Annotated in this window: 54 protein-coding genes (2 of these 54 only partly in view); 26 read left to right on the top strand and 28 right to left on the bottom strand. The window is 70.3% G+C overall.

Annotated elements, in window-relative coordinates; genetic code table 11:
* The 6 genes from ACGFN2_RS28550 to ACGFN2_RS28575 form a co-directional block, all read right to left on the bottom strand.
* On the bottom strand, positions 1–447 hold the 5' portion of the coding sequence (locus tag ACGFN2_RS28550; RefSeq protein ID WP_393365342.1) for an ABC transporter ATP-binding protein. It extends 405 nt beyond the left edge of the window; 447 of the gene's 852 nt are visible here — the first part of the coding sequence; its start codon is at positions 445–447; its stop codon lies beyond the left edge, outside the window.
* A gap of 4 nt (positions 448–451) precedes the next feature.
* Entirely contained in the window at positions 452–1570 is a 1119-nt protein-coding gene (locus tag ACGFN2_RS28555; RefSeq protein ID WP_393365344.1) for an ABC transporter substrate-binding protein, read from the bottom strand.
* 280 nt (positions 1571–1850) lie between these two features.
* Positions 1851–2012 (bottom strand): putative leader peptide, encoded by a 162-nt coding sequence (locus ACGFN2_RS28560; RefSeq protein ID WP_362614618.1) that lies wholly within the window; start codon positions 2010–2012, stop codon positions 1851–1853.
* A 126-nt stretch (positions 2013–2138) separates the two neighbouring features.
* Positions 2139–3641 (bottom strand): alpha/beta fold hydrolase, encoded by a 1503-nt coding sequence (locus ACGFN2_RS28565; protein WP_393365347.1) that lies wholly within the window; start codon positions 3639–3641, stop codon positions 2139–2141.
* A 290-nt stretch (positions 3642–3931) separates the two neighbouring features.
* A complete protein-coding gene (locus ACGFN2_RS28570; protein ID WP_393365349.1) occupies positions 3932–5458 on the bottom strand; it encodes an FG-GAP-like repeat-containing protein in 1527 nt (508 codons plus the stop codon).
* A 229-nt stretch (positions 5459–5687) separates the two neighbouring features.
* The gene (locus tag ACGFN2_RS28575) at positions 5688–6218 is read right to left on the bottom strand and encodes a cupin domain-containing protein (RefSeq protein ID WP_393365351.1); all 531 of its coding nucleotides are present in this window, start codon (positions 6216–6218) and stop codon (positions 5688–5690) included.
* Positions 6219–6298: 80 nt separating this feature from the next.
* Here ACGFN2_RS28575 and ACGFN2_RS28580 point away from each other — a divergent pair, with 80 nt between their 5' ends.
* The 9 genes from ACGFN2_RS28580 (at position 6299) to ACGFN2_RS28620 (ending at position 15148) form a co-directional block, all read left to right on the top strand.
* Positions 6299–7150 (top strand): LysR family transcriptional regulator, encoded by an 852-nt coding sequence (locus ACGFN2_RS28580; RefSeq protein ID WP_393365353.1) that lies wholly within the window; start codon positions 6299–6301, stop codon positions 7148–7150.
* A gap of 291 nt (positions 7151–7441) precedes the next feature.
* Entirely contained in the window at positions 7442–9019 is a 1578-nt protein-coding gene (locus tag ACGFN2_RS28585) for an alpha/beta hydrolase (protein WP_393365355.1), read from the top strand.
* Between the two features lie 218 nt (positions 9020–9237).
* On the top strand, positions 9238–10914 hold the full coding sequence (locus tag ACGFN2_RS28590) for an FAD-dependent oxidoreductase (RefSeq protein ID WP_393365357.1): 1677 nt from the start codon (positions 9238–9240) through the stop codon (positions 10912–10914).
* Entirely contained in the window at positions 10911–12368 is a 1458-nt protein-coding gene (locus tag ACGFN2_RS28595) for an ATP-binding protein (protein WP_393365359.1), read from the top strand. The genes ACGFN2_RS28590 and ACGFN2_RS28595 overlap by 4 nt, the downstream gene beginning before the upstream one ends.
* Entirely contained in the window at positions 12365–12715 is a 351-nt protein-coding gene (locus tag ACGFN2_RS28600; RefSeq protein WP_362613327.1) for a UBP-type zinc finger domain-containing protein, read from the top strand. Before ACGFN2_RS28595 ends, ACGFN2_RS28600 begins: the two co-directional genes overlap by 4 nt.
* Positions 12716–12967: 252 nt before the next feature.
* A complete protein-coding gene (locus tag ACGFN2_RS28605) occupies positions 12968–14107 on the top strand; it encodes an anion permease (protein WP_393365362.1) in 1140 nt (379 codons plus the stop codon).
* Positions 14108–14163: 56 nt separating this feature from the next.
* The gene (locus tag ACGFN2_RS28610) at positions 14164–14403 is read left to right on the top strand and encodes a hypothetical protein (protein ID WP_362613322.1); all 240 of its coding nucleotides are present in this window, start codon (positions 14164–14166) and stop codon (positions 14401–14403) included.
* Between the two features lie 131 nt (positions 14404–14534).
* Positions 14535–14813, top strand: a complete 279-nt coding sequence (locus ACGFN2_RS28615; RefSeq protein WP_362613320.1) for a hypothetical protein — start codon at positions 14535–14537, stop codon at positions 14811–14813.
* Entirely contained in the window at positions 14780–15148 is a 369-nt protein-coding gene (locus ACGFN2_RS28620; protein ID WP_393365464.1) for an enoyl-CoA hydratase/isomerase family protein, read from the top strand. The genes ACGFN2_RS28615 and ACGFN2_RS28620 overlap by 34 nt, the downstream gene beginning before the upstream one ends.
* Positions 15149–15255: 107 nt before the next feature.
* On the opposite strand, the gene ACGFN2_RS28625 is transcribed toward ACGFN2_RS28620, so the two are convergent.
* Entirely contained in the window at positions 15256–16137 is an 882-nt protein-coding gene (locus tag ACGFN2_RS28625; protein WP_393365365.1) for a LysR family transcriptional regulator, read from the bottom strand.
* A gap of 333 nt (positions 16138–16470) precedes the next feature.
* Between ACGFN2_RS28625 and ACGFN2_RS28630 the strand changes: the two genes are divergently transcribed.
* Positions 16471–17166 (top strand): SDR family oxidoreductase, encoded by a 696-nt coding sequence (locus ACGFN2_RS28630; RefSeq protein ID WP_393365367.1) that lies wholly within the window; start codon positions 16471–16473, stop codon positions 17164–17166.
* 173 nt (positions 17167–17339) lie between these two features.
* Here the strand turns inward: ACGFN2_RS28630 and ACGFN2_RS28635 are convergent, their stop codons facing one another.
* Positions 17340–17693, bottom strand: coding sequence for a beta/gamma crystallin domain-containing protein (locus tag ACGFN2_RS28635; protein WP_362613313.1), 354 nt, complete (start codon positions 17691–17693; stop codon positions 17340–17342).
* Positions 17694–17980: 287 nt separating this feature from the next.
* Between ACGFN2_RS28635 and ACGFN2_RS28640 the strand changes: the two genes are divergently transcribed.
* Positions 17981–18712 carry a trypsin-like serine protease gene (locus ACGFN2_RS28640; protein ID WP_362613311.1) on the top strand — a complete coding sequence of 244 codons (732 nt, stop codon included), beginning with the start codon at positions 17981–17983 and terminating at the stop codon, positions 18710–18712.
* Between the two features lie 81 nt (positions 18713–18793).
* On the opposite strand, the gene ACGFN2_RS28645 is transcribed toward ACGFN2_RS28640, so the two are convergent.
* Positions 18794–19606, bottom strand: a complete 813-nt coding sequence (locus tag ACGFN2_RS28645) for a trypsin-like serine peptidase (RefSeq protein WP_393365370.1) — start codon at positions 19604–19606, stop codon at positions 18794–18796.
* A gap of 376 nt (positions 19607–19982) precedes the next feature.
* On the opposite strand from ACGFN2_RS28645, the gene ACGFN2_RS28650 reads away from it, so the two are divergent.
* Together ACGFN2_RS28650 and ACGFN2_RS28655 are read left to right on the top strand one after the other, a co-directional pair.
* On the top strand, positions 19983–20543 hold the full coding sequence (locus tag ACGFN2_RS28650; protein WP_393365372.1) for a hypothetical protein: 561 nt from the start codon (positions 19983–19985) through the stop codon (positions 20541–20543).
* Positions 20544–20682: 139 nt separating this feature from the next.
* Positions 20683–21081 carry a DUF6234 family protein gene (locus tag ACGFN2_RS28655; RefSeq protein WP_393365374.1) on the top strand — a complete coding sequence of 133 codons (399 nt, stop codon included), beginning with the start codon at positions 20683–20685 and terminating at the stop codon, positions 21079–21081.
* A 115-nt stretch (positions 21082–21196) separates the two neighbouring features.
* On the opposite strand, the gene ACGFN2_RS28660 is transcribed toward ACGFN2_RS28655, so the two are convergent.
* The 3 genes from ACGFN2_RS28660 to ACGFN2_RS28670 form a co-directional block, all read right to left on the bottom strand.
* Entirely contained in the window at positions 21197–21877 is a 681-nt protein-coding gene (locus tag ACGFN2_RS28660; protein ID WP_393365376.1) for a class I SAM-dependent methyltransferase, read from the bottom strand.
* 166 nt (positions 21878–22043) lie between these two features.
* Positions 22044–22808: a LuxR C-terminal-related transcriptional regulator gene (locus tag ACGFN2_RS28665; RefSeq protein WP_393365378.1), complete on the bottom strand. Its 765-nt coding sequence runs from the start codon at positions 22806–22808 to the stop codon at positions 22044–22046.
* A gap of 31 nt (positions 22809–22839) precedes the next feature.
* Positions 22840–24558: an amidohydrolase gene (locus ACGFN2_RS28670; RefSeq protein WP_393365380.1), complete on the bottom strand. Its 1719-nt coding sequence runs from the start codon at positions 24556–24558 to the stop codon at positions 22840–22842.
* A gap of 263 nt (positions 24559–24821) precedes the next feature.
* Here ACGFN2_RS28670 and ACGFN2_RS28675 point away from each other — a divergent pair, with 263 nt between their 5' ends.
* Positions 24822–25883: a YncE family protein gene (locus tag ACGFN2_RS28675; RefSeq protein ID WP_393365382.1), complete on the top strand. Its 1062-nt coding sequence runs from the start codon at positions 24822–24824 to the stop codon at positions 25881–25883.
* A gap of 207 nt (positions 25884–26090) precedes the next feature.
* On the opposite strand, the gene ACGFN2_RS28680 is transcribed toward ACGFN2_RS28675, so the two are convergent.
* From ACGFN2_RS28680 to ACGFN2_RS28690, 3 genes are all read right to left on the bottom strand, one after another.
* Positions 26091–26525: a hypothetical protein gene (locus ACGFN2_RS28680; RefSeq protein WP_393365384.1), complete on the bottom strand. Its 435-nt coding sequence runs from the start codon at positions 26523–26525 to the stop codon at positions 26091–26093.
* Positions 26526–26811: 286 nt separating this feature from the next.
* Positions 26812–27618 carry a class I SAM-dependent methyltransferase gene (locus ACGFN2_RS28685; protein WP_393365466.1) on the bottom strand — a complete coding sequence of 269 codons (807 nt, stop codon included), beginning with the start codon at positions 27616–27618 and terminating at the stop codon, positions 26812–26814.
* A gap of 116 nt (positions 27619–27734) precedes the next feature.
* The gene (locus ACGFN2_RS28690) at positions 27735–28238 is read right to left on the bottom strand and encodes a hypothetical protein (RefSeq protein WP_362614857.1); all 504 of its coding nucleotides are present in this window, start codon (positions 28236–28238) and stop codon (positions 27735–27737) included.
* 207 nt (positions 28239–28445) lie between these two features.
* Here ACGFN2_RS28690 and ACGFN2_RS28695 point away from each other — a divergent pair, with 207 nt between their 5' ends.
* Positions 28446–32798, top strand: coding sequence for a hypothetical protein (locus ACGFN2_RS28695; RefSeq protein WP_393365387.1), 4353 nt, complete (start codon positions 28446–28448; stop codon positions 32796–32798).
* Positions 32799–32802: 4 nt separating this feature from the next.
* On the opposite strand, the gene ACGFN2_RS28700 is transcribed toward ACGFN2_RS28695, so the two are convergent.
* The 4 genes from ACGFN2_RS28700 to ACGFN2_RS28715 all read right to left on the bottom strand — a co-directional run bounded on the left by ACGFN2_RS28700 (position 32803) and on the right by ACGFN2_RS28715 (position 36347).
* Positions 32803–33303: a hypothetical protein gene (locus ACGFN2_RS28700; protein ID WP_393365389.1), complete on the bottom strand. Its 501-nt coding sequence runs from the start codon at positions 33301–33303 to the stop codon at positions 32803–32805.
* A gap of 94 nt (positions 33304–33397) precedes the next feature.
* A complete protein-coding gene (locus ACGFN2_RS28705) occupies positions 33398–34228 on the bottom strand; it encodes a HipA family kinase (protein ID WP_362614849.1) in 831 nt (276 codons plus the stop codon).
* Between the two features lie 127 nt (positions 34229–34355).
* The gene (locus tag ACGFN2_RS28710; protein ID WP_393365391.1) at positions 34356–35177 is read right to left on the bottom strand and encodes an SDR family NAD(P)-dependent oxidoreductase; all 822 of its coding nucleotides are present in this window, start codon (positions 35175–35177) and stop codon (positions 34356–34358) included.
* Positions 35178–35294: 117 nt separating this feature from the next.
* On the bottom strand, positions 35295–36347 hold the full coding sequence (locus tag ACGFN2_RS28715) for an inositol polyphosphate kinase family protein (protein ID WP_393365393.1): 1053 nt from the start codon (positions 36345–36347) through the stop codon (positions 35295–35297).
* Positions 36348–36723: 376 nt separating this feature from the next.
* Here ACGFN2_RS28715 and ACGFN2_RS28720 point away from each other — a divergent pair, with 376 nt between their 5' ends.
* Positions 36724–37602, top strand: coding sequence for an NAD(P)H-binding protein (locus ACGFN2_RS28720; RefSeq protein WP_393365395.1), 879 nt, complete (start codon positions 36724–36726; stop codon positions 37600–37602).
* Positions 37603–37708: 106 nt separating this feature from the next.
* Here the strand turns inward: ACGFN2_RS28720 and ACGFN2_RS28725 are convergent, their stop codons facing one another.
* Complete coding sequence (locus ACGFN2_RS28725) at positions 37709–39559, bottom strand: beta-galactosidase family protein (protein ID WP_393365397.1); 1851 nt, start codon at positions 39557–39559, stop codon at positions 37709–37711.
* Between the two features lie 278 nt (positions 39560–39837).
* Here ACGFN2_RS28725 and ACGFN2_RS28730 point away from each other — a divergent pair, with 278 nt between their 5' ends.
* Entirely contained in the window at positions 39838–40137 is a 300-nt protein-coding gene (locus tag ACGFN2_RS28730; RefSeq protein WP_393365399.1) for a hypothetical protein, read from the top strand.
* Positions 40138–40201: 64 nt separating this feature from the next.
* The gene (locus tag ACGFN2_RS28735) at positions 40202–40744 is read left to right on the top strand and encodes a GNAT family N-acetyltransferase (RefSeq protein ID WP_393365468.1); all 543 of its coding nucleotides are present in this window, start codon (positions 40202–40204) and stop codon (positions 40742–40744) included.
* A gap of 194 nt (positions 40745–40938) precedes the next feature.
* On the opposite strand, the gene ACGFN2_RS28740 is transcribed toward ACGFN2_RS28735, so the two are convergent.
* Entirely contained in the window at positions 40939–42123 is a 1185-nt protein-coding gene (locus ACGFN2_RS28740; RefSeq protein WP_393365401.1) for a macrolide family glycosyltransferase, read from the bottom strand.
* A 275-nt stretch (positions 42124–42398) separates the two neighbouring features.
* On the opposite strand from ACGFN2_RS28740, the gene ACGFN2_RS28745 reads away from it, so the two are divergent.
* The 3 genes from ACGFN2_RS28745 (at position 42399) to ACGFN2_RS28755 (ending at position 45192) form a co-directional block, all read left to right on the top strand.
* Positions 42399–44495: an ABC transporter ATP-binding protein gene (locus tag ACGFN2_RS28745; RefSeq protein ID WP_393365403.1), complete on the top strand. Its 2097-nt coding sequence runs from the start codon at positions 42399–42401 to the stop codon at positions 44493–44495.
* A gap of 98 nt (positions 44496–44593) precedes the next feature.
* Entirely contained in the window at positions 44594–44914 is a 321-nt protein-coding gene (locus ACGFN2_RS28750) for a PIG-L deacetylase family protein (protein WP_393365405.1), read from the top strand.
* Positions 44878–45192, top strand: a complete 315-nt coding sequence (locus ACGFN2_RS28755) for a hypothetical protein (protein WP_393365407.1) — start codon at positions 44878–44880, stop codon at positions 45190–45192. Before ACGFN2_RS28750 ends, ACGFN2_RS28755 begins: the two co-directional genes overlap by 37 nt.
* Here ACGFN2_RS28755 and ACGFN2_RS28760 read toward each other — a convergent pair.
* Both ACGFN2_RS28760 and ACGFN2_RS28765 read right to left on the bottom strand, forming a co-directional pair.
* Positions 45162–46973, bottom strand: a complete 1812-nt coding sequence (locus ACGFN2_RS28760) for a SpoIIE family protein phosphatase (RefSeq protein WP_393365409.1) — start codon at positions 46971–46973, stop codon at positions 45162–45164. The two genes, ACGFN2_RS28755 and ACGFN2_RS28760, sit on opposite strands and share 31 nt — an antisense overlap.
* A 314-nt stretch (positions 46974–47287) precedes the next feature.
* The gene (locus tag ACGFN2_RS28765; protein WP_393365411.1) at positions 47288–47989 is read right to left on the bottom strand and encodes a class I SAM-dependent DNA methyltransferase; all 702 of its coding nucleotides are present in this window, start codon (positions 47987–47989) and stop codon (positions 47288–47290) included.
* Between the two features lie 965 nt (positions 47990–48954).
* On the opposite strand from ACGFN2_RS28765, the gene ACGFN2_RS28770 reads away from it, so the two are divergent.
* Positions 48955–49818 carry a trypsin-like serine peptidase gene (locus tag ACGFN2_RS28770; protein ID WP_393365413.1) on the top strand — a complete coding sequence of 288 codons (864 nt, stop codon included), beginning with the start codon at positions 48955–48957 and terminating at the stop codon, positions 49816–49818.
* Between the two features lie 56 nt (positions 49819–49874).
* Here the strand turns inward: ACGFN2_RS28770 and ACGFN2_RS28775 are convergent, their stop codons facing one another.
* The 3 genes from ACGFN2_RS28775 to ACGFN2_RS28785 all read right to left on the bottom strand — a co-directional run bounded on the left by ACGFN2_RS28775 (position 49875) and on the right by ACGFN2_RS28785 (position 52000).
* On the bottom strand, positions 49875–50717 hold the full coding sequence (locus ACGFN2_RS28775; protein WP_393365415.1) for an alpha/beta fold hydrolase: 843 nt from the start codon (positions 50715–50717) through the stop codon (positions 49875–49877).
* Positions 50714–51148: a helix-turn-helix domain-containing protein gene (locus ACGFN2_RS28780; RefSeq protein ID WP_393365418.1), complete on the bottom strand. Its 435-nt coding sequence runs from the start codon at positions 51146–51148 to the stop codon at positions 50714–50716. The genes ACGFN2_RS28775 and ACGFN2_RS28780 overlap by 4 nt, the downstream gene beginning before the upstream one ends.
* 267 nt (positions 51149–51415) lie before the next feature.
* Positions 51416–52000 carry a hypothetical protein gene (locus ACGFN2_RS28785; RefSeq protein WP_393365420.1) on the bottom strand — a complete coding sequence of 195 codons (585 nt, stop codon included), beginning with the start codon at positions 51998–52000 and terminating at the stop codon, positions 51416–51418.
* A 596-nt stretch (positions 52001–52596) separates the two neighbouring features.
* On the opposite strand from ACGFN2_RS28785, the gene ACGFN2_RS28790 reads away from it, so the two are divergent.
* A complete protein-coding gene (locus ACGFN2_RS28790) occupies positions 52597–52917 on the top strand; it encodes an RNHCP domain-containing protein (protein WP_393365470.1) in 321 nt (106 codons plus the stop codon).
* A gap of 199 nt (positions 52918–53116) precedes the next feature.
* A complete protein-coding gene (locus ACGFN2_RS28795; protein WP_393365422.1) occupies positions 53117–53596 on the top strand; it encodes a nucleoside deaminase in 480 nt (159 codons plus the stop codon).
* A gap of 103 nt (positions 53597–53699) precedes the next feature.
* Here ACGFN2_RS28795 and ACGFN2_RS28800 read toward each other — a convergent pair whose 3' ends face one another.
* Positions 53700–54149: a hypothetical protein gene (locus tag ACGFN2_RS28800; RefSeq protein WP_393365424.1), complete on the bottom strand. Its 450-nt coding sequence runs from the start codon at positions 54147–54149 to the stop codon at positions 53700–53702.
* 262 nt (positions 54150–54411) lie between these two features.
* On the opposite strand from ACGFN2_RS28800, the gene ACGFN2_RS28805 reads away from it, so the two are divergent.
* Entirely contained in the window at positions 54412–54960 is a 549-nt protein-coding gene (locus ACGFN2_RS28805) for a TetR/AcrR family transcriptional regulator (RefSeq protein ID WP_393365426.1), read from the top strand.
* A gap of 35 nt (positions 54961–54995) precedes the next feature.
* Here the strand turns inward: ACGFN2_RS28805 and ACGFN2_RS28810 are convergent, their stop codons facing one another.
* Entirely contained in the window at positions 54996–56534 is a 1539-nt protein-coding gene (locus ACGFN2_RS28810) for an MFS transporter (protein WP_393365428.1), read from the bottom strand.
* A gap of 111 nt (positions 56535–56645) precedes the next feature.
* On the opposite strand from ACGFN2_RS28810, the gene ACGFN2_RS28815 reads away from it, so the two are divergent.
* A protein-coding gene (locus tag ACGFN2_RS28815; RefSeq protein ID WP_393365430.1) for a winged helix-turn-helix transcriptional regulator crosses the window boundary here: on the top strand, positions 56646–56792 show its 5' end (the start). It continues 234 nt past the right edge of the window; only the first 147 of its 381 coding nucleotides appear in the window; the start codon lies at positions 56646–56648; its stop codon lies beyond the right edge, outside the window.

Raw genomic sequence — 56792 nt, forward strand, 5'->3', positions numbered from 1 at the left:
CGGGTGGCGGTTCTCGAACCCGGAGAGCCCGACCAGGTCCAGGTACTCGCGGGCACGGGCGGCGCGCTCACGTCGTGGCACGCCGGTCGCCTCCAGGCCGAACTCGACGTTGCCCAGGGCGGTGCGCCAGGGCAGCAGGGCGTACTGCTGGAAGACGATGCCGCGGTCGAGACCGGGCCCGGTCACCGGCTCCCCGTCCAGGAGGATGCGTCCGGCACCCGGCCGGGCGAGCCCGCCCAGCAGGTCCAGGAGCGTGGACTTGCCGCATCCGCTGGGACCGACCACGACGACGAACTCCCCCGCGTCGATCCGCAGATCAACACCGTCCAGGGCGGTGAACTCCCCCTCCCCCTGGGCCGGTCCGCGGCCCTGGCTCCTCCCCTCCTTGACGGGAAAGGTCTTGCGCACCTGCTCGAACTCGATCTTGGCTGTGATGGATTCCGGCATGGGCTCAGCTCCCGTTCTTCGAGGTCTTCTCGGCCGCGGACGGCTCGTCCTTCCGGTCGTCCTTGTGGTCGTCCTTGTGGTCGTCCTTCCGGTCGCCCCTTCCGCGGTACGCGTTGAACTCGTTGGTGTAGAGATCCGACGCCTTGACCTGGCTCTTCTCGATGTCACCGCGCTTGCTGAGCCAGTCGATCCACAGCTGGAACTCCTTGTCCGTGATGCGCCCGGCCGTCTCGGCGACGCCGAAGGACTTCCAGTACTTCAGCGGGGCGGTGCCCTCGTTCCGGCCCCGCTTCTTGACGATCTCGATCTGGCGGGCGATGACCTCGTCGCGTGGTGTGACGCGGGCCCACTCGATGGCACGCGCGACGCCGGTGACAAAAGTGCGCGCGGTGTCGGGGTTCTCCTTCAGGAAACGGTCGTTGAGCACATACGTACCGGCGGAGAAGTCGCCGAGCAGCTCGTAGTCGGTGAACAGCGGCCTGACGCCGCCGGTCTGCAGGGCCTTGTCGCGCAGGATGTCGCCGAGGACACCCACCTGGATCTGCTTCTGCCGCAGCGACTGCTCGGTGTTGACCGGTGGCACCACCAACGGCTCGGCCTTCTTGATGTCCGCCTGCGACAGGCCGTGGCGTTGCAGGTAGATGTCGAGCATCGCCTCGGAGTGCGCACCGAGCGTGTTCATCCCGACCTTCTTGCCGATCAGGTCACGGGCCGAGTGGACCGGGCTGCCCTTGAGCACGTAGAAGCCGTTGTACGCGGCCTTGTCGACGCCGTAATAACTGATGACCGCTGTGATGGGGGCCTTTCTCGCAGCGAGTTTGACGACCGCCCCGTTGAACGCGCCGCCGAAGTCGACCTGTCCGGTCGCCGCCGACTGGATGTCCTGCGGCCCGCTGATCGTGTTCCCGACCCACTTCAGCTTCACGTCCTCCAGGAAGCCGAGATCCTGGGCGAGTTCGGGCAGGATGACGGCCCCCGCCCACCCCTGATATCGCAGGGTCCTGGTCTGATCCTTGGCCGCGGCCGCACCGCCGCCCCCGGAGCCGCAGCTGACCGCGACCGCCGAAAGACCCAGCAGGGTGAGGAACTGTCGTCGGCTCGATGGGGTGCTCAGCGTGCTCATGGAAGTCCTGTCGGAGTGGTGGGTGAAGCGCGGTGGAACGCGTACGCGTTTGGGTACGGACGCGGGTCGAAGGCCGAAAGGGAAATGCGTATGCCGAAGCAGAAAGAGCCGGGCACGCGCACCGAACCCGGCGGATTCCAGGTGGACTTGCGGTCGCATTCCTGTGACCCGCATGGACCTGCGCGGGAATGCGGCGAGAATCACCGGGCGACGAGGAAATCCCAGGCCGGAACGTGCACCGGGATCAGGCGTCGCTCAGGATGTGACGCTGTCGGCAGCTCTAGCAGCCGGCGGCACAGATGGCACTGGCCTGGCGTCGAAGGTCGACGTGCAGGCGTGCGGTGAAGTTCTCCGAGTAACTCACACTCGGGAGGCTGGCAGCGATAATCAGCCAAGTCAATGCGCCAACAGCCCTTGTCTCGCTTTCTGATTCTCCCGCCATGCGCGCGCAGCATTTCGTTCACAATCGCTGAGCCCGCACGCGGACGGCCCCGCCCGGACATCACTCGGATGTCCGGGCGGGGCCGACGTGCAGGGGTGCCACTGGGGGTGGAGGGTACCCAGCGGTTCAATTGGTGCAGACGGTGCCCGGCGCGGGCAGCACACGGTCGGTCAGGTAGCGGTTGGTCGCGGCGCGGACACACGGGGACAGCAGGAACATGCTGTAGTCATCGCCCTCGCGGCTGAGTACGACGCTGCCGGGCAGCTGGGCCGCCATGGCGGAGCCCGCCGCGTGGGGAGCCAGGGCCTGGTGCGTGGACTGGATGACCAGGGCGGGCGGTGCTCCGGAGATCAGGCGGCCGGCCTGCACGGGCTTGGCGGGGACCGGCCACCCGAGGCAGCCGGCGAGCGCGGTCCAGGAGCGCACCGCGCCGCCGAGGTGCGGTGCGCGTACGGCGAGCGACCTGCGCAGTCGGTCGGCCTGTTCGAAGGTGCGGACCGGACGGGCGTTGTCCAGGCAGGCGGGCACCAGGACCTGCACCGGATCGAGGGTGCCATCGGGGTCGACGGTGAAGTCGGTGGCGTCGCCCGCCTGCGCCTTGACGATGGCCTTGGCCAGGGCGGGCCAGGTGACGCTCTTGATGTTCAGGTAGTCCTGGGTGGCACCGCGGATGTCCTCACCGGTCAGCGGGCGGTGTGCGCCGCCGGCGACGGGGACGGGGGTGCGGTCCGCACGGGCGACGAGCGCGTCGTACTCGGCAGCCACGTCATGCCCCTTCAGGGCACACTGCTCCGACTTGGCACACCAGGCGGCGAAGCGGTGGAAGGCTTCTTCGGCGCCGGCCGTCTCCTTGACGATCCGGGTGAGGGGCGAAGTGGTGTCGTCCAGCGCGGTGTCGAGGGTCATCGTGCGCAACCGGCCGGGAAAGAGGGCCGCGTAGGTGCGTCCGAGCAGGGTGCTGTAGTGGATGCCGTACCAGTTGAGCCGGCGGACACCGAGCCCGGTGCGGACCGCTTCGATGTCACGAGCCGTGCTGGTCAGGTCGACATGGGCCACCAGCGGGCCGTTGCGGCGCAGGCAGTCCCTGGCGAAGGTGCGGTTGTGGGCCACGAGTTTCCCGAACGCGGCCCGGCTCTTCGGGAAGTAGCTGACCCCGGCGGGCTTGAGCGGCTCGGAGCAGCGGATGGGGGTGCTGTGGCCCACCCCGCGTGGGTCGACCGCGACGATGTCGAACCGACGGGTCATGGCACCGGCGATGTCGGGAAAGCCGTTGCGTGTGGCCAGCCTCAGCTGCTCGATCGAGGAGCCGCCGGCCCCGTCGTTGAGGAGCAGGGTGCCCTGTCGGCGTGCCGGGTCGTCGGCCTTACGCCGGACCAGGGCCAGATCGAGCTGCGCGCCTCGCGGCCTGGACCAGTCCACCGGCACCCGCATCGTGCCGCACTGCATGCCCGGGAACCCGGCGTCGGTGCAGGGATGCCACGTGATGCGGCCCGTCGGGGCCTGAGGGGCGGGAGCCGTACGGCCGGGCACGGCGGCGGCCGGGGCGGCGGCCACCGGCGTGGCCAGCACCAACCCGGCTGTCAGCAGGGCGGTGAGTGTCCGCCGAAGTTGTCTCATCACTCTGCTCATGACGGCTCTCCTTGAAGGGCGCAGGCCGGAACAGTATAGCTACGCACCAACACTATAGTTAGAGGCTGTAACTGCGAACTGCCCTTAGCTTGCGGTGCATTGACGCCGCCCGTCAAGAGGAGGGCGCAGGATTCATTAGGGGTGCTTCCGACAGTGATGGGGTGTAGCGCTTGCTTCTGAGGTAAAGGGGTGATGGCCACGACGCCGAACGCAAAACGTCCGTGCACCCGGTACCAGGTGCACGGACGTGACGCAGAGATCGAGGAACTCGGGTGGGAGGCGGCGTGCCCTCAGCGCAGGAAGGCGCCGAACTCCGCCTTGGTGACGGGGCCCCCGACGTCGCCGGGGCCGAACGCCGTCGCCCCCTTCGTCGTCAGACCGCTGCCGGAACCCCGCAGGGACCACACCGCGCCGGACGATGCGTTCTCCGCCGCCGACGAGACGACGAGATCACGGTGACCGTCACCGTTGACGTCGAGGAGACCGCAGGCCGCCCCGAAGGCGTCCCCCTTCTCCGCGACCCCGGGCACGCCGGGTGTGTTCTGGTGCAGGACCTGGCTGCCCGCGCCGGTGATGCCCGATGCGGTGCCGTGCAGCAGCGCGACCGCGCCCGCGTCGGTGAGGCCGCTCAAGTCCTCCCCGCTGATCCCGAGCGCGATCTCCGCGCGGCCGTCGCCGGTCACATCGGCGACCGAGACGCAGGAGCCGAGCCGGTCGCCGCTCTCCTGGGCGCCGTAGAAGCCGGGCAGACTCTGGTCGAAGGTCTGCTTGCGGGTGGCGGAAGGGCCGGAGGGCGTGCCGTACGCGACCGTGACCTTGCCGGTCTCCTCACTGTCGCCGGCCACCACGTCGCCGTATCCGTCACCGTCCACGTCACCCACGCCGATGGTGCCCCGGACGCCGGGCGCGGCGGCCTCCTTGAACCCCGCAGCACCGCCGAGCAGAACCTTGTTGTCCCACTCGCCGTCACCGGCGTAGTTCCAGATCACGACGTCCTGGCGGTGGTCGCCGTTCACGTCGCCGGTGGCCTTGGCGACGACGGGGCCACTGATCGAGTGGGGGCCGCTGATGCAGCTGTCGTTCTTGGCGCACTCCGCGCCCGGCGCGTCGTCGTCGTAACCGAACCACTGGGACTTGTCGAGGAAGTTGAGCCGCGCGGCGGGCGATCCCGTCCGCGAGATCGGGCCCTTCCACAGGTTCGCAGCCTGCGCCACGGGGTCGTCACCGTAGCTGCCGGGGTCACCGAAGAGGGCAAGGTCAGCCTTGCCGTCGCCGTTGAAGTCCCCCACCTGCGGCGCCTGTCCGTACGTGGCGATCGGCGTGCCGCCGGTCAGGCCGGACGGCGAGCCCCACAGGATCACGCTGCCCGACGATGCCTCTCCCGCACCGATGACCAAGTCGCTGTAGCCGTCGCCGTCCAGGTCACCCTTGCTGAAGGTCTCGCCGAACCGCTGCTTGGCGGCGGCCGATCCGGGTACGCCGCTCGTCGAACGGCTCACCAGCTTCTTGTGGGACGGCACGATCCCCTTCGCCGAGCCGTAAGTCACCGCCACGTAGCCCGCCTGGGCCTTGTGGGAGACGGTGGCGCCGGGGGCGCCGGAGACGAGGTCCGCATAGCCGTCGCCGTTGAAGTCGTCCGCGGGCGCCGCATGCCCCGTCGCCGCATACGCCTCCTGGGGAGCGAGCGACCAGGCGGTCAGGCCCCCGACCACCAGGAGGGCGGCCGCCAGCGGAGCCATAGCGCGAACACCCCGTACACCACGGGCACTTAGAGCGTAACGGGCCCTGCGGAGATCAAGGCGTCTCAGGTGCGTCATGGGGGCTTCCTTCGGTCGGCAGGCCATTTCACCTCAGAGGACACTCCGACCCCGAAGATGGTTGCATGCACCATGCGACTCGGCGCGTCCTGCCCCGTCAGTCGGCCAACGGCGCGCGGCGGGTCGAGCAGCTGGACCTTGTTGGCCTGCGCCACCTCGGTGAGCGGCGGACCAGGAGAAGGTGAGCGCCACTCTGACTGCCGCCGTGCCCGCCGCGCGCCAGCCAGGTTCAGGCGAAGTCGGTAGCGGGCTCGGTGGCGTAGCGGCTCATCGTGTCGATGCTCACCTCGGGTGTCAGCGGCCTGCTGTCGGCGGCCATGCTCTGGAGGTCCCGAAAGTACTGCACGTACAGGTCGGGGGTGAACATGCTGAGCATGACGGCGGGTTGGCCGGTCACGTTGGCGAAGGTGTGCGGGGCACCGGGCGGGACCACCACGAGTGTGCCCGCGGTCGCGTCGTGGTCCTTGTCCCCGACGGTGAACCGCACCGTGCCGGAGATGATGTAGAAGCCCTCGTCGTGCTGGGTGTGGCGGTGCTGCGGCGGTCCGGGAGTGTGCGGGGCGAGGACGGACTCGGTGATCCCCAGGCGGTGCCCGGTGTGGCTGCCGTCCTCCAGGACGCGCATCCGCGTGGTGCCGATCACGATCATCTCGCCGTCGCCGGGGCCGACCACCGATACGGCGGGGACGGCCTGCATGTCACTGGTCTTCGCGATGTCACTGGTCTTTGCTGTTTCGCTGGTCTTCGCTTCGTCGGTCATGTTCCGAGTGCACCGCCACGGGGCTGCCGGCGTCCAAGACCTGTTCCGCGAGGCCGATACCCCGTGGGTATCGTTGCAGCGTGGAGCTACGTACCCTGCGCTACTTCGTGGCGGTCGCCGAGGAACTCCACTTCGGCCGGGCCGCCGCCCGGCTGCACATGAGCCAGCCGCCGCTGAGCCGGGCGATCAAGCAGCTGGAGACCGAGATCGGCGCCCTGCTGTTCACGCGCTCGCCCACCGGCGTCACGCTCACCCCGGTGGGCGAGGTGCTGCTCGACGAAGCGCGGGCCCTGCTCGACCAGGCCGACCGCGTCCGCGTCCGGGTGGCCGCTGCGGCCGGCGCCGTGACCCTCACCATCGGCATCCTGGGCGACGGCACCGACCCCGGCATCACCAAGCTGGCGGCCGCCTTCCGCCGGACCCACCCTGGCGTCGACATCCGCATCCGCGACACCGACCTGACCGATCCGACCTGCGGGCTGCGCGCCGGACTGGTCGACGTCGCCCTGACCCGTGCGCCGTTCGACGACACCGCGCTGACGGTGTGTGAGCTGCGCAGCGATCCGGTCGGTGCGGTACTGCGCGCCGACGATCCGCTGGCCCGTCGCGACCACCTGAAGCTCGCCGACCTGGCCGACCGCCGCTGGTTCCAGTTCCCGCGGGGCACCGACCCGATCTGGCAGTCGTACTGGAACGGCGGCAGGCCGCGCGAGGGCCCGGTGGTGCGCGTCGTCCAGGAATGCCTGCAGGCCGTGCTCTGGAACAGCACGGTCGGCCTGGCCCCACTCGGACACGCCCTGCCCGAGAACCTGGCCGCGGTTCCGCTGGCCGACATGGCGCCGAGCCGCGTGGTCGCGGTGTGGAACGCCGGCGACACCAACCCTTTGATCCGCTCGTTCATCGGGATCGCGAGGGCCGCATACCGCCACTGAGCCCCTACGGCTCCAGCCGGGGAGTGGGCGGCTGGAGGCAGAGCCGTAGGTAGTCACGGCCGGAGCGTCAAGGGGAAGTGGCTACCGGTAGCCGGAAAGCCACAGTACGCGCAGGTCGCCGGGGCGGGGCCCGCCATCGCCGCACTCCACCCCGCCCACCCACGATCGCGACCCGCGTTCACCCGACAACGCTCCGTACACCCCTACCGCAGCTGTGACGAGGCCGATAGCGCCGCAGCGGCGCCCTCGCGCATCCTTCGCAGGAAGTAGCGAGAGAGCGAGCACCCCCCGATGTCCAGTCCCCGCCAGTCCCTCCGCATGACCGCCGGTGCGCTGGCCGCCGCCCTGGTGATGACGGCCTGCGGTGTCAGCGGCGCTGCAGGGGCCCAGTCCGACGACGCCAAGGGCATAAGCACGTCCGGCACGGCCTCGCTCGCACGCTTCACGCAGCAGAAGGTCCAGTGGACGGCCTGTGGCGCGGACGTCACCAGCGAGGCCGTGCCCGGCGCGGAGTGCGGCTGGGTGACGGTGCCGGTGGACTACGCGGCGCCGGGCGGGGAGACCGTCAAACTGCGGGTGTCGCGGGTGCCGGCCAAGGACCACAGCCGTCGGCTCGGGTCGCTGCTCTTCAACCCCGGCGGGCCCGGCGCGGGCGGTGCGGCCGATGTGGCCAACGGGAACTGGCAGGCCGGGAAGGAGGCTCGGGCCCGCTATGACCTGGTCGGTTTCGATCCTCGTGGCACCGCCGGTTCCGGGCAGATCAAGTGTCCCGACGGCGTGCCGCAGGAGCCCGAGAATCCGCCGCGTACCGAAGCGGGGGCCAAGAGGGCGTTCGCCGACGCGGCCAGGCGTGGCGAGGCCTGCCGAGGCGCGAGCGGTGCCGTTCTCGCGCACATGGACAGTGTGAGCGTCGCGCGCGACCTGGACGTGCTGCGGGCGGTCCTGGGCGATGCCAAGCTGAACTACACCGGTGTCTCCTACGGCACCTACATCGGCCAGCAGTACATGAAGCTGTTCCCCGGCAAGGTGGGCCGGATGGTGCTCGACGGCGTCGTCAACCCCGCCGCCGACATGCAGCAGGTCGCCCGCCGCGACCTCAAGACCTCCGATGACGCGATGCGTCGCTACGCCCGGGATCTCGTCGCGCGCGGGGACGAGCGGCTGGGAGCCACGGCCGACGAGGTGCTGCGGCGGGTCACCGCGTTCGCCGAGAGGCTGGAGCGGAAGCCGCTGCGAGGGGCCGACGGTGAGGAGTTCACCGACGCCACCTTCTCCATGTACCTGGAGACGTCCGTGACGGACAAGGAGAGCTGGAAACCGCTGACCGAGGCGCTGGCGGCCACCCTGCACGGGGACGGGACCGCCTTCGACCGCATGGAGGCCGGGGCGGCCGGGGAGAGCGGTGGCGAGCAGCTGACACCGCGGGAGGAGCAGACCGAGGAGAACGAGTCCATGAGCATGCCGGCCGTGCTGTGCCTGGACTCCCCGTCGGCCCCGAAGTCTCCGAAGGAGATGCTCAGGACCGCCGATGCGTTCGCCAAGCAGTCGCCGCTCTTCGGGCGTCACTACGCCTGGCAGATGATCGACTGCGCGACCTGGCCCGTCGCCCCCACCGGTGCGGCCGAGCCGGTGAAGGCCTCCGGGGCGGCACCGGTGCTGCTGGTGTCGTACACCGACGATGTGCAGACCCCGCTGGAGAACGCGCAGGCGGTGCACCGGCAGTTGGGCAACAGCTCGCTGCTGGTGCGCAAGGGCGAGGGGCACGCGGCGTACGCCTCGGAGAGTCCGTCCACGTGCACCGACCGTGCCGTCGACAGGTATCTGGTCGGGGGCAGACTCCCGGGCAAGGCCACCAACTGCCCGCGTTGAGACGCTCACGCAACGATCACCGTCACGCCGCCATGACACCGCGGCACCGTCACGCCGCAGCGTCGTCCCGCCGCAGCACCGTCCCGCCATCGCCCCCTGATCTCGCCGCGGCGAAGGGCGACAATCACCCATAAGATGGACAGTGCGGACGCACCGGTGTGCCCGACAGGCACGGGAAAGCGGTGCGGAAGGGCGAGCGACCCGGGGACGGGATGCCTATGGATCAGGCCGTCGGTCCGGAGCGGACCGTCATCCTGACGGTGGACGACGACCCGGGCGTGTCACGCGCTGTGGCCCGCGATCTGCGGCGGCGCTACGGCGCGTCGTACCGGATCGTGCGCGCGGAGTCCGGCGAGTCCGCGCTGACCGCCCTGCGCGAGCTGAAGCTGCGCGGCGGCCCGGTCGCGGTGATCGTGGCCGACTACCGGATGCCGCAGATGAACGGCATCGAGTTCCTTGAGCAGGCGCTCGACATCTACCCCGAGGCCCGGCGGGTCCTGCTGACCGCGTACGCGGACACAGAGGCAGCCATCGACGCGATCAATGTCATCGACCTCGACCACTACCTCCTCAAGCCCTGGGAGCCGCCCGAGGAGAAGCTCTACCCCGTCCTCGACGATCTCCTGTCGGCCTGGCGGACCAGCGACCACCGGCCGGTGCAGGTCACCAAGGTCGTCGGGCACCGCTGGTCGGCGCGTTCCTCGGCCGTGCGGGAGTTCCTGGCCCGTAACCAGGTGCCCTACCGCTGGTACTCGTCCGACGAACCGGAAGGACAGCGGCTGCTGTGTGCCGCGGGCCAGGAGGGCCGGCGACTCCCGCTGGTGATCACTCCGGACGGTACGGCCCTGGTCGAGCCCGAGGACCAGGAGCTCGCGGGCCGGGTCGGCCTCGCGACGACCCCGGCGACCGACTTCTACGACCTGGTCGTCATCGGCGGCGGACCGGCCGGTCTGGGCGCGGCGGTGTACGGGGCCTCCGAGGGCCTGCGGACCGTCCTCGTCGAGCGCTCCGCCACCGGGGGCCAGGCGGGGCAGAGTTCGCGCATCGAGAACTATCTCGGCTTTCCGGACGGCGTGTCCGGGGCGCAGCTCACCGACCGGGCCCGGCGCCAGGCGGCGAAGTTCGGTGCGGAGATACTGACCGCGCGCGAGGTCACCGGGCTGGAGGTCAATGGCGCCTCGCGCGTCGTCCGGTTCGCGGACGGCTCCGCCGTCGCCGCGCACTCCGTGATCCTCGCGACCGGCGTGTCGTACCGGCAGCTGGAGGCTCCCCGGGTGACCGAGCTGACGGGCTGCGGAGTGTTCTACGGCTCGGCGCTGACCGAAGCGGCCGCGTGCCAGGACCATGACGTGTATATCGTCGGCGGCGCGAACTCCGCCGGTCAGGCCGCCATATACCTGGCCCGGAGCGCCAAGTCGGTCACCGTACTGGTGCGCAGGTCCTCCTTGGCCACGTCGATGTCGCACTACCTCATCCAGCAGGTCGACGAGACGCCCACGATCTCCGTGCGCACCCACACGGTCGTCGACGCCGCGCACGGCGCGCATCAACTGGAGCAGATCACCCTGCGCGACACCGCGACCGGCCACACCGAACTCGTCGACGCCCAGTGGATGTTCGTCTTCATCGGCGCGGCGCCGCGGACCGACTGGCTGGAGGGCACGGTGCTCCGGGACTCCCGCGGGTTCATCCTGACCGGCCCCGACCTGACCGCGGACGGGCGCCCGCCGGCGGACTGGGAGCTGGACCGGCCGCCGTACCACCTGGAGACGAACGTCCCGGGCGTGTTCGTGGCCGGGGACGCCCGCGCCGAGTCCGCCAAGCGTGTCGCTTCGGCGGTGGGAGAGGGAGCCATGGCGGTCATGCTCGCCCACCGGTATCTGGAGCAGTCATGAACGGCCGGCCGCTGCCGTGCCGCCAGGAGGAACTCGGCTCGCTGTTCCTGTTCGAGAAGCTGGACTCCGACCAGATCGCCCGGCTCTGCCGCGAAGGCCGCGTGGAGGAGTTCGCACCCGGGCCCGTGTACGGGGAGGGCGACGACGCCACGTGCTTCTACGTGCTGCTCGAAGGGACGGTCGTGCTCTCCCGCCGGATCGGGGACTACGACGTGGAGATCACCCGCAGTTCAAGCCGCGGGGTGTACGCCGGCGCCTTCCAGGCCTACCTGGGAGACCGCCTGCGGCAGGTCTACAACAACTCCCTGCGGGTCACCGAGCCCACCCGCTTCTTCGTGCTGCCCGCGGAGACCTTCGCCTCGATCATGCGCGAGTGGTTTCCCATGGCCGTGCACCTGCTCGAAGGGCTCTTCTTCGGCGCCAAGAGCACCCAGGAGGCCGTCGGCCAACGAGAACGGCTGCTGGCCCTGGGCTCGTTGTCCGCCGGGCTGACCCATGAGCTGAACAACCCCGCCACCGCGGCCGTGCGCGCAACATCCGCGCTGCGCGAGCGTGTTGCCGGGATGCGCCACAAGCTCGGCATCATCGCGGCACGCCCGTACCGGCGCGACAGCCTGGAGACGCTCATCGAGGTCCAGGAGCGCACGGCCGAACGCGTCGCCAAGGCCACCGCTCTGAGCCCGCTGGAGGCCTCGGACCGGGAGGACGCCCTCTCCGACTGGCTGGAGGACCACGGCATCGGGGACGGCTGGCAGCTCGCGCCGACCTTCGTACAGGCCGGGCTCGACACCGACTGGCTGGACCAGATCGCCGCGGCGGTGGACCCGGACACCCTCGAAGGTGCCGTGCGGTGGCTCAACTACACCGTGGAGACCGAACTGTTGATGAACGAGATCGAGGAGTCGACCCACCGCGTCTCGTCCCTCGTCACCGCGGCCAAGCAGTACTCGCAGCTCGACCGAGCGCCCCACCAGGTCGCCGACGTGCACGAACTGCTGGACAGCACCCTGCTGATGGTCTCCGCGAAGATCGGCCCCCGCATCACCGTCGTCAAGGACTACGACCGCGGCCTGCCGAACATCCCGGCCTACCCCAGTGAGCTCAACCAGGTGTGGACGAATCTGATCGACAACGCCGTCTCGGCGATGAACAGCACCGGCACCGACGGCACCTTGACCGTCCGCACGGCGCGGGACGGCGACCATCTGCTCGTCGAGTTCGGCGACACCGGGCCCGGAATCCCCACGGAGATCGGCGACCGCGTCTTCGACCCGTTCTTCACCACCAAACCGGTGGGAGACGGCACAGGTCTCGGCCTGGACATCTCCTGGCGCATCATCGTCAACAAGCACAACGGGGACCTGCGGTTCCACTCCGTCCCCGGCGACACCCGCTTCCAGGTACGCCTCCCGCTGGCCGCACCCGATCCCCCTCCCCCACAGGAGCCCTCATGAGTTCCCCGAACGGAATCGACCCCTCGGTCCCGCCCAGCGGAACCGGCTGCTTCGAGTGCGACATTGACGGCGGCTGGTGGTTCCACCTGCGACGCTGCGCCCAGTGCGGCCATGTCGGCTGTTGCGACGACTCCCCCGCCAAGCACGCGACGGCTCACACGCGAGCCACCGGACACCCCGTGATCCGCAGCTTCGAACCGGGCGAAACCTGGTTCTACGACTACGAGTCCTCGGAGATGTACGCCTCGGGCCCGCCCCTGGCGCCCCCGGAGAGCCACCCGGCCGATCAGCCCACCCCGGGCCCCGCGGGACGAGTCCCGGAGGACTGGACCGACCGTCTGGGATAGGCAACCCCGCATCTCCGTGCGCAGCCCCATGCGGCAGTCAGACCGCGGTGGGGCTCCGTGCTGGGCCGTTCCACGCCGGTTCCCGTCGCCGAGCCCGGCGCGGCGCCGGCCGTGGCCGGGCCCACCGACCGGTCCGCGCCCTCGCGTTGGCGGCGATCGGGAGCGGCGCTTAGCGTGGGAGAGGAACGGCGGTTCGTACACATGGTCCGGTGAGCCGACACGGCCGGACTGCCCTCAATGTGGAGGACCGGGATGGCATCTGTCTCCTTCCTGCTCGTGGCCGTGATCCTCACCGCCTTGGCCTTCGACTTCACCAACGGATTCCACGACACCGCCAACTCGATGGCCACCTCCATCGCCACCGGAGCGCTGAGCCCCCGGGTTGCCGTCGCCGTCGCGGGCGTGCTCAATCTGGCCGGTGCCTTCCTCTCCACTGAGGTGGCCAAGACGATCTCGGGCGGCATAGTCCAGGACAGCGAAGTGTCCCTGGTAATGATCTTCGCCGGTCTGATCGGGGCGATCCTGTGGAATCTGGTGACCTGGCTCCTCGGGCTGCCCTCCAGCTCGTCCCACGCCCTGTTCGGCGGGCTGATCGGTGCGGTGTGGGTGGGGGCCGGGGGGTCCGCGGTGCGTTTCGGCGCGATCATCGAGAAGATCGTGATCCCTGCGGTCGCCTCGCCGGTGGTGGCCTGCGTGGTGGCGCTGCTGGCCACCTACCTCGCCTATGTGATCACCCGGAGGACGTCGCGCCGCGCCGTCGGCAAGGGCTTTCGCGCGGGACAGATCGGGTCGGCGTCCCTGGTGGCCCTGGCCCACGGCACCAACGACGCCCAGAAGACCATGGGCGTCATCACCCTCGCGCTCATCGCGGGCGGCGTGCTCGACCATGGCGCGGGCCCGCCCTGGTGGGTGGTGCTGAGCGCGGGTCTGGCGATCTCCCTGGGCACCTACGCGGGCGGCTGGCGGATCATCCGGACCATGGGCAAGGGCCTCACCGACATCCAGGCCCCGCAGGGCTTCGCCGCCGAGACCAGCGCGACCGCGGTGATCCTCGCCTCGTCGCACATGGGCTTCGCGCTGTCGACCACCCAGGTGTGCACCGGCAGCATCCTCGGCGCGGGGCTGGGCCGCAGGCTGGCACATGTGCGCTGGAGCGTCGCGGGGCGGATCGCGGTGTCGTGGCTGCTGACGCTGCCGGCCGCGGCCGCCGTGGGAGGCGTGGCAGCGTGGGTGGCCGGCCGGGGCACCGCGGGGGTGGCGCTGGTGGCGGGCGTCGCCGTGGCCGCCGCCACGGCCTTCTACGTGCTCTCGCGCCGCCGCCCGGTCAATCCGGAGAACGTCAATGAGCTGCCGGCGAACGCCACGAAGTCCACGGTCGATTCGGCCGCCTGAGCCGGCCCGACCGGGCGTGCCGTCGCCGGGAAGCAGGCAGCGGAAGGGGAATCGGGATGGACATCGACTGGGGCACTCTCGCCGGGGTCTTCGGAGTCAGCCTCGGGATCACCGTGGTGGTGGTCGTGATGTTCTCGCTCGGCCTGGCCGCCTGGGGCCGCACCGGACACGGCCGACCCGGCCCCGAGGCGCCCCGGGGCCGGCACCAGAAGGTGGCGACCGCCACGGCCCTGCTGTGCTTCGGCGCCTGCCTCGCGGTCGCGGCCTACGGGATCGACATGATCGTTCCTGGCTGACGGCGGCTCTGTCACTCCACGCCCGCCAGGCAAGGTGCCCCGCACCCGCCCCCGGGAAGGTGTCGACGCCGGCAGGTTCAGCCGGCGGGCTTGATGGCTGTCCTAGTCGGGAGCGCCGAGAGGAAGCACACATGACCGTCCCGTACGAAACCATCGGCATCAGTACCAGGCTGGACGGCAACGTCCTGTCCGCGACCTTCGACGCCCCGCCGCTCAACCTCATCGGCCCCGAGGTCGTGCGCGACCTGGTCGGTCTCCTTGAGCACCTCTCCCAACCGGCGACCGCACGCGTGGTGGTCTTCGACAGCGCGGACCCCGACTTCTTCTTCCCGCACGTCGACCTGACAAAAGTGCCCGAGTACACCTCACCCGTCTGCTGGGCCGCGGCCGAGCGCTCGAAGCCGTACTGACCTCGGCCGACTTCGACGCCGAACTCGCCGAACGCTACGGATGGATCAACCGCGCGGTGCCCGACGCCGAGCTGGACGAGTTCGTGGCCGGCCTCGCCGCACGCATGGGGGACTTCCCCCGCGACGCGCTGATCGCGGCCAAGGCAGCCATCAACGCCCTCACTCTGCCGACTCCCGCCGACGTACGCGCGGATGCCGCCCTGTTCCAGCAGCTCGTACGGAGTGAGGCAACGCGGCAACGCACGGCAGAGCTGTTCGAGCGGGGCTTCCAGACCCGTGGGCCTACCGAACTCGACCTCGGCGACGTACTGGGCGAGTTGAAGGCCGTCGAATGAGGCAACGGACGACAGCAGACAGACGACGGCAAGCAGATGGAGGCAGGCAACCGACCTGTGACCTGCGGGTACGGCGATCAGCAGGCAGCTGCCTCGCCCGCCTGCGGTCAACTGCTGTCGCTGCCGTCGGGTGCCAGGTCCACGGTCGCGCCGGCCGCCGTCTCCCGCCCCGCATCACCGGAGTCCCCGCGCAGGGTAGCGGTGGCGATGTGCAGGAATTCCGGCACGAGGCCCACACAGCTGCTCTCCGGCGCCGCCAGGCAGGTCTCGACGGGCGGGGCGTCGGTGACGGGCAGGTAGACGAGGTCGGGGCGGGAGTAGGAGGTGGCGACCCTGACCGGGACGAGGGCGATGCCCTGCCCGGAGGCGATGAGTTCGAACTTCTCCTCCAGTGAGGACGTCCGCCGCTTCCTGACGTCCAGGACCGGCTCCTTGTCGAGATCGGCCGAGGTGAGGGCGGCCCGGCCGGCCAGCGGATGCGTCACGGGCAGGCAGGCGACCTTGGACTCGCGACCGATGGGGACGGTGCGCAGCCCCGCATCGTCGAAGGGGCGCCGGAGGTATCCGACGTGCGCGCGGCCGTCGCGGAGCGGTGCGTCCTGCTCCCACCAGCGCAGCGGAAAGACATCGATCTCGACCTTCGGATGGCTCGCCGTGAACGCACGGATCGCGTCCGACACATGCAGGCCGGGCGAGAAGGCGACGATGAGCCGCTGCTCACCCCGCTCGGCCTCGTGCACCCGCCGCAGCGCCGTGTCCACGACCGTGCTGATCCTTCGCGCCTCTTCGTACAACTGCCGCCCCGCAGCCGTGAGTTCAACGCTGCGCGTGGTCCGCGTGAACAGCAGGCAGCCCAGCTCCTGCTCGAACGCGCGGATCTGCCGGCTGAGGACCGGCTGCGCGATGAACAACGCCTGTGCGGCCCGGCCGAATTGCCGGTGCTCGGCCACAGCGACGAAATAGCGGAGCTTCCGCAGATCTAAATCCATACCCGAAAGGTATCAACGTGCTGGAAAGGGTATTGGACGCCCGGCCGCATCGCTCGGAAACTTGATTCATGATCGTCATCGCCGCTCCGGCGGGCGGCAACGACAGCCAGATCCTGCGCAATCCGGCTGGAGACCGCTCCGTCCCGCGGTGAAGTCACCGGGGTCACCGTGTGCGACCCCGCCCAGCTCTTCGACCCCGGCCGTGAGCGCGTCGACGCGAGGGCCGGCTCACCCACCGATCGACACCCGGCCCTCCGCCCGGCGAACGTCGCCGGTCGGCGACGGCCGTCAGCCAACCATGCCTGGCAACGACCTGACCACGATAGGAACCACATGACCGACACCCGTAAGACCGCCCTCATCGTCGGAGCCTCCCGGGCCCTGGGCCTCGCGCTCGCCGCCGAGTACCTCCGTCTCGGCTGGGACGTCATCGGCACGGTCCGCGGCAGCCGGCGTACCGGCCTCCACGACCTGGCCGACGCGTCCGGAGGGCGGCTGACCATCGAGTCGCTGGAGATGACCGAGCCGGAGCAGATCTCGGCACTGCGCGACCGGCTGGCACGGCGCACCCTCGACCTGCTCTTCGTCAACGCCGCCATCACACGCGGCGATATGCCCATCGGGGAGGTCCCGACAGACATGTTCACCGAGGTCATGATCACCAACGCACTCAGCCCGATGCGTGTCGTGGAGACCCTCCGCCCGCTGGTCGCGCCGACCGGAACCATCGGCGTCATGTCCTCCAGCCAAGGCAGCATCGCGCTCAACACCCGCGGTGGGCAGGATCTGTACCGGGCCAGCAAGTCCGCGCTGAACCAGCTGATGCGCAGCCACGCCGCGCGCCATGCCGAGGACACGCGGACGCTGCTGCTCGTCGACCCGGGCTGGGTGCGCACCGAACTCGGCGGACCGTACGCCGATCTCAGCGTGGAGGAGAGCATTCCGGGCGTCGCGGAGACGATCGAGCGCCATCGGGGAGAGCCCGGCCTCCAGTTCCTCGACTACCAGGGGAAGGTCGTGCCCTGGTAGAGCCGTGACCACCGGCCTTCGCCGGCCGGCATCGTGCGAGCCGGGTACGGCCCGAAGCACCACGCAAGCAATCGCGCAAACGGTGCCTTCACGCGATGTTGGCCACGCCCGGAAAGGCGTGGCCAACATCAGCGGAAATGGCTCCCCGGACGGGCCATCAGCCCGTCAACTCGTCACAGGATTTCGATGGAGTTGACCTTCGGCGGGCGGTTCGGGAAGGAGATCTCGTGCCACCGCTCGATCTTCACCGAGTCGCCATTGGCGTCGTAGTAGATCAAGTCGTTGTTTCCCGTGGAGATCTTGTCGACCCACCATCCGCCGAAGGAAATCTTCCCCCGGTTCGCGTAGCAGTCGACGCTCTGCCGCCCGCCGCTGTGTGACCAGATCTTCAGGAAGTTCTCCCCGCCGCGGCAGGTGACATGGTCGATGGCGTAGGCGTTGCCGGTCGGTACGGTCAGGGTGACCGCGGCGGCTGCGGCGAACGCCACGGCCGCCGAACGCACGACCTTCTTGGTCTTCGAGATCACAGCTTCTCCTTGCCTCGATTTCCGAACCGGGATTTCACTTCGCGACCACCGTGGCGGCGTCGATGTGGTGCCCGGGCGATCCGAGCGTGTGGGGTGATCTGTCCCAGTCGCCACGAAACAAGGCAATTTGGGACGCTGGAACGAAGAAATGGGCCCTGACCGGGACATACGCAAGCATCCTGGAACACGGGAACGGGACGCGACAGACGTCAACTTCTCGGCTCAACGGGGTATATCACCACCATTCACCATTACGGCCCATTCCCCGAGGAGAGGAACTGATCCGGATGATGCGTCAAATTCGCGTACTGCTGCTGACTGTCTTACTGCTGGTGACGGGCTCGATGATGTCGGCCACGCCGGCCTCCGCCGTCATTGGCGGCTCGAAGAGCACCTACGGCCCGTGGGCGGTGCGCATGCTCGTCGACGGGCAACCGACCTGCACCGGGACGGCGGTCACACCCCAGTGGATCATCAGCGCCTCGCACTGCTTCTACGAGCAGGCACAGCCGGTCGCCGACAAGAGGATCTCGTTCCGGGTCGGCAGCCTCGACATCCGGAAGGGCACCACCGTCCGTCCGGTACCCGGCGGGCGCGTCGGAAGCGCGCAGGCCGACATGATGCTGATCAAGGTCCCGCCGATGAAGGTCACCCCGGCGCGGCTGGCCACGGCAGGTGTCCACCTCGGCCAGGCCGTGCGGCAGTACGGGTGGGGCGCCACCTGCACCGAGGACGAGAACACCTGCCAGTCCCCCGTGCTCAAGCAGTCGGACCTGCGGGTCGTACGGCCGGACGACCCCCGGTGCGCGGGCTACACCGCACCGGGCGGATCGGACTTCTGCATGGAAAGGGTGTCCGGGATACCCGCCGGCGGCGACTCCGGAGGCCCGGTGATGAGCATCGCCCCGTCCGGCTCCGAAACCCTCCTCGGCGTCTTCGACGGCTCCGACCGGGAGAACATCGCCGAAGCCGGGGAAATCTCCCAGCAACTCGCCTGGATTCGCCGAGTCACCCGGTAACACCAGCGGCACAGGCGGGAGCGGACGTCGCCGATACGCCCGCGTACCGGCGGCCCGGCTTGCGGCACCCGCGCCCCTGCGTCAGCCGTGCTGCGCCCGGTCGTACACCTTCTTGGCCGTGGCCCCCAGCACCTCGCCCTGCATCTGAGTCGGCGTCAGGGAGTCCAACGCGCTGTTGACCGAGACCAGGACGCCCTTGCCGGTGGTGGCGTTGAAGTCGGCCAGCCACGGGCCGCCACTGGAGCCGCCGGTCATGTCGCAGGGGATGGCCTGCAGACCGCTCTCCCTCTTCGCCGTACCGACGCAGCGGAGGAGTTCCTCGCCGAGCTGTGGGCGGGTGGCGGAGTAGCCGAAGGACGAAACGGTGCCGCCGACGGGGCGGTTGAAGGCGATGTCCTGGCCGTCGACGACGTCGGTGAGCTGGCGACCGCTCTTGTCGGCGTCGACGGCCAGCGTGGACAGATCGCCGGTGGAGTCCGTCTCCCAGCTGCGCGGGGTCACGGCGGCGCGGACCGCGAACGCGCCGTGGGGCATCTTGCCCTTGCTGTAGCCGGGGACGAACACCATCGCGATGTTGGTGTTGCCGGGAGAGGAGCCCCGGCGCACGCAGTGTGCCGCGGTCATCACGGCGGAGCGGTTGGCGCTCTTGACGGCGGTGGCCGTACACCAGGTATCGGCACCGTTGGCGTTGACGAAGAAGAGCCGCCCCACGGTCTTCATGGCGGTGCCCTGCCACGGCTTGGCCTTCGGCCCGGTCGGACCGAGGTCCACGGACTTCCCGACAGCCTTCACACGGGCGGGCGTCCAGTAGGCGAGGGCTTCCTGACGCTCTTTGGGGGTGTACGTCAGGACGGAGACCGGGTCGGCCGAGGCGGCACGAGCCTGCTCTGCCACGGCCGACGCCGGGCTCGGAGCAGCGAGAAGGAGAGCCGTACTGGCCACGGCGAGTCCCAAGACCCGGCCACGAGGGCGCCGGATCGCGGAAGCGGATGTCTCGGACATTGCAGAGGTCTCCTCAGCTGGTGCAGCAGGCGGCGGACAGGACTTTCAGCCCACTCTGCACAAGAGAGAGGAATACGCCGATTCGGTTGCGTTGTCGGCGATTTGTGGCGCAAGTGCGCGGTTGACCGAAAGCGGATGGCCGATAGGCGACGATGCGGCGCGAGGAGCGCCCGAGGCCGGCATGATCGGCGAGCAGCGTCCGCCCCGCCTCCCCTCCCGCCTCGAATGAACGCGCCTGCCTGGTCCGGCTCTGTCATAAGGTCTGCCCATGCCCACCACGAGTGACCTGCGGCCCACCATCGGAGGCCGCGCCGTCGGTGTCGTCGGCCTGCTGGTAGCCCTCGGCATCTGCGGCGTATCCGTATCCCAGGCCGCCGTCGCCAGCGGCTTCTTGGGCACCGCCGGCAAGCTGACCGTCAGCGAGTGCCGCAGCGGTACAGGCGGCGGTGGAGGTATGCGCCACTGCTACGGCACCTTCCACCTGGCGGAATCCGGTCACAGTAAGGGCCGGTGGAGCGATCCGCATGCCCGGGTGAGCACCCAGCAGGCCGAGCCCGGCGACACGCTCCAGGTCCGCAAGGGCAGCGGTGGCTATGTCGTCGCCGGCATGGGCCCAGCCTGGGTTTGCCTCGCCTTCGCCTTCCTGGGCCTCCTGATCGGCTCAGCGGCCCTTCCCGTCACGGCGAGCGGCGTCCTGCCGCGGAGAGGCTCAAGTCAGGATCTCTTCGCAGCGGTACGCGGCACCCGGCTCGCCTGGATCGCCAAGCGCTTGGTTCTCACGTCCGTAGCCGGAATCGCCGTCTCCGCCTACCTGGCCTGGTTGTTCTGACCTTGGCCGGAACAGCACTCTCCGGTCCAACGCGCCACCTGGGGCATTCACTTACCAGCAGGCCGCCCCGGCGCCGTCGGCCGGAGCAGTGAGTACGCCTACTCATGCGCTTCACCACCTGGCTCGGCACCCTGATGCCATGACGGATGCCCTTCCAGCGCCGCGACGCCGGCGCCCCTGGTCGCACCGAACGCGCTTGGGCGTGGACCTGGCCTTCGCGATCCCGCTTCTCCTCCTGGAAACCACATGGCTGGTGGTGGACTGGATGTTCGGCCTCGGCCTGAAGGTATGGGCAGCGCAGGGCGACCAAGAGCGGATCGACGCGGCCGCGCTCGCACACCTCGGCCGGGTGTGGGTGCTGCTGGTCGCCACACTCGCTCTGGCAGTTCTCGCGGGAGTCTTCCGTGCCCGCTGGACGGTGATCGCCCACCTGCTGGTGGCTCTGCTGGCCGGCGGGGTGCTGGCGGTCGCGCAGCACCAGTGGGACATCAGCCACCCCCCGTCGCCCTGGTGCGTGCGCCATAGCGCGAACTGCTGAGACCGTTGGGCTGTTTGCGAACCAGACGGGCGGGCGCCCGGCCTCGCGCCCGCTCAAGGCTGCTGTCAGTCCCACAACGCCGGCCAGTTGTCGGGGCAGCTGTGCGCGGAGGGGCTCAGCGCAGTCGGCGGACGCGGAGCACCAGGTCGTCGGTATGGTGCGCGCCGGCGCCGCCGTCGGGTGCTACGCGCGGTCGCTGCTCGTCCACCTCCACCTCCCAGTCGTCGTCGAGTAGTTCGGCGACGGTCGAGGGCCAGACGTAGTCAGCCGGGTCGAAGCCGCTTTCGGCCGTCTGCTGCTCGTCCATCCCCGCGTGGTGGACGAGAAGCAGTACGCCGCCGGGCGCGACGGCCGCGAGCAGTGCTCGCTCGGCCACGGCGTCGGGGGTGCGCAGCAAGGCCGGGTACTGGGCCGAGACCAGGTCGAAGGAGGCCGGCGGAAGCGCGGCCTCGGTGAGTGCGGCGTGCACCCAGCGAACGGCGACAGCAGCGTCCCGCGCGTGCCCGGCCGCACGCTCCAGCGCCACGCCCGAGACCTCGAGCGCGGTCACATCCCAGCCACCGCGCGCGAGCCAGACGGCGTCCGCGCCCTCACCACAGCCGACGTCGAGAACCCGTCCGGGTGCGAGCCCGGCGACCTCGGCCACGAGCGCACCATTGGGCCGGCCGCTCCACAGTTGTTGTCGGTCGGCGTATCGGCTGTCCCACTCCTCCCGCACCGCGGGGTCTCCGACGTATCCGTCGAGAGTTGAGGAGATATCGGACGCGGGCGATCCCGCTGCGATGTTGTCGGTCATGGGCCCAACCGTCGCCCGACACGTCCCGGTCCCGCCACTTTTGTTGCCGGTCCGGCAAAGCGTGGCCGTCCTGGACGGTGTCGGCCTCCGGCTCGTAGGCGCCGACGGTGGTGGTGAGCAGCTGCGCGAGGTGCGCCCCGGAACGCCGTGCCTCGTTGCGCTCGCGTCAGCGGGAGGGTTCGATTCCCCAGGCGGCCGCTCGGGCGGCGGCGGCCGCGCGGTTGGGGAGGTCGAGCTTGGTGAGGATGTGCTCGATGTGGGTCCCCACGGTGCGCGGCGTGATGTGCAGCCGCTCGGCGATCTCGCGGTTGGTGCGGCCGGCGGTCAGTTCTGCCAGTACCTCAAGCTCCCGCGGCGAGAGGCCGCCGGGCCGCATTGCGGGGTCAACTGCGGCGTTCTCCTTGGGCGGTGGGCCCGAGCGGGGGTCGACGGCCGCGGCGAGGGCCTCGGTGAGCAGGGTGACCACGGCGTGCGCCGGGTCGGGCGTGCGCCGTGGGCGGCGGGTGCTGACGTTCAGCATGCCGACGTAGCGGCCGTCGGTGGCGAACAGGCACTGAGCCACGCCGTCCTGGATGCCGAGGGGACGCAGTACCTCCTGGAAGCCCGGGGATACCGCCAGGAGCGGTCGGGGAACGTCCCTGAGCCAGAGACCGCCTCGGGCCGGGCTGCGGAGCACGGGAAACACCGGGTCGTGGTGGAGGCGGGTCTCGATGTAGACCGTGGCCTCGTCCGGGTAGCTCCCGGCCAGGGTGGTGTGGCGCCGGCGCAGCGGGTCCCAGCGTGCCAGGGAGGCGTGGTCGTACTCCATCACCTCCGACAGCGCCGCCAGGACCGTGCCGACGCCGGTCGCGCCGCTGGTGGCCCTCTTGGCGGCCGCACGGACGTGTACGGCCGCGTCCAGGATGTCCGTCGTGCTCCGCCGCGCTGTCACGTCCCAAGAATGATCAGGCGTCCGGAAGACGTCAATCCGGAAGGTGACCGTGGCGCAGGGTGTCGTGTACGACCTGACCGTCCATGACGGTGAGGACGACAGGCATCTTTGGGATGTCGTGGGGGTCGGTGGTGAGCAGGTCCCCGTCGAGCACGCAGAGGTCGGCGACCTTGCCCGGTTCCAGGGAGCCCTTCCAGTCGTCGGCGAAGTCCTGCCAGGCCGCGTCGATCGTGTACGTACGGATCGCCTCGGCCAGTTCGATGCGCTGCTCGGGGCCGCTGACCCGGCCGGCGGCCTTCGACTCTCGCAGCATCATGGTGGCGACGCCCTGGCGCCAGTCCGGGTGCGTGACGGGGGCGTCGGACCCGCTCGCGACCCGTACACCGGCGTCGAGGGCATCGCGGTAGGGCCATGCGTACGCGGCCCTGCCGACACCCACGAACTCCTCCTCCATGTCGGCGACGGTCCACTTGATGGTGGGGTTCATGTTGACGCCGAAGCCGTGCGCGGCCAGCACCTTCATGCTGTGCGCGGTGAGGAAGTCGCCGTGGATGACGTAGTGGCGGGCGTCGGGCCGCGGGTGCTCGGCCATGGCCGCGGCGAAGGCGTCCGCGACGGTGTCGATGGCCCGGTCGCCGGTGACATGCACGCCCAGCTGGTGCCCGGCGGCGTGGGCGTGCCGGATCATGGCGTCGATCTCCGCGATCCGCTCGGCGTCGGTGGCGCCGCCGACGCACAGGGAGCCACAGCCGCCGCCGACGTACGGCTCGTGCATCCAGGCCGTCTTGTTGGGGACGATACCGTCGGCGAAGATCTTGACTCCGTGGATCGCGAGGCGGCGCGGATCGGCGTCGCCGGACTCGCCGAGGGCGGTGAGGGTGCGGGCGAACTCTTCGGCGGTGCTCACCATTCCGGTGGGCAGGAGCAGGACGCCGAGGCGGACGGTCAGTTCGCCGTCGGCCAGCAGACGGCGGTAGATGTCGAGGGTCTCCGTGCCGAGCGCGCCGCGCATGATGCCGTCGCCGCCGGGGCCCAGTCCGGGCTCGGTGTAGCTGGTCACGCCGAGCCGCGCGAGCGTGGTGAGGGTGGACCTGATCGCGTCGGTCCTCTCCTGCCGGCTGAGCGGCGGCAGCGCGTTCTGGACGAGGGCCTGGGCTCCCTCGTGAAGCAGCCCGGTCGGCTCCCCGGCATCGTCCACGACGATGGCTCCGCCGGGCGGCGCGACGGTGTGCCGGTCGATGCCGATGAGTTCCAGTGCCTTGGAGTTGACCCAGGTGGCGTGCCCGGAGAAGGAGTACAGCACCACGGGGTGGTCCGGACTCACGGCGTCGAGGTCGCGGCGCGAGGGCTGCCGCGACGGATCGGAGACGCACTCATCGAGGTAGCCGGTGTCCCAGCCGTGCCCCGTGATCCACTGCCCGCCCGGTACCCGCCCGACGGCCTCGCTCACCGCCTCCGCCACCTCCGTGAGAGAGGAGACGGCGGGATGGCCGAGGTCGAGGGCGAGCGGCGGCGTCGTCCTGCCGAAGGCGCATCCGTGCAGATGGGAGTCGTTGATACCGGGAAGCAGCGTCGCCCCCCGGAGGTCGACGACGCGGGTGCCGGGTCCGACGAGCGGCGCCACGTCGTCCCGCCCACCGACGGCACTGATGATCCGGCCGGTCACCGCCAGCGCCGAGGCGACGGAGAACTCCGCGTCGACCGTGACCACCCGCCCGCCGACAAACACCAGATCCGCATACGTGTCCACAGAAGTCCCTCCAGAAATCGGGCGCACCACGGCGACCCGCGAACGATCTCCCGAGGACTATGGCCGCGCCCCCACCTCCCGCACATCGGTCATTCCACCGATACGCGCGTTGCCGCCGAGCCGCCCCGGTGTCATCCCGTACGACGGCGGCACGGACAGGGCGACCACCACACATCGAAAGGTAAAATATTAGGCAAGCCTAAGCTAAGTTAGTGGCTCATGGCCCCTCCGTGGGGTGCCTCTGTGAAGGAGATTGACGCCATATGACCGCACTTGCCCACCGCATACGCCGTACGACCGCGATCGCCGTGAGCCTCGCCGCCGGCAGCACGCTCGCTCTGACCGGAACCGCGACCGCGGACACGCCCTCGGGGAACCCGTGCGGCCCGGTTGCCAGTTCCGCGCCGGTCGCCAAGGGCCTCTACCAGACGGCGTACTCCGAGCGAAACCACGTGCTCTGGGCCACCTCCTCCGTGGGCGAACCGCCGGTCACCAACTCCAGCCTGGTCAAGCTCGATCCGCACACCCTCAAGGTCGAGGCGACGTACAGACCGCCGGCCACCGACCCGGAGACCGGCGCCGTCGAGGCCGTGTACGGCATTGCCGTCGACGACGAACACGACACCGTCTGGACGACCAACACCCGCGACAACTCCGTGGGCGTCTACAGCCAGCGCACCGGGAAGCGCCTGGCCACCCTGCCCGGCGTGCACCATGCCCGTGAGGTCGTCGTCGACGAGAAGCACAATCTGGCCTGGGCCAGCAGCTTCGCCGACGGCAGTGTCATCGCCTTCGACACCCGCACCTATACGGAGAAGAGGCGGGTCACGCTCGCCGGTTCGAGCCCCGCCGGCATGGCGGTCGACGAACGGACCGGAACCGCCTACGCCACCGACTTCGCCAACGACCGGATCATCGAGATCGCCCCGCGCGCCAAGAGCCCGCGCCTGATCCCGACCGGTGACAGCCCGCTCTCGATCGCCCTGTCCAAGGACGGCCGCACCGCCTACTCCGCCGACCAGGCCGCCGGCGCCGTCTCGGTCATCAACCTGCGCAAGGGCGCCGTCACCAGGACCGTGCCGACCGGGGCGGGCGCGAAGTCCGTGGCCACCGACCCGCGCTCGGGCCGGGTCCTGGTCGCCAACCGCAGCACGTCAACCGTCACGGTCGTCGACCCCCGCAAGGGCACCGTCGTCGACAGCCTGACCACCGGTGCCAACACCAACCACGTCCACGTGGCTCACGGCGCGGCGTTCGTGACCGCCAAGTCCGGCTCCGGGCCCGAGGGCCAGGACCTCCTGCACCGATTCCCCCTCAGGCGCTGACACCCGAGCGTCGCGGCCCGGTCCGGAGCCGCACCGGGTCCCGCCCGACTTGACCGAGCGCGGGCGGGACCCGGGCCCGCCACATCCGTAGAACCGAGTACACGTTGCGGGCATCTGCTGCAGACGCGCCTCTGCGTTCGGAGCGACGCCACCGGCGAAGGCCGCAGCGGCGCCCGTCACGACGCCGGACCATCCGCCCGGGTCAGGTCAGAACGTCCAGGTCGTGTACCACCTCGCCTGACTGGTCGGGTGGGTCAGGTCGGTGGAGACTCCGCTCAGGCTGCCGTCGGAGCCGCGGGAGCCGATGTAGCGGCCCTTTGAGCCGTCACTCCAGGCGATGACGAAGTAGATGAAGTTGCCGTCCACGAAGCCCTGCTCGATGGTTCCGGTCGTCGAACTTCCGGCCCTGGCCGTGCCGGTGAGGTTCCCCTGGGCGTCCTGCGTCACGGCGAGCGTCGCGTTGGCCGAGTTGCTCTGGTAGATGGTCCAGAAGCCTCCCACGTTGAAGTCGGCGACCGCCGCGCTGGCGTGCGGAGCGGCGGAAGGCCCGTGCGCCGTCGCGGCCTGGGCGGAAGGGGCGAGAGCAATGCCGCCCAGGGCGACGGTGAGCGCCACGGCGGCCGTGGTGAGTCTGGTACGCATGGGGGTTCCTTCCCATAAAGGGGAATTTATGCGGCATGGGTGCTGGTGCGAGCCATGAGCCTCGCAGTAGCGGCCGTTCCCGGACAGGCGAGAACCGGTCATTGCGGCACAGACGGGACCGCCCTCCAACGGGACGGCCTACAGGACCAGTTCGACGGCTGGCAGCGGCCGGCGAGCCTCGCCGCCAGACCTTCGGCAGCCTTGGTTCACGCTCGGCCGTGTCGTCTCACGCTCAGCCGTCTCGTTTCACGCCCGGCCGTGTCGCCTCACCCTCGGCCGTCTTCCTTCACGCCCGGCCATGCCCCATCAGCGCGGCGTGCGGCAGCACCAGCACACCGTCACGGTCGGCGAACTCCGCACACAGCGAGCCGAAGTGTCCCTTGATCGCCTCGACGACCTCGGGGGTCTGGCTCCGCACTGTCTGCCCGATCGTTGCCACGCCGGCGGCCGGGCCGCTCCACCACTCCTCGGGAGTCGTCCGGTGGTCCCACCTCAGGGTTTCGCAGACGACGTCCTTCAGACCCGCCTCCTCCAGCAGCGCGGCGAGGCCCTGCTCGTTGCGAGGGAAGTCGTCGTCGGCATCCAGTGCGGGCAGGTGTGCCGGGCGGCCGACGCCTGCAGCCTGGACGGCTCGTCCGAGCAGTGTCTGTCCTGCCGCTGCGGGGACTGCCCAAATAGTGACGGCGATCCGGCCGCCCGGCCGCGTGACCCGGCGCGACTCCTCCAGGGCTGCCCGAGTACGGCCGACATGGTTGAGGACGAAGTTGCCGACCACAGCGTCGAACTCGTCGTCCGCGAAAGGGAGGTGCGGCAGGGCGGCAAGGTGCACACTGGCCGCCGGCGCGTTTTGGACGGCAACCGCGGTCATGCTGGGTTCGGCGTCCACGGCCGACACGTTCGCTCCCCGCTCACCCGCGGCTGCCGCGGCGGTGCCCGTGCCCGTGCCCACGTCGAGCACGCGCATACCCGCCTCGATCCCGGCGGCGTCGAGCAGCCTGGGCACCGGATACGCGCAGAGCTTGGCGAAGCTGCCCGCATAGGCGTCGGCCTGCGCAGCCCACGCGCGACGCTCGGACTCGTCGAACGCTGTCACCGTCATCAGCACTCTCCCCCAGAGTCACCGAAGAGCCTCGCTCCTCGGGATGCCCGACGTTAATGCATCGAGCGCAGTGCCCTGGTTTTCGTGGCCGGCGGCCGAAGGGACAGCCCTTAGGGATGGTGGGGCCGCGAAGCGGTCTGCGCGGTGCGTACTCCCACGACGCTGTGCTGTGCCACTGCCGCGGCCGTCGAGCCCGTGTCGGCGCGCAGGGCGGTGGCCATGCGGGTGCGGAGGTCGTCCGCGCGCTCGCCGAGAAGGATGGCCGAAATCACCAGTTCGAGCGTGATGCGGTCATAGTCGGCCGAGGCGCTGCGGTAGCGCTCGGGGTCCGATTCCACGAGGGCGGAGGTGATGCGCCGCCCTCCGCCGTCCTCCTTCGTGAACACGGCCTCGTACGCCAGGAATCCGGTCCAGCTGCGGTGCAGGAAGAGACGCTCGTCCTCCACGTAGATGTTCCACTTCTCGTCCATGCTCGCGGCTCGGTATCCGAGCTGGATTCGCTGCCATTCGTTCTCGGACCACAGGCGATCGGGGACGTCCGGCATGGGGCGCGGAACCGACATGGCGTGCGCCTTACGGAGGGACGATCGTGTCACGGGTATCTGCTGGGACATACCGGGAGCGTATAACTCGGCACTGACAGTCCCCGGCGTGCCCGCAGCTCCCCCGACCGGTGGCCGGGGCGTTCAACTCTTCGGGCGTCGGAGGGGATTCGAGCCCTGTCGAACCCTCCAGGAGAGCCGTTCACGCCTGTGTGATGGGGTGTCCCCGTCGGACCACCGTGCGAAGACGCCGCACGACAGACAGCAAGGACACGATCGGTGACACCAGGCTCAGTGACCCGCTACGACCGGAGTGGCGCCCACCTGCTCGCCCTGCTGCTCGCCGGCGCCGCCCCTGGCGATGCCGGGCGGGTGCGCCGCCGGCTGGGCGAAGCGGAGCCCCGTTACCTCGCCTGGGTTCCCCTGACCGCGGCGGCCCGCGCGAAGGCGGCCGGGGACCCCGACGCGCTGGTGCGGCGAGCCCTCGCCCGGGCCGAGGGTCTCACCGTCGGCGACCTGGCCGCGCTGCTCGAACGGCCCGACCCGGTCGTCGATCACTGCGTGTACGAACACGCCGAGGCCCTCCCGTGGATGCGCCGTCTCATCCTCTCCCCCGGGCGGCACACCGAGCCCACCGCCCTCGCCTCCCTGCTGGCCCGTATCCGCGCCACCACCCAGGAAGCGTCGGCGCTCCCCCGCTTCGTCGGTGCTGCCGTGGTGAGCGAGGCACCCGAACTGGCCGAGCACGCCTTGCGCACCTGCGGCCGCGCGCTGACCACCGCCGAGCAACTGCGCGCCGTACTCGGGCTGTTCGCGCATCCCGACCGGCTGCGCGCCCTGCTCGACACCGCAACCGGCCCGGCCACCCTGCACCCTGCCGTCGCCGACCTCGCCCGCAGCGCGCTCTACGCCGATGGCGACACCGACCGCGACACCGGCCGTGACCTGCTGCGCGCCGCGGTGGCCACCGCCGAGGGGCCCGAGGGCCTGGTGGCCGGACTCCGCGCGGGCGAATCCGAACCGGCCTGGCGCCGTACTGTCGACTGGGACGTCCTCATGACGGCCCATCAGGCGGTGCCGCTGCCGGAGCCGTCCGTGCGCGCCCTCGCCTGCCATCCTGACTGCCCCGAGCAGCTGATCGCCGACCTGTACCGCACCGACCCCGCGGTGGTCACCGAGGTCGCACCGCTCTCTCCGGCCCTGCTGCGCGTCGCCGCCCGGACGCCCGGCCACCCCGAGCTCCTCCGGATCGCCGCCGGTCTGGACCCGTCCGGCGACCACGCGGACCTCAGCACCCTCGTCCTCGACACGGTCACCCCCGCCCGGACGGCGGCCAAGGCTCTGCTCGAACTCGGTCCCACCGCACCGCTGCGCCTCCTCCTCCACCGCCGATTCGGCGCCGATCCGGGGCGCTGGGCCACCCTGCGCACCTCGCTGTCCCGGTACAAAGGCACCCTCGCCGACCTGTTGGCCGGCATCGCCGACGGCACGGTGCCCGAGCCCGGCCCCTCGGTCACGCCTCCCGCCCTGACCAAGCCGTACCGGTTCCTGCTGTACGCCGCCGAAGCCGACGATCTGCGCGAGCTGCTCCCCCACCTGCCCGACGAGCTGCTGCACGCCCTGCTCGGCAAGGGCTCGCTGCCGGCGCACGCCCTCGACACCGCGCTCGCGGCGTCCGACCCCCGCGTACGGGCCGCCCTCGGCGGCAACGTCGCCCTCGGCATCCGCGACCTGCGCCGGCTGACCGAGTGCGACGAACCGGCGGTCAACGCCGCCGTGTACCGCAATCAGCGGGCCACGCTCTCCCTCCGCCGCGCGATCGCCTCCGGCGTGCCCCGCACCCCGGACCGCGCCGGACTCGTCCCTCTCGACGCCGAGCTGCGCAGCGAACTCCTCGCCGCCACGGACCGGTCCTACCGCAGCCCGCTGATCACGAGTGGTGACCCCGAACTGGTCCTGCACTCCTGGGGCTGGTGGGCGAGCGACGAGGCGCGCCACTTCTCCCTGGTCCGGGTGTGGGAGCGCGGTGGCCCGGACGCCATGCGGCGGCTCCTCGCCCTGGCCCCCACCCCCCTGCCGCCGGTCCTCGCCGAGGCGACCGCCGCCCTGGAGCACCCCGACGGCCTGGAGCGGTTCCGGGAAGGGGGCGAGCCCTACGAAGACCCCGAAGCGCTGCCCCGGGTCTACGCCACCCCGCGCGGACGCAACGCCACCCGCCGGCTGATGCAGAAGATCGTGCACGAGCCCTATGTGTATGACTTCCCGCAGCTGATCGCCGCCCACCACCAGCACACCTTCGAGCCCGAGCCCATCCAGGAGCTGCTCCGCCACGAGGACGTCGACGAGGCGATCCGCCAGGCCCTCACCAGCCCCGCAGGTGCCGTCGACGCCGAGCCGCTCGCCCATCTGCGTGCCACGCCGTACGGCAGCAACCTGCACCGCTGGTTCGCCGAGACCGTCGAGCAGGGGCTGCTCGCACCCGAACGGCTCGTCGACACCGCCCAGCCGGCCGCAGCGGCGCTCCCGCATCTCGGCCAGGTCGGCGGCCGGGCCCGTCGGCATGCCGTGGACCTCGTAGCCGAGCATCTGGCCGGCCACCCGGAAGCGTGGGTCATCGCGCTCAGCCTGGTCGGAACCTTCGCCGGGTCACTCGCCGAGCTGATCACCACGGCCGCGAGCGTGGCCGGCCCCCGGCCCGCTGCCGAGGAGCTGGCCCGCCTCGACGCGTACGCCCGGACCGGCGACGCCCCGGAACCAGCCGAGGCGCCCGTGCGCGCGCTCACCCACGGCGAGCAACGCAAGCGGGAGAGGGACCTCGACCCGGGCGCGGCCCTCGCCTCGGCGCACCTGCTGCGCACGCTCGTCGCGGGCGCGCCACTCCCCACCGACCCCGCTGTGCTCGACGTCCTCGCCGCTACGCTCAGGACCGACTTTCCCGGGCCGTCCCGCCCTGACTGGCTCGACGAGGCCTGTGACCGGCACGCCTCCCCCGACACTCGCCGCCGCCTCACCGAGAAGACCACCGAACGTCCCCGGAGGGCCGCTCTGTTGGCCTGCAGGCAGGGGGCCCTGGCACCCAGTGAGTTGGTCGCCCGGACGCCCGCGCGTGAGATGTCGCCGCTGCCGAGGGACTGGTTCATACGCGAGGTGCCGGCCGAGGCCACGGTGAGTGCCGCGCGCCGACTGGTCGCCGACCGGCTCGGCACCGACCCGGAACGGTGGCTGCGGGCGCTCGCCGCCATGGACACCGACTGGGCGGAGCGGCCCTTCGTCGATCTGCTCGACCACGGCAGCGCGGACACGGTCGCCACGGTGCTCACCGGGGCGGGCGCCGGACTCCTGCTGCACGCGGGCCCCGACGCCCTCGCGGCCGTGCTGCCGCGGCTCGACGCGCAGGCCACGCGCACCCTCACCGAGCGCGCCTGTGCCGGCAAATATCTGCCCGACGCCCTGCTGGACCATCTGTTCACCCACGACGACCGCGCCGCGCTGCTCGTCCTGGCGCGAAGCTCCCGTGACCGGGACCTGAACCTGCGTCTGCTGGCGGTCGACGACCCCACGATCAACGCGACGCTGTACGGAAAGGTCCACAGCAGCGGCTCGACCGCCGAGATCCGCCGGATCGTCCTCTCCCGCCGGCCCCAGGGCCGCACCCCCGACGGGCCGGACGACCTCCTCCCGCTCGCCCCGGAACTCCGCGAACTGCTGCTGGAGCGGAGCTACTTCGACAAGGGGTCGGCGAAGTACCTCCGGGTTCTGGTCGAAGCGGCGGACCCCGAACTCGTGGAGCACGCGCTCACCTCGTGGGGCAAGCGCGTTCCGCTCCCGGACCACCTCCTGGCCGCGCGCAACACGCTTCGCCACGGCGGCGCCGACCGTCTCCGCTCGCTGATCGCGCGGGGCCTGCTCAGCGCGGGCGCCGCCAAGGTCGCCACCAAGGCACTCTCCGCGCCCGACCCGGACGCGGTCCTCACCGCCCGCCTCGACAAGGAACTGAGCACGGAACGCCTCGTCGCCAAGCTCCGTACCTGCGGGGAGTACGAACACAAGGAGATCCTGGACCTCCCCTACACCCGCGACTGGGACGTCCTGATCCGGGCGCACGCACAGGATGCGTTCCGCCGGGACGTGTGGGGCACCATCGCCCGGCTGCCCGACGCTCCGGACGAACTCGCCCCGGCCGCCTTCGAATACTGGTCCTGCTTCATCGACCGCACCCTGACCGACCGCGGCCCCGACTGGGCTCGCGCGGCCATCGGGATCATCCCTAACCTGTCGCTCCAGCGAGACGAGTGGGCCGCCGTCCTCGACGCCCTTCTCGAACGGGGTCTGATCTCCGGCAAGGAGATCATCCACGGTGGCGCCGCGGCCAGCCGCATGCTCCACTACCTCGCCGAGCTCTCCGTCCGCCGGGAACTCCCCGCCGCCCTCCGGACCGCCGTCCAGGACGCCACGAGCGAACTCGCCCTACTGGCCGGGAAGCTCCTGGGCACCGACAACGACGCCTGGCAACGCCTGTTCACCGCCCTGACCGGCAAGGACCCCCACTGGCTCCTGCCCGGCTCTCACACCACCCCCGCCGCCCTCCTCCACCACGCCTCCCGAAAGCCCCTCGGCCACCCCTGCCCCTGATGCCTCAGAGTCTGGCGCGCTGCCGCATCTCCGCCTCATCCGTGACGTACGTGCCGGGCGCGAACCGCTCGATGGCGTCGGCGATGATGCGGCAGCGCTCGGCACGACGGGCGCGGCCGAGCCACCGCTTCTCGTAGTGGAGGTAGTGCAGCGTCGCCCTGTCCTCCGGCGAGCCGGACGTCTGGGGACGGAGCCACACCGCGAGCGCCGTGTCGTTGAGGACGGTCGCGAAGCCGATGTCGCTCCAGGGCACGTTCCGGCTCCCGGCTGTGATCCCCTGCGCATCGATGCGCAGGGGCGCCAGGCGCACGACCGTCAGCATGGGCAGGAGGCCCAACGCCACACCCGTCGACGCAGCGACCCACAGCAGGTTGCTCAGCGGACGCTCGCTCCGAAGCGCCAGCCATACCGCCGCTGAGGCCACGGCCGAAATCGCCACCCCGCCCAACAGCCATACGGCTCGCCGCTTCCACTCGGCCGGCAAGTGCACTGCCCCTTCGCTCACGCGTCCCCCAGTTCTCACCTGATGACCGTAGCAGTGGTCCGTTACCGGCTCTGTGGCTGTGTTGTCGTCATCGCCCACACCTTCCGCAGCATCCTCAAGGCCGCCGACGCCGAGCTGACTCAACAGGCGTGTCGGCGAACCGGGTGGGGAGCCAGTCGGCCGACACCCGTGCGCGGGCGGCGAGGTGGGTGACGTAGGCGTCGCGCACCTCGTCCGGTGTGGTGAAGCCGGGCTCGCCCGCCAGCCAGGCGTCCGGGACGGCCGCGGCGCACTCGCGGAGCAGCCCGGAGGTCACCCGGGGCGCGAGTTCGGCGTCGGCGGCCGCCATGTCGGGGCGGCAGGAGCCGAGCGCGTGGTGCCGGAGGTCGTACTCCTTCCCGACCGCGTCCTCGGCGCCCGCCCAACGGTGGTGGAAGACGAGCGAGGCGCCGTGGTCGATGAGCCACAGCCGGGACCGCTGGAGGCCGGAGGTCGGCCAGGTCATGAGGTTGGTGCTGTGCACGGTGCGGTCCACGTTGGCGGTGAACGCGTCCAGCCAGACGATCCGTGCGGCCTCGGCCGGGTCGACGTCCAGGGCGTCCGGTGTGAAGTCGGCGGCCCCCGGGAGGTGGTCCATGCCCAGGTTGAGCCCCGCGCTGGCCCGGAGCAGGTCCTGAACCTCTTGGTGCGGTTCGTCGCGGGCGACCGACGGATCGAAGTGCACCAGGACCAACTCCGGTATCCGGAAGCTGAGTTTCCGGGCCAGCTCACCCACGATGACCTCGGCGACCAGCGCTTTTCGGCCCTGCGCCGAGCCGGTGAACTTGACGACGTACGTGCCCAGGTCGTCGGCCTCGACCACGCCGGGCACGGAGCCGCCGCTCCGCAGCGGGGTCACATAGCGCTCGGCCGTCACGGTCCGCAGCGGCTCGGATGTCGTCCTCATGTGCTCCCCGTCGTTCCGCCTGCGCCGTCCCCTGAACGACAGTGCACTCTACGGAAAGTCCGCGAGTGGGCCACTGGATTTTTCGGCGGCTCCCCGGCCCGGGACCCGCGGAAGGTCCGGTGAGGCATCAGGCCCGGGCGTCGTCCCGCGGTGTGAGGCGGAAGCCGAACCCTGCGCCACCGACGTCGACCGCGGTGGCGCCGCCGTCGACGATCAGCACCGCCCCGTTGACGAAGGACGCAGCCGGCGAGAGCAGCCATCCGATCGCCTCGGCGACCTCGCCGGGGTCGCCGGGACGGCCGACGGGCAGCAGCCGGGTGGCCTCCTCGTACGCGGCGTCGACGCCACCGTCCCCGAGGCCGGCCTCCTCGGCGAAGCGGGCCATCCGGCCGTCGGCCATCTCGGTACGCACCCAACTGGGGCAGACGACGTTGGCGCGCAGCCCCTCCGCCCCGTAGTCGACGGCGAGGGAACGGCAGAGCTGCAGCAGGGCGGCCTTCGAGGTCGCGTAGGCGGCGTTGCCCGGACTGTTGCGCAGGGCGGCGACCGAGGCGACCGCGACCACCGCGCCACGGGCCTTCAACAGGTGTGGGAGGGCGGCGCGTTGGAGGAGGAAGGGGCCGGTGACGTTGGTGGTCATCACGGTCTCCCAGTCCGCCACCGACAGGTCGCCGACGGTCCCGCTGCGGGAGGTCCCGGCGTTGAGGACGAGCCCGTCGAGCCGTCCGTAGGCGGACACGGCCGTGTCGACGAGGTTCTGGACGGCGTCGGGGTCGGCGGCGTCGGACGGATGGGCGAGGGCTCCGGTCTCCTCGGCGACACGGTTCAGCGGCTCGGGGCGGCGGCCCGAGATCACTACGTGGTGCCCGGCCGCCCGCAGCAGCCGGGCGGTGGCGGCGCCGATCCCGGTTCCGCCGCCCGTCACGATGACAACTCTCGGGTCCGGCATGTCCGCTCCGCCTCGCAGGTGGTCGTGGCTCGGGCGTTCCCGCGTGATCATACGGACCGCTGCCCAAAGGGACGGGCTACGCGCGGGGCATTCAGCCGGGTCCCCTCACACGGCCGCTCACCCCTTCTCGGCCCCCGACGCGCCGGCCTTCTCCGCCGCCTGCTTCTTGGCCGCGCCGGCGGCCTTCACATCCTCGATCAGCCGTGCCAGCCCCGCGTCGAAACGGGCCCGGTACTTCTCCACCTGGTCCTTGCCCAGCTGCTCCGGGCCGAAGGTGTGCGCGAAATCGATGAGGTTGAGTTTCGCGGTGGCGGCCGGGCTCTCCGCCGCCGGCTGCTCGTCCACCGCGATGAGCACACTCGCCGCGATGAAGGCGAGGCCGGACTTGCCGGCCGCCGTCCTGACGTGGGTCAACTGCTCCACCAGCGTGTCGTAGACACTGTGGTCCTCGGAGAAGCCCCGCACGACCTGCTCGGACTCCTGCCCGATGGCACGTCGGCTCTTTCCCTTGAGCCCCGTGCCGCCGACCGCGCGATAGCCGCGGTCCGCGGAACCGGTCACCGTGTCGGCGACCTTCAGCTTCATCTTCTTCTTCCAGGCATCGGCGTGCGACATGGACGTGAGCAGCTCCTGCTTGCTCGCCGTGCTCTCCCCCACCTTGATGTCGAGCACCTTCGGCGTCTTCATGCCGAACGTCAGGTTGTCGATGTAGATGTGGGTCGAGTCATCGCCCCCGCCCTTCTGGCCGTCCATCGCCTCCACCTGTGGGGCGGTGTACGACTGCGGAACCACGTCCTCCAGAGCCGGGTGCCTGCCCGCGCGCATGTCGGCGTAGAAACCCCGCTCGACGTCGTTCGTGGGCTTCTCCTTGATTCTGCCGCCGGCCCGGTCCTTGATCCCGCCGTGCCCGCCGGTCTGTTCCTCTTCCGCTGCCCGCTGGACGACCTCGCCGGACGCGCCGCCGCGCGCCCCCGGGGCCCCGCCCCGCCGCCCTTCTTCGACCAGCCGCGAGACCGCGGCGTTCCCGGCGGTGCGTTGCAGTGCCAGCATCGTCGCCGGGACGGACTCCGCCTCGGCCGACGGACGCGCCGTCGTGGCCGCCGAGCGCGCCGTCGCCCGCCGTCTCCGGCTCTCGTCCGCTCCCGCGCCCCGCTCTCCGTTCGCGTACAACTCCGCCTCCTCCTACGGACCTTGGCGGGCCCGTCACCGGTCGATGGGTGTGATGCCGTACCAGGAAAGGCGGACGACTGCCGCACTGTGAAGGTACGGCGGGGCACGAATGCGGGCACCGCGGCCCCGGCATCCCGGGCAAACCGGCCGCGGACCGCCACGTGCAGGCGGGCCCTGTCCGAGCGCGCCGGGCCGGTAGGTGCCCGGCACCGGGGAAGGCGGCCGTCCACTCGCCGCCCGACTGCAGCAGCGTCAGCAGGGTCAGGGTCCTGAGCGTCGGGTCGGGTTCCATACCCTCAGCCTTCCGGGAGAGGCGGACAGGTTCAGGCCGCCTCTGCTCCTAGCCTGAGGCCGAGTCGCCGAAGGAGAGGGAACCATGCAGATCGCTGTCACCACCCCGACCGGAAACGTCGGCCGTCACCTCGTCGCCACGCTCGTCCGCGCCGGGGTCCGGCCACGCGTGTTGCTGCGTGACCCCGGCCGGCTGACTCCCGAGCTCCGGGGCGAGGTGGATGCCGTGCCGGTCGACCAGCTCGATGCCCACGCGGTGGTGGCCGCCACCCACGACGTCGACGCGCTGTACTGGGTGGACCCGAGCACCGGCGGTGCGGACCCCCTCGCCGACTACGCCCGTGCCACCGGCAGCGTGGTCCGCGCCGTCACCGACAACCGGATCGGCCGCGTCGTCTTCCAGAGCAGCGTAGGCGCCGAGAAGCGGCACGGTGCCGGCGAGATCGACGGCCTGGGACACACCGAGACGGCCCTGGACGACCTCGGCGTCGACGTCACCCACCTCCGCTGTGGCTACTTCTTCACCAATCTCGAACTTCAACTCGATGCCCTGCGCGCCGGCGCGCTCCAAGTGATCCTTCCCTTGGACCAGCCCATGGCCTGGGTGGCGCCTCGCGACATCGCCGAGGTGGCCGCCACCCGCCTGCTCTCCCTCGCCTGGTCCGGACGGTGTGTACAGGCGGTTCACGGACCCGCCGACCTCACCTGGCGCCAGGTCGCCGAGATCCTCACCGCCGCCACAGGCCGGCGGATCGGCGTGGAACAGATCACCGACGACGCCATGCGCACCCGGCTCCAGCAAGCCGGCTTGCCCAACGGACTGGTCGAGGCGGTGTTGGGAATGTCGACCGGCCTCCGGGAGAACTTCGTGCCCGAACAGCCCCGCACCCTCCGGACCACCACCCCGACCACCCTCGCCGCCTGGGCCTACGACCATCTCCGGCCCCGGATCGCCGACGCGTAGCAGGTCACGAGGGCAGGTGGCGGGCGGCGTGACGGTCCGTGCGTCTCCCCGCCACACCGCACCGCCCCGCCGCCGCCCTCACCCGCTCCCATGGCAGCGGCAGCACTCACCCGATGTCAGGCGCGGACCGCACCTCGATCCGGTCCCCCGTCCGCTCCATCTCCAGGACGACGAGTTCGTTACGGCCCCGTCGCCACAGATGGCTCGGCGCGTACAGGGTGACCTGCGGCCCGAGGGACCAGTACCGGCCGAGCGCGAAGCCGTTGAGCCACACCATGCCCTTGTCCCAGCCCGGAAAGGCGAGGAAGCCGTCCGCGGGGGTGTCGACATGGACCCGGGCCCGGTGGAACGCGGGGCCGGCCGGCGTCGCTCCGCTGCCGAACCTCAGGGCCGAGAGGTCGTCGAGCGGCAGCCGGCGGATCTCCCAGTCCCGCAGTTCCTCATCGTCGAGGAGGACCTTGCCGCTGATGCCCTTGGGGTCGTTGAGGCCCTGGCCGAAGTTGACCCGCCCGGTGGGATCGACCAGGAGGTCGAGGGTGCTGGACGCGCCGGCCACGGTGAAGTCGATGGTGTGGTCGGGCTGATTACGGTCGAAGGCGCCCAGACGCCTGCCGTCGCCGAACACCAACGCCCGGTCGCCCAGCCCCGTGACCCTCAGCCGCTTGGTGCCACGCGGCCCGCGCACCCGAGTGCGGTAGTGGATCAGTCCGTACGACTGCCCGAGCGCCTCCATATGGACGGGGGTGCTGCGCCGTACTGGAGTGCCCAGGGCGTCCAGCGCGTCCAGGAACGGCACCGACTCACGGACGGTGACCTTCTGGTCCGGCATGCGGCGCGGCACGGCCGGCAGAGGGGTGTGCGGCACGGTGGTGTACTTGGCCAGCACCGCACGCACCTGGTGGAACTTCTCGGTGAGTTCGCCGGACTCGCTGATCGGGGAGTCGTAGTCGTAGCTGGTGACGGTGGGCTGATAGGAGCTGCCGCTCAGGTTGGCACCCGCGTACCAGCCGAAATTGGTTCCGCCCACCGCCATATAGAAGTTGATGGAGGCTCCCGCTGCGAGCATCTTCTCCACGTCGGCGGCGGTCTGCGCCGGGTCGGTGGTGTGATGCCGTTCGCCCCAGTGGTCGAACCAGCCGTCCCAGAACTCCGTGCAGAACAGGGGCTTGTCCGGCTGGAATCTGCGCAGCTCCGCGAAGGGCCCGGTGGGGTCGCCGGCGAAGTTGACGGTGGACAGGAGGTCGGGAAGGCTGCCGGCCTGCAGCGCCTCCTGGGTGGCCCCGTTGGAGCAGAAGAGCAGGCTGTCGATGCCCTGCGCCCGCATGCTGTCCCGCAGGTGGCGCAGGTGTGCGTGATCGTCGTCGTAGCTGCCGTACTCGTTCTCGACCTGCATCGCGATGATGGGCCCGCCACGGGTGGCCTGCAGGTCGACGAACCGGGGCAGCAGTTCGGCGAACCAGGCGTCGACCGCTCGCTCGTAGGCGGGGTCGGAGCGGCGCAGGGGCGCGTCCTTGTTCTTGAGGAGCCAGGCCGGCAGGCCACCGAAGTCCCATTCCGCGCAGATATACGGTCCCGGGCGCACGATCACCTTGAGCCCGACCTCGTCCGCGGTCCGGACGAAGGCGGCGACATCGCGCCATCCGGTGAAGTCGGCCTTCCCCTCGTGCGGTTGGTGGAAGTTCCAGGCGACATAGGTCTCCACGGTGTTCAGGCCCATGGCCCGCATGCGCAGCAGCCGGTCGCGCCAGTCCTTGGGGTGCGTCCGGAAGTAGTGGAAGGCCCCCGCGAGAATCCTGAACGGCTCCCCGTCCAGCAGGAATTCGCTCCCGCGGAGGGTCAGCCCCCGCGGGCTGTCGGCCTGGGCGAGGGTGGTACGGCCGCTCCCCAGGGCGATGCCCACGGACGCACCTCCCACCATGGCCGCGCTCAGGAATCTCCGTCGGCTGAACTGCGTCACGTCTGCTCTCCTCGACTCGACTGACCGTCATGGCAAGGCGTTTGAACATGTTCAGTGGTGCGCGCTTCTGTGCATTGAGAGTGTTATGTAGAACAGAAACGAGCACAAGGGTTCGTGACGGGTGGGGCTGAGCGGGGTGATGCAGACGGACGGGGCGGGACGCACGGGTACCAGCCGGGTCGGTCGGGCGAACACCGCCCCCACCACTACGGCTTCGAGCTCCGGGGCAGGTCGCAGGCAGTGGCTGGAATGTCAATGGCGGCCGGTACCTTAACCACATGTCGATATCTGTTGGTCTCAGTCTCAGCGTCTCCGGTTTGCAGCCGGGAGAGGAGACAGCGCGCGTCGCCGAGGCACTCACCGCGTTCCTCACCAAGCACGACCTCGAGGATGACGTCGCCGTATCCCAGGACGCACCGGCGGGTCAGGTCTTCGCGGAGACCGACTACCCCATCATCGTGACCCGCTTCGGCCCCTGGTCGGACACGATCGAGCAGGGATCGCAGGACACCGTGCACGCGCTCGCCCCCACCGCACAGGTCGACCTCCGATGGGAATTCGAGGACGAGGACTACTAGAGCCTGTATCGAAAGCGCCTGGTGAGGATGGCACAGAGCCCATTTCGTGATCCAGAATGACTGGATGGTCACGCTTGAGACTCCCCGTCTGATCCTGCGCCGCTGGCGCGAGGAAGACGTCGCCCCCATGGCCGCCATCCATGCCGACCCCGAGGTCATGCGGTGGATACGTGACGGCAGCGTCCGTGACGAACAGCAGACTCGCGGCGGAATCCGGGCATGGGAGAGCGAGTGGGAGTCACAGGGCTTCGGCCTGTTCGCCGTGGAGGTCCGCTCCACTGGCGAGCTGGCCGGGTTCACCGGTCTCTCGGTGCCCCACTTCTTGCCGGAGGTACTGCCGGCGGTCGAGGTCGGCTGGCGGCTGGGGCGTTCCCACTGGGGGCAGGGCTTGGCCACCGAGGCCGCTGCGGCCGCCGTACGGTTCGGATTCGAAGAGCGAGGGCTGGAGCGGATCGTCAGCATCACTCAAGTGGGCAACGACGCCTCCGAACGCATCATGACCAAACTGGGGATGCATCCGGTCCGTGAGACCGTCCATCCCACCGGCGGTCGGCGAGTTCAGGTATTCGCGTTGTCGTCGGACCAGTACGTCTCAACCAGTCGTTGATGGTGGCGACGCGAACCGTAACCTGCCGTAACGAAACCCGCTCGCCGCCTGCGAACTGCTGGGGAGACCACAACAGCGAGGGTGCGTGGCGGGGACAGTGACATGCCCTGCCGCGCACCCTCGCCCCTGCTTCCCTTGCCTGATCACAGGATCACGAGGTCACGAGACATCGCTCGGGCAAGAGGTGGCGGGATTCAGCGAAGGTACTCCTCGATCGCGTCCACGCCGCGCACGGCTCCCCCGCTCTCCCTGACGACCTTGCGCATCCGGTCGAGGTTGGCACGCACCGTGGAGTCGGAGACGATCCGGGCGACCGCGGCGCGCAGAGACTCGACGGTCACCGTCGCCGCGTCCAACTGCTCGCCGAGTCCCAGTTCCTGGACCCGGCCAGCGTTGGCGGCCTGTTCGGGCATCTGCGGGACGGTGATCATCCCGACGCCGTAATACAGCGACTCCATCGTGGAGTTCATACCGGCGTGGGAGACGAAAGCGGCGGCTTTCTGCAGCACGGCGGGCTGCGGGAAGTACGGCCGGACGTCGATATTGGGCGGGATATCGCCCAGATCGGCGAGTTCCACATTTCCCACGGTCATGGCCACTTGATACGGCCCGCCGCCGAAGGCCTCGATGCAGGTGCGGTAGAACTCGGGCCGGTCGTTGAAGACCGTCCCCAGTGAGATGTACAGAACGGGGACGTCGGGGTCTGTGGGTGACCAGGATTCGTCCTGCTCCCGGTCGCCCATCGAGGGTCCGATGAACTGAAAGCGCTCGTCGAAGGTGTCCCCGGCCGGCTGGAACTCCCTGGGTATGAAGACGAGGTTGAGTTTCTCGGTCACGTCCATGAGGTTCGCCGGGTCGAGCTCGACGCCGAATTCGGCGGAGAACTCCGCGCATTCGGGGGCAAGTGCGGCGGTCAGGGGGTTCTGGTCGCCGAAGCCGTCCGTGAAGGTGGCGAAGAGCGAATACTCCTCGTTCGAGGCGAGATTCGGAATGCACCGCACGGCGGGCAGATCCAGCTGTTCGGCGAGGACCCGGGCCGACCAGTTCATGGCGTCGTAGCAGATCGCGTCCGGCGACTCGTTGACGCAGTGCTCTCGCAGCACCGGGTAGGCCGCGCTCAGGGCCGCGAACATGCGGCGCAGGAAAACGGCGACGTCTTCGGGCCTGAACTCGCTTGGCGGCGCCCCCATGGCGTCCACCGGGTCCAGCTCCACCCAGCGTGCGCCGGCGCCGGTCACCGCTTCGGCGTGCTCCGCGCTGGTGGCGTAGTCCACTCGGTGCCCTCGCCGCACGAGTTCCTGGACCAGCGGCAGCGTGGGATTGACATGCCCGTGCCCCGCAAGGGCCACAAATAACAGGTGTTTTGGCATATCACACATGCTACCGAGCCGGGATTCCGTGTCGGAGGCGGCTGGGGTGCCGAAGAGGCCCCGAAGTCGCGCGCCGACGCCCCACTCCCGGGCAGGACATCGGCGTTTCGGCCACTCGGCGTTCGATGGGCGGTGCTTGCGGGACAAGGGTCGGTGTATCCCGCACCGGCCACGAACCGCTCTGCGCCGGGGTTCTCGGTCCGACCGAAAGACATGTGTTCGAAATCCGGGCTCGGTCGTTGAGCCTGATGACACTGGCACAACTGCCAAAGGGGGAGGCGACGTTGACATCGACCGGGCCACGCCGCGATACGAACAAGAGCGGGCGAGGGACAGCAACGGCGAACGAGGGCGGCATCTCGAACGCGGAGCGCGAGCTCTACGGGGGCCGGCTCCGCTGGGACCAGACGTTCGTCCAGTACGAGGACGCGGTGGCCCGGCTGCGATTCGGGCAGATGGCGGCGGCCCTGCCGCGCATGGTGGGGATGGTGCTGCGCACCGGATGGGAGGCGGACCGCAGGGCGCTGGCAGGCGTCGTGGCCGCCCAGGTCGGGCAGGGGGTGACTGCCGCCTGGGGGCTGGTCGCGGTCAATCGGGTCCTCACACAGCTGTTCGCGGACGGCCCGACCGCGGACAAGCTGCGTGACGCCCTGCCGTCGTTGGTGGTGTTGGCGGTGGTGTCAGTGGGGTCGGCACTGCTGGCGGCGTGGTCGACGGCGATGTCCGGCCGCCTGGAGCCGCAGGTGGAACGCTCGGTCTCGGCCCGGTATTACGCGGCCGTCACCCAGGTCGAGGTGGAAGCGACCGAGCAGCCGGAGGTCCAACGGGTCCTGGAAGCAGGCAAGTTCGGCACGGACTCGGCGCGCAGCATGCTGCGGTTGTCGGTGGGCGTGGGCAACGTCCTGATCGGCATGGTGGCGGCCGCCGTCGTCCTGGTGTCGCTGCACTGGATCTTGCTGCCGATGCTGCTGGCGATCGCCCTTCCCAAGGGTTGGGGGGCGGTGCGCTCCGCACGACGCGAGTACACCTCGCGGCTGAACTGGATCGACCACCGGCGTGCGATCGCGTCACTGCTGGCGTATCTGACCCGGCCGCACGCCGCCGGGGAGATCCGTGTGCACGCGGCCGGTGCGACGCTGCTGCGCGGGTACGAGGAGATGTCGCGGCAGACGGAGACGGAGCAGCGCCGGCTGGCGCGGGCCCAGGCGCACACGGACCTGGTCGCCGGCGGCTTCGCCGGTCTCGCGTCGCTGGCCTGCTACGGGTTGCTGTGGTGGCTGCTGGCCGCCGGCGGGCTGCCGCTCGCTGTCGGAGGCACCGCGGTGATCGCCATCCGTACGTCCACCGAGCGGCTGACGTCCCTGGTGCAGCAGGTCAACCGGCTCTACGAGGAGCTGCTGTTCCTCACCGACACCAAGCACGCCACCGAACTGGCCACCGAGCACGCGATCCCGCGCACCGGCAGGCCCTTGCCCTCCCCCGTCCGCACCGTGCACGTGGAAGGCGTGTCCTATACCTACCCGGGAGCCGATTCGCCTTCGCTCAAGGGCGTGAGCCTGTCCGTCCGCAGGGGCCGGGTGACGGCCCTGGTGGGTGCGAACGGCTCGGGGAAGACGACCCTCACCAAGATCGTGGCCGGGCTGCTGCTGCCCACCGATGGGCACGTGTGGTGGGAAGGGGAGCCGGGCGAACGGGTCGAACTCCGCGAGGCCGACCGCGGCGAGGTCTTCGCCTCGGTCGGGCTGCTCGCGCAGGACTTCCCGCACTGGGAGATGACCGCGGCCACGAACGTGGCCATCGGCGTCGGCGACCGCCCCCGGGACATGGGCCGGGTCACGGAGGCCGCACGGGCCGCTGACGTGCACGAACTCATCACAGGCCTGCCCCACGGATACGACTCGATCGTCTTCAAGGGATACGAGCGCGGTGTCCAGCTCTCGGGTGGCCAGTGGCAGAAGCTGGGAACCGCTCGCAGCCGCTACCGCGACGCTCCGTTCTTCCTCGTCGACGAACCCACCTCGGCTCTCGACCCGCACGCGGAGATCGCGGCCTTCGAGGGGCTGTGGTCACTGGCCGATCAGGGCCACGCGGTCGTGCTGGTCACCCACCGGCTGGCCGCGACCGCGAAGGCCGACCACATCTACGTGCTCGACCGCGGAGAGGTCGTCGAAGAGGGCACCCACGAGCAGCTCATGGCCGTGGAAGACGGCCGCTACCGGGGCATGTTCGTCGCCCAGGCCGCCCAGTACGGGCTCACCCAGGCCGACGGCGATGCGCTGCCGGCTCCTCGGCGCGGTTCTGGTTGTCGGGATGGTGCCGCGCCTCGGGACGGTGCCGCTTCTCGGGGAGGTGCCGCTCCGCGGCGGGAGGAGGCGAAGTGAGGCGCGGTGAGGCGCGACGCAGCCCCGCCGGGTGCCGTGGGCCACCGCCGTGTGCCGCACGCCCTTCAGCCCTTCGCCGTCAGAAAGGCCGCTCCTCCGTGACACATCCCTCTCCCCCGTCCCTGCTGGGTGTGTTCGCGCATCCGGACGATGAATCCCTGCTCAGTGGCGGAGTTCTGGCCTGTCATGCCGCCGCCGGTGCGCGCACCGCGGTCGTCACCGCCACCTGGGCTCCGGACAGCCACCGGGCCCCCGAACTCGGCGACGCCCTGGCCGTCCTCGGTGCCGGTGAACCCCGCATGCTCGGGTACGCCGACGCCCGCACTCCGGAGTCGGCGACCTGGGACCACTGCTCACCCGGGTCGGCAAGACCCTCCTCAGTGTGCCGGACGAGCACGTCACCACCACCGTCGATGTGACGCCCTGGCTCGACCGCAAGTGGAACGCGATCCTGGCGCACCGCAGCCAGCTGGAGCGGGAGCGCCCGTTGCCCGGCTTGCTGTCCCGTCTCCCTGAGGAAACCCGAAGCCGGATTCTCGGCACCGAGCACTACGCCCGAATCGACGTCTCGGCCGGTGCTGCGGCCGGTACTGCCGCCGACCCGAACCAGCTGACGTCCGACTGGCCATACCCGGGCGGCGCACGTCGCAGCTCCCGGACGGGGAACTACGGTGCGTCCGGCCCCTTCGGACAGTAGTCGTCGGGCATCTCCTGCTCGAACCAGACGACCTTGCCCGTGCTGAGCATCGTCGCTCCCCAGCGCTGGGCGAGATGGTCGACCAGGAACAGTCCGCGGCCACCCTCGTCGCCCGTCCGCGCATGCCGCATCCGGGGCAGCTGCGGCGAGTCGTCGCCCACCTCGCACCGGAGGGTCTCGGTGCGGAGCAGTCGCAGGGCGATCGGGCGGGAGGCATAGCGCACCGCGTTCGTCACCACCTCGCTGACCATCAGCTCGGTCGCGTCGATCATCGATCCCAGACCCCAGCGGTGCAGCGCGCGACGGGTCAACTGCCGGGCCCGGCCCGCTGTTTGCGGCTGGGGGCTGAGGAACCAGTACGCCACATTGTCCTGCGGAAAACCCTCGAACCGGGCGGCTATCAGCGCAACGTCGTCAGCCCGGGCGTCCGGCTCCAGGAGGGTCAGCACGGCGTCGCAGAGCACGTCCAGCGGCGGGGATTCGAGCCTGGCAGCGGCAGCTTCCAGGCGGGCGCGCAGCTGTTCCACGCCGGTCAGGACGTCCATGTTCCGCGACTCGACAAGGCCGTCGGTGTAGAGGAGCAGAGTGGCCCCGGTGGGCGCGGGCATTTCCACGGTTTCGAAGGGCACGCCACCCACTCCGATCGGCGCACCGGGTGGGGCCTGGAGCACCTCTGCCGAGCCGCCCGGGTGCAGCAGCACCGGGGGCGGATGGCCCGCGTCGGCCACCTGCAGTCGCTGCGATATCGGGTCGTAGACGGCGTAGAGGCAGGTCGCCATGTGGTCACTGCCGAGGCGCCGGGCCTGCTCGTCGAGGTGATACAGCACCTCCTCCGGCGGCAGGTCGAGCCTGGCGAGGGTCTGCACGGTGGTGCGCAGCTGGCCCATGATCGCGGCGGAGGTGATGGAGTGCCCCATGACGTCACCGACGACCAGCGCAACGCGATTGCCGGGCAGCGGGATCGCGTCGTACCAGTCACCGCCGGCCTGGGAGGTGTCGGCGGTCGGCAGATACCGGCTCGCCAGCCGGACACCCGTGGTCTCGGGGAGCGACGGCGGCAGCATCGTGAGCTGGAGCGCGTCGGCGACCGAGGCTTCGTATCCGTGCGGCGTCGTCCGGTCTACGCCCGACGCGGTGTGCACGGCGAGCTGGGACGCGACGAGCAGGTCGTCCGTCGCGAAGGGCGGCCGGTCGGCTCCGCGCACCAGGGCAACGGTGCCCAGGAGAAGCTGACGTCCGTACAGCGGGGCGATGATCAGCCGTCGGCCCGGTGATGGCGTCGTGGGCATGCTCGCCGCAGGGGCCAGCAGCTCGGCCACCGCGGGCGCGATCTCCGGGGTGTCACCGAACACAGCTCCTCGGGCCAGCAGAACCTCAACGAATCGGCCGTTGACCGTCAGATGCGGGCGTTCGGCGGCCCTCGGAGGCGACCTGGTAACCGAGCCTTCCAGCCCCTGCCCGAGGCTGTGCAGCCGCAGGACAAGCGGCTCGGCCGCCGGCTCCTCCCTGGGCGGAAACGGATGACGCAGATGCACGACGATCATGTCGGCGAACGCGGGAATCGCTGCCTGCCTGAGCTCTCGTAGCGTTCCGTCGAGGTCGATTCCGCCGGTGATCCGCTGTGCCGCGGCTTCGAGGAACCGAAGCCGGTCGGTCTGGTGGGTCTCGGGGGCGTGCTCCGTCCGTTCCCGGGGGCCCTTCGCAGGACGCTCGCCCGCCGGTGCGGGGCGGGAGGCGCCGGACTCCGAGGCCCCCAGGCATTCCCTCGATTCGCCGGACACGTCGTCGGAAGGGCGGCTTCCGGGCGTCCCAGGAGACGGCGGCCGGGACGGCGGTGTCCGTGGTGGTGCCTCGTCCGGGGGCTGGGGCGGCGGGGACCGCTCCTCGTCGGGCGATGAGGGCTGCTGCCTCGCGGGCTGAGGCGGCTCGGCGGCATCGGTGTCAACGGGGGCCGGGCTCGATGCCAGGTCTGGTGGAGCAGGGCCTCCCTCGGCCCCGGCGGCGAGCCTCTCGGGGCCTTGGTCGGGAGTGCGGGGCTCCATCACTCGTCTCGCCCGTCGTCCGGTGGGGGTGCCAGGGACCTCACGGGGCGGCCTCAACCGCGTCGCGCACAGTTGAAGAACAGCTGCTCCTCGGGCGGCACGTCCGAGATCGCCGGAGCGTAGGAGTACGACGTCTCCTCGATGACCTCGAATTCCGCCTCCTCGATGACCTGGCGCAGGTCGTCCCGCAAATAGCCGGAGACCCGGATGAGGTGGCCGAGGAACGGGATCTTGAAGTAGTCCACATCAGCCTCCACCATCGAGAGGGTGAACAGGCCACCGGGGACGAGCAGGTCGTGGACCGTCCGCAGCGTCCCGGGGATCTCCGTGCGCGGCAGCATCAGCAGGGAGAAGAAGGCCACGACCGCATCGAAACGTCCCAGGTCGTGCGGACCGCCGGGCCCCAGGTCAGCGATGTCCAACCGATGGAAGGTCGCACCGGGCACATACTCCCGGGCAAGATCCACCATCCCACGGGACAGATCGACCCCGACCACCTCGAACCCCGCCTCCACCAGCTGCCGGGCGGTCGGCAGGCCGGTTCCGCAGCCCAGATCCAGCACACGGGACCGAGCGGGCAGCGCCCCGATCAGCCACTCGGCGGCGGCGAGCTGCCCCTTCTTGTACGGGAACGCCTCGTCATAACGATCACCGATCGCGTCGAACGCCTCGGCCTGCCCCTCGCGGTCGCGCAGTATCCCCTCAGAGCCGACCGCGTCGCTCTCGTAATCGACCTCGATGAACCCTCTGCTCACGAATTGCACCTCTTTTCGTGCAGCTATTCGATTGTATCGATAATGGTCGATTTTCATCGGCTACGGCATTGGGGGAAACCGTCCGCTGGGGCTCGCGCGAAACGCTTGACAGTCGCCCGGAGCGCGGCGCGAGAGCCCGGTCAGGGTGATCAGAGTGAGCGGGGCGGAGCGGGTCGGGTCGTGGCGGATGAGGCCGGGCGGTCCGTGCCCTCGGCGCCATCAGGCAGGGGTCGGCGTAAGCCCTAATGAGCGGCAGGAATGCGGTTCCGGTGCGATGGACGGGGTCGAACGGGGCAGGCACTCGGACTTGCTCGGCGGCGCGATGCCGAGCCGCCCACGGATCGATCACATCAAGTGTCTCGCAAAGAACGGCAAATCGTGTGCGGAGGCCGCCAGCCGCGCATACGGGGCAACCGCCCATCATCGTCACCCGGGCCAGGAAACAGCCGCGCCACGCCCTGATCAACGAGCTGAGCCAGCGACTGAGGCCGGCGTCACCGACCTCTATCCTCAGGTCGCCAAGCCCTCGCCACCAGGGCCGCGTGGCCCATGAATGCGAAGCCGCCCACGCCCACCCAGTGCCGATGGAGATCGTCCGCCGGCCCCTGCGCGAGATTCACGCCGCCACCGCCCCACACCTCCGGCCACCCGCCTTCCACCGCCCCATCACCTCCAGGCACTCCAGACCACTCCCCGGCAGCGCGACGCCGGCCGGAGCCGAGGCGGTACCTGGGCGAACGAACGGACATCCGTCACGTGTCCGGTGAAACCTGGCGAGGTGAAAGCCCGTCATGTCCTGTGAATCGACGGTGTCGACCGACCCCTCGACCAGTCACTACCTCCAGGAGCCCCACGTGCCTGCCGTTCCCACCAGCCCGGCCACCTCCTCGATACCCGCTCGGTCCGCCCCATCCAGCCCCGCTGCCCCCTCCGTCTCAAGATCCCGCCGCCGTCGACGGATCACCATGGCCGCCGCCGTGGGCACCCTGCTCGCCGCCGTCGCGCCCATGCCTGCGACGGCCGCGCCCAAGGCCCCGGCCGACTCGGTGTCCACCGTCAGCTACACCGCCGCCGAGCGTCGGGGTGCGCTCGCCTACTGGACCCCGGCCCGCATCAAGGCCGTGGGGAAGTCCGTGGACCTCGGCCCGACCGGCCCGAAGTCCCAGCCGTGGCGCGGCGCCGCCATGAAGACCGTCGGCCGGCTCTTCTTCGTCAACGCCGACGGCGCCGACAGCTGGTGCACCGCCACCGCCGTCCGGAGCGCCAACCGCTCCGTGGTGATGGCCGCCGGACACTGCGTACGCCGCCCCGCCTCGCCCGTCAACACCTACACCGACCTGGTCTTCGTCCCCGGCTACCACAAGGGCGCTCAGCCGTACGGCGCCTTCTCGGTGCGCACCACCCTGACCCCGCGCACCTGGGCGGAGGACGGCGTCAACGACGTGGCCGCGCTGGTCGTGGATGCCGACGCCAAGGGCCGCAAACTCACCGATGCGGTGGGCGGCCAGGACATCGCCTTCCACCACCGGGTCGGCGGGCGGACCGTGGCCTTCGGCTACCCCGCGACCCGCCCGCAGCGCGGCGAGGAGCTGCTGCACTGCACCGGTACGGCGGCGCCCGCCCGCTCCGGCGAGCAGTCCGTGCCCTGCGACATGAACGGCGGTGCCAGCGGCGGCCCTTGGCTGACCGACTTCGACGCCTCGACCGGAAAGGGCGTACTGGTCTCCGTCAACAGCCATGGCGACGGGCTGGAGAGCGGCACGCGCATGTACGGCCCGGTGTTCGGGGACCCCGCCAAGCAGGTCTACGAGCGGGCGGAACGCGGCTGACCGGCTAACGGGCCCTGGCCGTCCCTCCGGTCGTCCCCACGGACCGGAGGGACGGTTCAACTCCGGAGGAATGCGAGGACGGAGTCGGTGCGTCCGAGCACGGCGTGCCCCGTCCCGGGCAGCATGTGCACCTCCGCATGCGGAAGGCATTGCCGTATGCGCCGGGCGGTTCCGCGTGAGTCGAACATGGCGTCGCGGTCGCCGACCGTCACCTGCACCGGGATCGTCAGACTGCGCAACGCCGCGTCGGAGAAGAGAGGCAACAGTTCCATACGCGGCTTGAAGTGCGCGAAGGTCAGCATCAGGCTCTCCAGGACGGGCGCGTCCTGCGGCGAGTTGAGGCCGGTGAGGGCACGGACCGAGCGGCGCGCGCCCCAGCGGCCGAAGGACCGCACCAGCAGAGCCCGCAGCACCCTGATCGTCCGCTGTTTCCCCAGGCCACCGGGGCAGAGCAGGGCCAGCCGGGTCACCCTGTCCGGGCGGCGGACCGCGTAGTCGACCGCGAGCCAGCCGCCGAACGAGGCCGCGACCATGGAAACACGGGTGAGGCCGAGGCCGTCGACTACGTCGTCCAGCCACCGGGCCGGTGCTGGGGAGTTCACGGCGGGCCGGGACGGTGCGCTCAGTCCCGGTTCCCCGACGATGTCGACCGCGTAGGTGCGGAAGTGGCCGGCCCAGGTGGTGATGTCCTCGCGCCACATCGACGCGTTCGCGCCCGCGCCGTGCAGCAGGACGAGCGGTGGCGCGTCGGGCGGCCCGGAGACGAGGACGAAGGTGTCCCCCTCACGGGTCGGCACCCGCACCTGCTCGGCGGGCACCGGCCAGTCGTTCAACACCTCTTGATACCGCTGCCGGACCTCCGCCGCGCCCTCTTCGGACCTGTAGATCGCGACGCTCATGACGCCAGCACCTGCTCGACGTGCTCCAACACCTGGGCAGTGTCCTTCAGTCCACCCAGGATGACGATCTTCATTCGAGCCCTTCCCTCGTCGTAGACGGTCTGGATACGCAACTGCCTGCCGCCGTCCCGCTCGCGGCCGGTGACCCCGGCGGTGAGGAGAGTGGCCAGGCGGTCCGCCGTAGGACGGGAGACCGCATCCAGCTCCACGATGCTCGACACTTCCGCGTGCTGCGCGCCGCCGGCATCCCCGTCCGGCTGCCCGGACAGCGGGCGACCGGTGAATGCCTCCAGATCGGCATGGGCGATCCGGTACTGCTTGCCGATACGCACCGCGGCCAGTCGACCGTCCCGCACGTAGTTGCGGATGGTCCTCACATGCAGCCCGAGATGCTCGGCGACCTGCTCCACCGAGTACAGACGTTCACTCATGAAACTACTCTACTTTCCCCTCTAGTCGAGGACAACAGAGTATTTTGAGGAATGATGAGGAAGGTCGAGGAGCGATGCGGAAGAGGCTGGACGGACTTCCCTACCGACCGGTCGGCGTCGGCAGCGGCGCCAAGCAACCGACAGCCTCGGCCCGCAGCACTGGTCCGCGGCCTCCCATCCTGCTGCGGGGCGGCAGATGCAACTGGAGCAGCAAAGGGGTGGGTTCCCCGTGAGGCTCAGCTCAGTGAAAATCGGCCGACAACGCGCCTACGACTCCTCTTCCAGCTGGGCCCAGGTGTGGGTGTCCAGGGTGTCGCCGGGGCCGATGCGGGTGAGTTCGGTGCCGTCTCGCCCGAAAGCGACGATGAGGGGGCGCGGCCGGGGGCCCGCGTGGGGAGTCCGCCAGGCGGCGATGAGCCTGCGCTGCTCGGGAACGTCGATCCTGCGGTTGTCGACGAGGAGACGGCCGACGTCCGGCCCGAGGCGGACTTCGACGGAGCCGACCCATGGGCCAGGGACGGCGAAGTCCGGCGAGGCAGGACGCCGGGTGAGACTGATCGAGCCGGATTCACCAACGATCTCCATCACGTCGACGTCGACAGGCTCATCCTCCACCGGGCCACTACTGCCGCCGCCCAGGTACCGCCACCGCTCGTCGTACCACTCCAGAAGCACGGTGTGCTCATACGCGCGCCCGGTCTTCGGAAGCCACATGAGCCAGACCGCCCCGACGCCGGCGGTGGTGTCGACATCGGCCGAGATCACCGACAACACCCACCGCGGCAACCATCGCGGCTGAGCCTCCGCCCCCTCCAGCACCCGCCGCACCACGCCCGGCGAAAGAGCCTCCACCCAACGGTCCACCGATAAGGCTTTTCTCCATCCCCACATACACCGGCAGTACCCGGCGCACCACGAAACCAAGCTCCAGCCATCGACGTTCTGCGAACCAGTGCCTCTGTGCGCCATTCGGGATTCGCGTCCTCGTCGCGCCGGAGACTGCCGCAACCCGACCCCGGGGAATCCGGTTGTCGTCGCCGTACCCAGCGTGTTCTGATCGGCGACAGTGCCGCCGACACCGAAGGAGGAGTGATGCGCCGACCACGTAGGGCGGTCATGGCGAGGCTCTGAAATCAGGGGACGGCGCCGACGCCAGTGAGAGCGGGACGACACCTACCGCTGGCAGCTGAGGAGGCTCGGCTGACAGTGACCGGGACAATCAAGCAAACCCGGTCGAGGTCCGGATTCGGCGGCTGAGAGATGCCCCGGTGAAGCAGGAAGCGGAAGTAATCGCCGACCCCTGATGAGGGGGAACAGGCGGTGAACCGGTCCCTCGCCCGCACCAAGCCTGGGAGCCGCTTGGCCGCGTAATGCGGACGAGCGGTGAGAACGGAACGGAACCCTGCACTCCCGATTGAAGATCCCTTCTTCGATCCGGAGGCAGAGCCATCAGCAGAACCGCCCAGAACCAGGGGTTCACCTGCGAGAACTGCACGACGAGCGTCATGCCGCTGAGCAACGGGAGCTACCGGAATCACTGCCCGACATGCTTGTGCTCCAAGCACGTCGACATCCGCCCCGGCGACCGGGCCTCCGCCTGTCACGGGATGATGCGCCCGCAGCACGTCGAGCGCCGCCGCGGTAAGGGGCTCGTGCTCGTCCACCGCTGTGTCGCGTGCGGCTTCGTCCGGCCCAACAGGGTCGCCGACGACCCGGTGCAAGGCGACAACATCGACGCCATCATCACGCTGATGGCGTCCGGCAGGTAGCTTCAACGACTGGTGGCGGTGCCCACGGGAACACCCCGTGGGCACCGCCGTGCCTACTTGACCTTGACCACCAGCTTGGCCATTGGTCCGCTCGATTGCGTAACCGCCCGCAGTCCACCGCTGCACACTGGGATTCCTCGGCGTACGCAGAGCGGATCGAGGGCCGGCGTCCGCTGAAGATCACATATGGGAGGCAGTCATGGTGAGCGACGCTGAACAGAGGCACCTGCGCCGTTGTGTGGAGTTGGCGCGCGAGGCGCTGGAGGCGGGCGACGAACCGTTCGGATCGGTGCTTGTCGCTGCGGACGGGACCGTGCTTGCGGAGGACCACAACCGGGTGGCTTCAGGTGACCGGACCCGCCACCCGGAGTTCGAGCTGGCGCGCTGGGCCGCGGCGAACATGACCCCCGAGGAACGGGCGGTGGCGACGGTGTTCACCTCCGGTGAGCACTGCCCGATGTGTGCCGCCGCGCATGGCTGGGTCGGGTTGGGACGCATCGTGTACGTGAGTTCGTCCGAGCAACTTGCCTCCTGGCTCTCGGAGTTGAAGGTTCCGATGCCTCCCGTGCGGCCGCTGCCGATTCAGGAGATCGTCCCCGGCCTCGCGGTGGAGGGCCCGATTCCCGGGCTCGCGGAGCAGGTACGCGACCTGCACCGCCGCTTTCACGGCGCCCCTTGAGCGGCGCGACGGCCTCCCGCAGAACGCTCTGACGCAGCCCGCCACACCGCTGGGACACAGCCATGCACCGCCGTGCGCCGCCATGCATTGCCATGAACTGCCGCTACCGCGTGGCTCGTTCGAGCATCTGGTGCATGGCCTTGGGGTGCCGGCTCTCGGTCCGGTCCCACAGGGCGCGTGCCCTGTCGTCGTCCAGCCGGATGAAGCAGGACAACAGCAGCGAGTGCGGCCGGCGCTGGAGGAGCAGCTCACCGCTCAGGCCGAGGGTGGGAGCGGCCGAGAGGAGCACGAGGTCCGGAGTGCTGTGCTGCACCCGCCAGCCGAGCACGAAGCCTTCGGACCGGGCCGGGCCGAGCTGGAGACCGAGCGCGGTCCAGCCCTGGGTGAGGGTGCGCTGCATGTCGGACGGCGCGTCCTCCATGATCGTTCGCGCCCACTGCTCGGCGGTGCGGTCCTGTACCGGGCCGAGGTCGGCGAGCACGGCGTTCTCGTAGTCGATCCGGGCCAGCGTGCTGAGCTGACGCGCGTGGGACGGCACCGGGACGTGGCGCACCCTCTCGGGGCTCTTTCGGTCTGACGCGGGATCAAGCATGGCTGCCCCTTATATGTGGTGTGGGTCTGTGGCCAGTACTGCGGCAACGGAAACCCCTGGTGAGCCCATGGATGCGCCACGGCCGGGCGATGCGCGCGATGTGCGCGGCGGGCGGGAGTGTCATGGGCGTCCGTTCATCCATACAGTTATGTATGGATGGATGTTAGCAGCGTGCCGCCTGAGGCAGACTCCTTGGCGGACTCACACCGACGAGGAGTAACCGATGGCGGCACCGACACGCACCCCGCGCAGCACATGGATCGAAGCCGGGCTCCGCGCCCTCGCTGCGGGCGGGCCGGGCGCCGTGCGGGTCGAGCCGCTGGCCAAGACGCTGGGCGTCACCCGGGGCGGCTTCTACTGGCACTTCAAGGACCGTGGCGCGCTGCTGGAAGAGATGCTCGACACCTGGGAGCGGATGAGCACGGATGAAGTGATCGAGCGCGTCGAGACGGAGGGGGGCGACGCCAGGGAGAAGGTACGGCGCGCGGGCGCCCTCACCTTCTCCGACACCCTGCTGCCGATCGACCTCGCCGTCCGGGCCTGGGCTCGCCACGACCCGCCGGTCGCGCAACGGCTCCGCCGCGTCGACAACCGCAGAATGGACTACGCCCGCTCGCTGTTCAGCACCTTCTGTACCGACCAGGACGAGGTCGAGGCCCGCAGCATGCTCGCCTTCTCCCTCGCCGTCGGCAAACACTTCCTGGCGGCCGACCACGGCACCCGTACCCGCGCCGACGTACTCGACGCGGCCACCGGGCTGCTGTTGGCCTAGGGGGCACTGGCGGAGGAACTTTCGCTACATCGGCGTCAGTTGGGCCTACGGCGAGGACCATCAGGCGTGCGCAGCCCTCTCCAGGTCAGGACGCTCAGCAGGGCGAGGACGGCGGCGGCGCTCGCGGTAGCCAGCGCAAAGCCGGTGTCGAAGGCGTGCTCGGCGGCGCTCCGTAGGGCGTCACCGACCCGCCCGCCGGCCCGTACGGCCACTTCGGTGGCGGCGCCGAGCGAGCCGCGTGCGGTGGCCCACTGCTGCGTCGACGCGCCGGGGGCCGGGGCGAAGTCGGAGCGGTAGGCCAGGGAGAGCACGGTTCCCAGGACGGCGACGCCGAGTCCTGCCCCCAGGGAGAAGGCGGTTTCCTGGACGGCTCCGGCCTCTCCCGCGCGCTCCGGCGTCGCCGCGCCCAGAATCGCGTCGGAGCACAGGGTCATGACCGCCCCGGAGCCGAGTCCCGCGGCCACCAGAGACAGGTAGTTGTCCGTGGCACCGAACAGAGCGAACCCGGCCAGCGCCAGCGCACACAGCAGCAGTCCGCCGGACAGGCTCCGCCGGCCTCCCCACCGTGCGGCGCAGCGCGGTGCCACGGCCGCGCCGCCGGCGTTGGCCAGCGCCAACGGCGCCAGAGCCAGGCCGACGCCCAACGGGGAATAGCCGTCCAGGAGTTGGAAGCGCTGGGCGAGGAGGAAGAGCAGCGCGGTGTAGGCGCCGTAGCACCCCAGGATGCACAGCGCGGAGAGGGAGAAGCGGCGGTCGGCGAACTGTGTGACGTCCAGCAGCGGTTGGCGGAGGCGGCGCTGCCGGACGACGAAGCCGGTCAGGAGTGCCGCGCCGAGGAGCGCGGTGGCCCAGAGCGCCGGCCCGGAACCGTCGTGCTCGCCCAGCTGCTGGAACGCGTACACGAGGGTGCCGAGCCCCACGACCGACATCCCGGCGCTGATCGCGTCCCACCGGTGCGGCCGGGTGTGACGTGACTCGGGCAGCAGCAGGGCGCCGCCGGCCACGGCGAGCGCCACCACCGGCACATTGACCAGGAACACCGAACCCCACCAGAAGTGCTCGATCAGCAGTCCGCCCAGGAGCGGGCCCACAGAGACGCCCACGCTGTTCGCCGCGGTCCACAGGCCGATCGCCACCGACCGTTCCCGGGCGTCGGGGAATATGTCCCTGATGAGGGCGGGCGTGCTGGTCATGATCATCGTGCCGCCGACCCCGAGTGCCGCCCGAGCGGCGATCAACTGCCCGGGGGCGGCCGACAGTGCCGCGCCCGCCGACGCGAGCCCGAAGAGCACGAAGCCGGTCATCAGCATCCGCTTGCGTCCGAACCGGTCCCCGAGTGTCCCGCAGGCGATCAGCCCGGCGGCGACGGTCAGCGCGTAGCTGTCGACGACCCAGAGGAGTTCGGAACCGCTCGGCAGAAGCTCCCTGCTGATCGTCGGCACCGCCACGTTCAGCACGGTCAGGTCCATCCCGACCATGAGAAGAGCGGCGCACAGCACACCCAGCGCCGCCCATCGGTGTGGGGTCTTCTGTCGGGACTTCTGTCGGGTCTCCTGCGGGGTCTCAGTCAGCACCGCTCCACTGTGTGCGGCGGGGAACTCCGGCCACAAGTACGGTCTTTCATGTGCCTCGGTACCACTCCGGCCACATGGTTTCCGTCGGTATACCTGTCTAAGGTGACGATCATGAGGCGGGAACGCGAGCAGATCGAAGCGATGGCCGAGTGGTGCAACACCGAGGTGATGCTGTCGGTCGTCGGCGGGAAATGGAAACTGCTGATCATCCGGTACCTCCTGTTGGGCACCCACCGGTTCGGCGAACTCAAACAGGCC

It is taken from the genome of Streptomyces sp. NPDC048612 (assembly GCF_043199295.1).
GTDB lineage: Bacteria > Actinomycetota > Actinomycetes > Streptomycetales > Streptomycetaceae > Streptomyces.

Coding starts and splice junctions, on each gene's coding strand:
- ACGFN2_RS28595 (WP_393365359.1), top strand. CDS start 10,911: ATGAACGGCCGGCCGCTGCCGTGCCGCCAGGAGGAACTCGGCTCGCTG.
- ACGFN2_RS28650 (WP_393365372.1), top strand. CDS start 19,983: ATGCCCACCACGAGTGACCTGCGGCCCACCATCGGAGGCCGCGCCGTC.
- ACGFN2_RS28555 (WP_393365344.1), bottom strand. CDS start 1,570: ATGAGCACGCTGAGCACCCCATCGAGCCGACGACAGTTCCTCACCCTG.
- ACGFN2_RS28570 (WP_393365349.1), bottom strand. CDS start 5,458: ATGACGCACCTGAGACGCCTTGATCTCCGCAGGGCCCGTTACGCTCTA.
- ACGFN2_RS28575 (WP_393365351.1), bottom strand. CDS start 6,218: ATGACCGACGAAGCGAAGACCAGCGAAACAGCAAAGACCAGTGACATC.
- ACGFN2_RS28605 (WP_393365362.1), top strand. CDS start 12,968: ATGGCATCTGTCTCCTTCCTGCTCGTGGCCGTGATCCTCACCGCCTTG.
- ACGFN2_RS28590 (WP_393365357.1), top strand. CDS start 9,238: ATGGATCAGGCCGTCGGTCCGGAGCGGACCGTCATCCTGACGGTGGAC.
- ACGFN2_RS28585 (WP_393365355.1), top strand. CDS start 7,442: ATGTCCAGTCCCCGCCAGTCCCTCCGCATGACCGCCGGTGCGCTGGCC.
- ACGFN2_RS28730 (WP_393365399.1), top strand. CDS start 39,838: ATGTCGATATCTGTTGGTCTCAGTCTCAGCGTCTCCGGTTTGCAGCCG.
- ACGFN2_RS28630 (WP_393365367.1), top strand. CDS start 16,471: ATGACCGACACCCGTAAGACCGCCCTCATCGTCGGAGCCTCCCGGGCC.
- ACGFN2_RS28560 (WP_362614618.1), bottom strand. CDS start 2,012: ATGGCGGGAGAATCAGAAAGCGAGACAAGGGCTGTTGGCGCATTGACT.
- ACGFN2_RS28770 (WP_393365413.1), top strand. CDS start 48,955: ATGGCCGCCGCCGTGGGCACCCTGCTCGCCGCCGTCGCGCCCATGCCT.
- ACGFN2_RS28680 (WP_393365384.1), bottom strand. CDS start 26,525: ATGCGTACCAGACTCACCACGGCCGCCGTGGCGCTCACCGTCGCCCTG.
- ACGFN2_RS28675 (WP_393365382.1), top strand. CDS start 24,822: ATGACCGCACTTGCCCACCGCATACGCCGTACGACCGCGATCGCCGTG.
- ACGFN2_RS28615 (WP_362613320.1), top strand. CDS start 14,535: ATGACCGTCCCGTACGAAACCATCGGCATCAGTACCAGGCTGGACGGC.
- ACGFN2_RS28805 (WP_393365426.1), top strand. CDS start 54,412: ATGGCGGCACCGACACGCACCCCGCGCAGCACATGGATCGAAGCCGGG.
- ACGFN2_RS28610 (WP_362613322.1), top strand. CDS start 14,164: ATGGACATCGACTGGGGCACTCTCGCCGGGGTCTTCGGAGTCAGCCTC.
- ACGFN2_RS28720 (WP_393365395.1), top strand. CDS start 36,724: ATGCAGATCGCTGTCACCACCCCGACCGGAAACGTCGGCCGTCACCTC.
- ACGFN2_RS28780 (WP_393365418.1), bottom strand. CDS start 51,148: ATGAGTGAACGTCTGTACTCGGTGGAGCAGGTCGCCGAGCATCTCGGG.
- ACGFN2_RS28795 (WP_393365422.1), top strand. CDS start 53,117: ATGGTGAGCGACGCTGAACAGAGGCACCTGCGCCGTTGTGTGGAGTTG.
- ACGFN2_RS28775 (WP_393365415.1), bottom strand. CDS start 50,717: ATGAGCGTCGCGATCTACAGGTCCGAAGAGGGCGCGGCGGAGGTCCGG.
- ACGFN2_RS28565 (WP_393365347.1), bottom strand. CDS start 3,641: ATGAGCAGAGTGATGAGACAACTTCGGCGGACACTCACCGCCCTGCTG.
- ACGFN2_RS28710 (WP_393365391.1), bottom strand. CDS start 35,177: ATGCCGGACCCGAGAGTTGTCATCGTGACGGGCGGCGGAACCGGGATC.
- ACGFN2_RS28600 (WP_362613327.1), top strand. CDS start 12,365: ATGAGTTCCCCGAACGGAATCGACCCCTCGGTCCCGCCCAGCGGAACC.
- ACGFN2_RS28705 (WP_362614849.1), bottom strand. CDS start 34,228: ATGAGGACGACATCCGAGCCGCTGCGGACCGTGACGGCCGAGCGCTAT.
- ACGFN2_RS28735 (WP_393365468.1), top strand. CDS start 40,202: ATGGTCACGCTTGAGACTCCCCGTCTGATCCTGCGCCGCTGGCGCGAG.
- ACGFN2_RS28625 (WP_393365365.1), bottom strand. CDS start 16,137: ATGGATTTAGATCTGCGGAAGCTCCGCTATTTCGTCGCTGTGGCCGAG.
- ACGFN2_RS28690 (WP_362614857.1), bottom strand. CDS start 28,238: ATGTCCCAGCAGATACCCGTGACACGATCGTCCCTCCGTAAGGCGCAC.
- ACGFN2_RS28740 (WP_393365401.1), bottom strand. CDS start 42,123: ATGTGTGATATGCCAAAACACCTGTTATTTGTGGCCCTTGCGGGGCAC.
- ACGFN2_RS28655 (WP_393365374.1), top strand. CDS start 20,683: ATGACGGATGCCCTTCCAGCGCCGCGACGCCGGCGCCCCTGGTCGCAC.
- ACGFN2_RS28660 (WP_393365376.1), bottom strand. CDS start 21,877: ATGACCGACAACATCGCAGCGGGATCGCCCGCGTCCGATATCTCCTCA.
- ACGFN2_RS28640 (WP_362613311.1), top strand. CDS start 17,981: ATGATGCGTCAAATTCGCGTACTGCTGCTGACTGTCTTACTGCTGGTG.